The organism is Rhizobacter sp. (genome assembly GCF_035702065.1).
Taxonomy (GTDB): Bacteria; Pseudomonadota; Gammaproteobacteria; order Burkholderiales; family Burkholderiaceae_C; genus Rhizobacter.
Genome location: NZ_DASSRA010000125.1, coordinates 1 through 46,690 on the forward strand (window position 1 = coordinate 1; position 46,690 = coordinate 46,690).

The window sequence follows — 46,690 nt, forward strand, 5'->3', positions numbered from 1 at the left end:
GCCAGCCCCGGCCTGCGCATGCTCTACGTGGAAGACAACCGCATCAACGCCCTGCTGTTCGAAGAAGCCATGCGCATGCACAGCAGCCACATCGAGCTGCGCGTGGCCGAAGACGGCGACCAGGCCCTGACGCTTGCGCAAGACTGGCGGCCCGAGGTGCTGGTGCTCGATGCCCACCTGCCCGGCATCTCGGGCTTCGAGGTGCTGCGCCAGCTGCGCACCCTGCCCGGCCTGGACACCGTGCCTGCTTACATGTGCTCGGCCGACGCCATGCCAGACGACGTGCAGCGCGCCTACGAGGCCGGCTTCGTCGGCTACTGGACCAAACCCATCAACATCGGCTCCGTGCTGGCCGACATCGAGGCGTGCATGCGGCGGGGCCGATAATCGCGGCCTCGTTGCTGCCGTCACCCCCATGCCGTTTGCCCGCGAACCCGCCCCCGCCTCCGGGGCGGCACCCTCCACCGCCATCCTGCTGTGCAACCTCGGTACGCCCGATGCGCCCACGCCCGGCGCCGTGCGGCGCTACCTGGCCGAGTTTCTGAGCGACCCGCGTGTGGTCGAAATCCCCAAGCTCGTCTGGTGGCCCATCCTGCACGGCATCATCCTTCGCACCCGGCCGAGCCAATCGGCCAAGCGCTACGCCAGCGTCTGGACGCCCCAAGGCTCGCCGCTCACCGTGTGGACAGACAAGCAGGCCAAGCTGCTCGCCGGCTACCTGGGCCAGCGCGGCCACCGCGTCACCGTGCGCTTTGCCATGCGCTACGGCTCGCCGTCGGTGGGGTCGGTGCTCGACGAACTCAAGGCCACCGGTGCCCAGCGGGTGCTGGTGCTGCCGATGTACCCGCAGTACTGCGCCGCCACCACGGCCAGCCTGGTCGATGCCGTGGCCACCTGGACAACCCGCATTCGCAGCCTGCCCGAGCTGCGCTTCATCAACCGCTACCACGACGACCCGCGCTACATCGACGCGCTCGCCAAGCGGCTGATGGACCACTGGCAGACCCACGGCCGCGCCGAGAAGCTGCTGATGAGCTTCCATGGCATGCCCAAGCGCACCCAGACCCTGGGCGACCCCTACTTCGACGAGTGCCAGCAAACGGCCCGCCTCGTCGCCCAACGGGCCGACGTGAAGCCCGAGAACCTGGTCGTCACCTTCCAGAGCCGGCTGGGCCGCGCTGAATGGCTGCAGCCCTACACCGAGCCCACCCTGGTCAAGCTGGCCAGGCAGGGCGTGAAGAAGGTCGACGTGATGTGCCCGGGCTTCGTGGCCGACAACCTCGAGACGCTGGAAGAAATCAACCTCGAAGCACGCGAGGCCTACTTGAAAGCCGGGGGCGTGGAGTTCAACTACGTGCCATGCCTCAACGACCAGCACGAGTGGATGGCGGCGCTGACCGGCCTGGCCTTGCAGCACATGCAGGGCTGGGAGACCCGCGCCCCGCAGAGCGCGGCCACGGGCTCATGAGCCAGGCACTGCAAGCCGTACGGCTCGACAAGTGGCTGTGGGCGGCCCGCTTCTACAAGACGCGCAGCCTGGCCACGCAGGAGATCGACAAGGGCCGCATCCAGGTCAATGGCCAGGTGGCCAAGCCGGCCCGCGAACTCAAGCCGGGTGACGTGGTCGAGATCCGCCAGGGCCCGGTGCTGCGCGCCATCGCAGTGCGCGCCCTGAGCAGCGTGCGCGGCCCGGCGCCCGTGGCCCAGGCCCTCTATGAGGAGACGCCCGACAGCGTGGCCCGGCGCGACGAAGCCGCCCGCCAGCGGCGCGAAACCCCCGAGCCGGCCCTGGCCATCGAACAAGGCCGGCCCACCAAGCGCGACCGGCGCCAGCTGGCCGACTGGAACCGCTGGAGCGCCTCGGTCGACCCCGACTGAACATTTCGCGTTTCAGCCTCTTGAAATCCCCGGCCGCAGCCCCAAATGCGCGCCTTCGACAGGTAGACACCCATGCAGAACACAGAAGACAACGTCCAGACACCGGGTTCGAGCGCTCCCGCCAACGACCCCGCAGTCAGCCCGGCCCCCGAAGCCGCTCCCCCCTCTGAACAGCCCTCCGCCGAGGCCCGCTTGGCCGAGATGTCCGACGCCTACCTGCGCGCCAAGGCCGAGACCGAGAACATCCGCCGCCGCGCCGACGAAGAGATCGCCAAGGCCCGCAAGTTCGCCGTGGAAGGCTTTGCCGAGAGCCTGCTCCCCGTGAAGGACAGCCTGGAAGCCGCCATTGCCATCCAGGCCGCCACGCCCGAGCAGCTGCTCGAAGGCGTGCACGCCACGCTGCGCCAGCTGGCCCAGGCACTCGAGCGCAACAAGGTGATCGAGATCAACCCGCCCGCCGGCACCCGCTTCGACCCCCACCAGCACCAAGCCATCAGCATGGTGCCCGCCGAGCAGGAGGCCAACACCGTGGTGGCCGTCCTGCAGAAGGGCTACCTGATCGCCGAGCGCGTGCTGCGCCCCGCCCTCATCACCGTCGCCGCGCCGAAATAGACGACATCCACAAGCTGCGGCCCTTGAAAAGGGCTGCACTTATCCACAACTCGAACACATCCAACTTTCAGCTTGCAGGAGAACACAACATGGCAAAGATCATCGGCATTGACCTCGGGACGACCAACTCGTGCGTTGCCATCATGGAAGGCAACAACACGAAGGTGATCGAGAACAGCGAAGGTGCGCGCACCACGCCTTCCATCGTGGCCTACCAGGAAGACGGCGAGATCCTCGTCGGCGCCTCGGCCAAGCGCCAGGCCGTCACCAACCCGAAGAACACGCTGTACGCCGTCAAGCGCCTGATCGGCCGCAAATTCACCGAGAAGGAAGTGCAAAAGGACATCGACCTGATGCCCTACAAGATCGTGGCCGCCGACAACGGCGACGCCTGGGTCGAAGTGCGCGGCCAGAAGCTCGCCGCGCAGCAGGTCAGCGCCGAGATCCTGCGCAAGATGAAGAAGACCGCCGAAGACTACCTCGGCGAAACCGTCACCGAAGCCGTGATCACCGTGCCCGCGTACTTCAACGACGCACAGCGCCAGGCCACCAAGGACGCCGGCCGCATTGCCGGCCTCGACGTCAAGCGCATCATCAACGAGCCCACTGCGGCCGCGCTGGCCTTCGGCCTAGACAAGAACGACAAGGGTGACCGCAAGATCGCCGTGTACGACCTGGGCGGCGGCACCTTCGACATCTCGATCATCGAGATCGCCGATGTCGATGGCGAGAAGCAGTTCGAAGTGCTCTCCACCAACGGCGACACCTTCCTGGGCGGCGAAGACTTTGACCAGCGCATCATCGACTACATCATCACCGAGTTCAAAAAGGAACAAGGCGTCGATCTGTCGAAGGACGTGCTCGCCCTGCAGCGCCTGAAGGAAGCCGCCGAGAAGGCCAAGATCGAGCTCTCGAACAGCGCGCAGACCGACATCAACCTGCCCTACGTGACCGCCGATGCCTCGGGCCCGAAGCACCTGAACATCAAGCTCACGCGTGCCAAGCTCGAAGCCCTGGTCGAGGACCTGATCGAGCGCACGATTGCGCCCTGCCGCACCGCCATCAAGGACGCCGGCGTCAACGCCAGCCAGATCGACGACGTGATCCTGGTCGGTGGCATGACCCGCATGCCCAAGGTGCAGGAGAAGGTCAAGGAGTTCTTCGGCAAGGACCCGCGCAAGGACGTCAACCCCGATGAAGCCGTGGCCGTGGGCGCCGCGATTCAAGGCCAGGTGCTGGCCGGGGATCGGAAGGATGTTCTTCTCCTCGATGTGACGCCGCTGAGCTTGGGCATCGAGACCATGGGCGGCGTGATGACCAAGATGATCGCCAAGAACACCACCATCCCGACCAAGTTCTCGCAGGTCTTCTCGACCGCCGAGGACGGCCAGCCGGCGGTGACGATCAAGGTCTTCCAGGGCGAGCGCGAGATGGCCGCCGGCAACAAGAGCCTGGGCGAGTTCAACCTCGAAGGCATCCCGCCGGCACCGCGCGGCACGCCGCAGATCGAGGTGAGCTTCGACATCGATGCCAACGGCATCCTGCACGTGGGCGCCAAGGACAAGGGCACCGGCAAGGAAAACAAGATCACCATCAAGGCGAACTCCGGCCTCTCCGAAGCCGAGATCCAACAGATGGTGAAGGACGCCGAGCTCAACGCCGCTGAAGACAAGAAGAAGCTCGAGCTGGTGCAGGCCCGCAACCAGGCCGATGCGCTGGTGCACAGCGTGAAGAAATCCCTGGGCGAGTACGCCGACAAGCTCGACACTGGCGAGAAGGAAAAGATCGAAGCCGCCCTGAAGGATGCCGAAGAGGCGATCAAGGGTGAAGACAAGGCCGCGATCGAAGCCAAGACCGAAGCGTTGATGACGGCCAGCCAGAAGCTGGGCGAGAAGGTGTACGCCGATTCGCAGGCGGCTGCCGGTGCAGGTGCCTCGCAGGCCGAAGCACCCCAGGCCGCAGCAGCGGACAAGGCGAGCGACGACAACGTCGTCGACGCCGAGTTCAAGGAAGTCAAGGACAAGAAGTAAGCAGCGCACCGGAGGCGCCCAACGCAAACCTCTCCCCCGTGGGCTCTCCAGGCACACGGGGGATTTCGCGTTAATCGCGGCAGTACACACAGCAGCGGCAGCAGCACAAGCACATGGCAAAGCGTGACTATTACGACGTGCTCGGCGTGGCGAAAAACGCCTCCGAGGACGACATCAAGAAGGCCTACCGCAAGCTGGCCATGAAGTACCACCCTGACCGCAACCAGGGTGACGGGGCCAAGAAGGCGGAAGAGCAGTTCAAGGAGGCCAAGGAGGCCTACGAGATGCTCTCCGACACGCAAAAGCGCGCTGCCTACGACCAGTACGGCCATGCGGGCGTGGACCCGAACGCCGGCGGCTTCCGTCCGGGCGGCCCGGGGGCGGAAGGCTTTGGCGGCTTCGCCGAGGCCTTCGGCGACATCTTCGGCGACATCTTCGGCGGCCAGGGTGGCGGCGGCCAGCGCCGTGGGGGTGGCCAGCAGGTCTACCGCGGCAGCGACCTGAGCTACGCGATGGAGATCACCCTCGAAGAAGCGGCGCAGGGCAAGGAAACCCAGATCCGCATCCCCAGCTGGGAAGAGTGCGGCACCTGCCACGGCAGCGGCGCCAAGCCCGGCACCAGCGCCAAGACCTGCCCGAGCTGCAACGGCTCCGGCACGGTGACCATGCGCCAGGGCTTCTTCAGCATCCAGCAAACCTGCCCGCACTGCCACGGCACGGGCAAGATCATCCCCGAGCCCTGCAGCACCTGCCACGGCCAGGGCAAGGTGAAGAAGAACAAGACGCTGGAGGTGAAGATCCCTGCCGGCATCAACGAAGGCATGCGCATCCGCTCGGCCGGCAACGGCGAGCCGGGCACCAACGGCGGCCCGGCGGGCGACCTCTACATCGAGATCCGCATCAAGCAGCACGAGATCTTCGAGCGCGACGGCGACGACCTGCATTGCACCGTGCCGGTGGGCCTGACGACCGCCGCGCTGGGCAGCACGATCGAGGTGCCCACGCTGGGCGGCAAGGCCGAGATCGACCTGCCCGAAGGCACGCAGCACGGCAAGACCTTCCGCCTGCGCGGCAAGGGCATCAAAGGCGTGCGCTCCAGCTACCCGGGCGACCTGTACTGCCATATCAGCGTGGAAACGCCCGTCAAGCTGACCGAGCACCAGCGCAAGCTGCTGCGCGAACTCGACGAATCGCTGTCCAAGTCGGCCGACCGCCACTCGCCCAACTCCAAGGGCTGGGCCAACCGCGTCAAGGACTTGTTCAAGTAAACCCGGCAGGGGCCGATAACTCCGGCAGTACCCACGCGTTTCCGCTGGCCAGCCATCGCCAGCCGCGGGCGCGGTGGGCCTGGAGCTAGAGTCGTCGTGCAACTGCTGGACCGCGAGATCGCCGACTGCCGAGCCCTGGTTGTCGACGGCAACCCGACCTCGCGCAGCATCCTCACCGCGCAACTGCGCGACTTCGGCGTGGGCACGGTCGTGCAATGCGGCCGCATCCACGACGCCCGCAAGCAACTCGAAGCCCGCACCTTCGACGTGGTGCTGTGCGAGCACCGCTTCGACGCCGAAGACAGCAGCTACACCGCCCAGAACCTGCTCGACGACCTGCGGCGCAGCGGCCTGCTGCCCTTCTCCACTGTGTTCATCGTCGTCACCGGCGAAGCCTCGTACACCATGGTGGCCGACGCCGCCGAATCGGCGCTCGACAGCTACCTGCTCAAGCCCCACACCGCCACCGCGCTCGGCGAACGCCTGACGCAGGCGCGCCGGCGCAAGAAGGTGCTGGGCGACATCTTCACTGCCATCGAGCAGCAAGACTACGCGCAGGCCACGCGCCTGTGCCTGGAGCGATTCGCCAGCCGCTCGTCCTACTGGCTGTATGCCGCGCGCATCGGCTCGGAGCTGCTGCTGCGCCAAGGCCACCATGAAGAAGCCCGCAAGCTGTGCGAGGCGGTGCTGGCCACCGGCGCCCTGCCCTGGGCCAAGCTCGGCATCGCCCGCGCCCAGATCGACGGCAACCAGCCCACGCAGGCCCTGCGCACACTGGAGAGCCTGATCGGCGAGCACCCCACCCACGTCGACGCCTACGACGTGATGGGCCGCGTGCACGTCGAGCAGGGCAACCTGGGCGATGCCCTCGCCACCTACAGCAAGGCCAGCGCTCTCACGCCCGGCTCCATCACCCGCCTGCAGAAGCACGGCATGCTGGCCTTCTACATGGGCGAGCGCGACGAGGCCGCCAAGATGCTGGACCGCGCGGCAACCCTGGGCCTGAGTTCCAAGATGTTCGACCACCAGTCACTGGTGCTGCTGGCCTTCGCGCGCTTCCACCAGCGCGACAGCAAGGGACTGCAGCGCTGCCTCGAAAGCCTGCAGCGCGCGCTCGAACGTGCACCGCAGAGCCGACGGCTGGAGCGCTTCGTCGCCGTCGTCCGCGTGTTCAGCCTGATGCTGCAAAAGCAGGTTGCCGCTGTCGTGGCCGAGGTGCGCCAGCTCTTTGCCAGCCTGCAGGAGCCGGAGCTGGACATCGAAGAAGCCTGCAACCTGCTGGCCCTGCTGTCGGAGCTCACCGCAGGTGAGCTGCGGCTCGACGGTTGCGAGATCTGGGTCGACACCCTGGGGCTGCGCTTCGCCAGCTCCAAGGGCCTGACCGAACTGCTCGCCGGAGCGGCCGGCGCGCACGCGCCCTTTGCACAGCGCGTGCGCGATGCGCACCAGACCATCGGCGCGCTGGCCGAGCAGGCGGTGACCCACACGGTGCAAGGACAGCACCGCAACGCCGTGCTCTTGCTCATCGCACATGTCGAACGCACGCTCAACGCCAAGCTGATCGAGCTGGCCCGCATGACCTTGCAGCGGCACGGCAGCAAGATCGACGATGCACCGGCGCTTTCAGCGCGCGTGGAATCGCTGCGCGAGCGCTACGCGAGCAGCGCCTGTGCAGCCGCCGTCGGCCAGGCGGGCGGTCGGCAGCCGGGCGCGCTCAACCTGCGCACGGGCGAGCCCGCCGCCGCGGCCTGACCCACCCCAGGCGATCGTTCAGCTTGCAGTCAGCCCTGGCGCGGCGACAATGCGGGCACCATGCACATCACACTGATCGAAGACGACATCGATCTGGGCCAAGCGGTCGCTGATCACCTCGTGGCCCAGGGCCATGCCGTTGAATGGCTGAAGACAGCCTCGCAGGCGCGCGAAGCGCTGGGCCAGTTGAGCGAGCAACGCAACAGTGACATGGCCTTGCTCGACCTCGGCCTGCCCGATGGCGACGGCATGACGCTGCTCGCGCAGGTTCGCTCGCAGTCCTCGCCCTTCCCCGTGCTGATCCTGAGTGCGCGCGACCAGATCCGCGACCGCATCCATGGCCTGGCGTCGGGTGCCGACGACTACCTCGTCAAGCCTTTCGACCTGGAAGAGCTGAGCGCGCGCGTCGATGCCGTCGCGCGCCGCTACGCCCTCACCCCCACGCCGCTGCTGCTGCTGGCCGGGGGGGCGCAGGTCGAATTCCATTCGCAAGTGGTGCGCCGCGATGGCGCCACCTTGTCGTTGACGGCCATGGAATGGGCACTGCTGCGCTGCCTGGCCATCAACCCCGGCCAGACCTGGAGCAAGGAAGCCCTGACGCGGCGCCTGTACACGCAAGGTGAAAGCAGCGACAGCAACACGCTCGAAGTGCTGATCAGCCGCCTGCGCAAGAAGCTCGGCCCCGAATCCATCAGCACCACACGCCAGCTCGGCTATCGGCTGGAACGCCTGCCCGGATGAAGCCTCGCCGCTGGAGCCTGGCACGGGTGCTGCGGCGCCGTCTGCTGGCTGCGGTGGCCTTGTTGTGGACGGCGGCGGCGGTGGTGGCCACCATCGCCGTGCGCCACGAGCTGAACGGCGTGCTCGACAGCGCGCTGCTCTCGGTGGCGGAGCAGATCCCCCTCGAAGGCAAGTACGGCAACGCCGAGGTTCAGGCTTCGTTGCCCGAGGTACCCCATGAAGAAGTGATGCACGTGCTGGTGCGCAACGCGCATGGCGTGGTGCTGCGCCAGTCCGGCCCCAGCGACCATGTGCCTTGGCCGCTCGATGCGCCCCCCGGCCTGCAGACCGTGGGCGGCTGGCGGGTGGCCACGCGGCGCACCGTCGACAACCAGGTGGTGGTGCAGGTCGGCGAGCCGCTGAACGAACGGCGCCAGTCGTTGACCGAGAGCACGGCCGCCCTGGTGCTGCCGCTGCTGGCCTTGCTGCCTCTGGCCACGCTGCTCATCGACCTGCTGCTGCGCCGCTCCTTCCAGGGCGTGAACCAGGCCAGCGAGCAGTTGCGCGCGCGGCCCGAGGGCGACATCTCGCCCTTGCAGGCCAACGACCTGCCTTCGGAGTTCGAGCCCATGATGGACTCGATCAACGCGCTGGTCGAACGGCTGCAGGGCGTGGTGCGAGCGGAGCGCGCCTTTGCGGCCAGCAGCGCGCACGAGTTGCGCACGCCGCTGGCCGCGGCACGCGCACAGGCGCAGCGCCTGGTGGCCGAGTTGCCCGGGCGCGAGTCGCAGGAACGCGCGCTGGCGCTGGTGCGCTCGCTCGACCGGTTGAGCAACACCGCCACCAAGCTGCTGCAGATCTCGCGCGTCGAATCGGGCATCGGCCTGGCTCGCGAGCCGGTCGACCTGCGTCAGCTCGCCACCCTGGTACTGGACGAGTTCCGGCATCACGCCGACGCCGTGTTCCGCCTGGTTGTTGAACTGCCCGACGAGCCGGTCATCGTGCAGGGCGACATGGACGCCCTGGGCATCGCCATCCGCAACCTCATCGAGAACGCACTCAAGCATGCACCCGATGCCGAGGTCGAAGTGCGCGTCGAAGCGCCGGGCCGGGTGATCGTCAGCGACAACGGGCCGGGCGTCAGCAAGGAGGTGCTGGCCACGCTGTCGCAACCCTATTCGCGCGGGACGACGCGCACCGAAGGCACCGGCCTGGGCCTGGCGATCGTCGCGCGCATCGCGCAGCAGCAGCACGCCAGCCTGCTGCTGCAGTCGCCGCTGCCGGATGAAACTTTTGGCTTCCGTGCCACACTGACCGTTGCCCCCTGAACCCACGTCTCGTCGATGCACCTGTTCCATCGCTCCGCCGCCTCTGGCCGGTACTCCCACATGGCTGGCGGCTGGAATCCGCTGACGCTCAACTGGCTCGCCAGCGCATGGATGGCGATCCTGGCCAACTGGCCGCTGTGGAACACCCTGCACCAGCTGCCCGAGATGACCTCGCTGCGCGGCAAGCTGTTCATCGCAGCGCTGTGCGGCATGGTGATGGGGCTCACGGCCTTCGTGCTCACGCTGGCGAGCTGGCGCTGGAGCATCAAGCCGGTGCTGGCGATCTTCCTGCTCGCGGCGGCGGCGGGTGCGCATTTCATGGGCACCTACAACGTGGTGATCGACACCACCATGATCGTCAACGTGCTGCAGACCGACGCCCGCGAGACGCGCGACCTGCTCAGCCTGCGCTTTTTCATCGCCATGCTGCTGCTGGCCGGCCTGCCGCTGCTGTGGCTGACCCGCGTGCGGGTGCAGCCCCTGGGCTGGTGGCCGCAACTCAAGCGCAACCTGCTGGGCGCGCTGGCTGCGCTGATCCTCATGGTGGGGCTGCTGGCGATCTTCTTCGCCGACATGTCAACCACCATGCACAACCACAAATCGGTGCGCTACCTCATCAACCCGCTCAACTCGTTCTATGCGCTGGGCATGGTGGCCGCCGAGGCCGGGGCCACGCCCAGCGGGCCGCCGCTCGCGGTGGGTACCGACGCGAAGCTGGTCACCCGCCCCGCCGGCAGCCTGCCGCCGCTGCTCCTGCTGGTGGTGGGTGAAACGGCCCGCGCGGACCACTTCTCGCTGAACGGCTACGCGCGCCCCACCAACCCGCAGCTGGCCGAGCTCGATGTGCTCAGCCTGCGCGAGGTGCGCTCCTGCGGCACCAGCACCGCCACCTCGCTGCCCTGCATGTTCTCTGTCTTCGGCAAGGACAGTTTCGAGTCCGAAGACCACCCGCGCGAGAACCTGCTCGACGTGCTGCAGCATGCCGGCCTGGCCGTGCTGTGGCTCGACAACCAGGCCGGCTGCAAAGGCCTCTGCGACCGCGTGCCACAGGCCGATGCGCACGACGGCCCCAATCTGCCCCCCGCGCTGTGCAGCGATGGCGAGTGCCTGGACGAAGCCCTGCTGCACGGGCTCGATGCGCGCATCGCCGCCCTGCCCGCCGAGCGCCGGGACAAGGGCGTGGTGCTGGTGCTGCACCAGATGGGCAGCCACGGCCCGGCCTACTGGAAGCGCTCGCCGCCCGACCGCAAGCCCTTCAAGCCCGAGTGCGAGACCAATGTGCTGCAGAAATGCGACCGGCAGGCGCTGGTCAACACCTACGACAACTCCATCGTCTACACCGACCACCTGCTGGCCAGCGCCATCGGCTGGCTCAAGGGCCGCGCCAGCAGCCACACCACGGCCATGCTCTACGTGTCGGACCACGGCGAATCGCTGGGCGAGAACAACCTCTACCTGCACGGCCTGCCTTACGCCTTTGCGCCGCGCGAGCAAAAGCACGTGCCCTGGGTGATGTGGTTCTCGCCCGCGGCATCGGCGAGTCTCAAGCCCGACTGCATGCAGGCGCAGCGTGACACCCCCTACAGCCACGACAACATCTCGCACACCGTGCTGGGCCTGATGGGCGTGCAGACCTCGGTCTACCGCGAAGCGCTCGACATCACGGCGGGTTGCCGTCTTCGCTGAGCTTCATCAGCCGAGCTTCATCAGAACAGCTCGGCCTGGCCGTCGTTCCTGGCGGATGATGGCTTGTCGGGCCGGCCAGGCTTGCGGAACTTCGACAGGTCGAGCGCAATGCGCGTCCTGTTCAATCCGAGCCGCGCACAGGCCTTGCCGAAGCGCTGCTGCAGCAGCTGCGCCCACACGCCCTCGCCGCTCATGCGGCTGCCAAAGCTCGCGTCGTAGTCCTTGCCGCCACGCATCTCGCGCACGCGGGCCATCACCCGGGCCGCGCGGTCGGGAAAGTGCTGCTCCAGCCACTGCTGGAACAGCGGGCTCACCTCCCACGGCAGGCGCAGCACCACGCTGAAGGCCGAGCGCGCGCCGGCCGCAGCAGCCGCTTCGAGAATGCGCTCGATCTCCGGCTCGTTGATGAAGGGAATGACCGGCGACACGCTCACCCCCACCGGCACGCCCGCCTTGGCCAGCGTCTCGATGGTGCGCAGGCGCCGGTGCGGCGCCGCGGCACGCGGCTCCAGGATGCGCGCGAGCTGCGGGTCGAGCGAGGTGACCGACACGTACACCGCCACCAGGTCGTCGGCCGCCATGGGTGCGATGAGGTCGAGGTCGCGCTCCACGCCCGACGACTTGGTGACCAGCGAGAACGGGTGCCGGCACTCGGACAGCAACTCGATGATCGAGCGCGTGATGCCCAGCTTGCGTTCGATGGGCTGGTACGCGTCGGTCGCAGAGCCGATGTTGAGAAAGCCCGGTTCGTAGCCGCGCTTGGAAAGCGCCTCGCGCAGCCGCTCGGTGGCGTTCACCTTGGCGACGATCTTGGTCTCGAAGTCGAGGCCCGGCGACATGTTGAGGTAGCTGTGCGTGGGCCGCGCAAAGCAGTAGATGCAGCCGTGCTCGCAGCCGCGGTAGGGGTTGATGGAGAGGTCGAAGCTGATGTCGGGCGAGTCGTTGCTAGACAGGATGGACTTGACGCGTTCTTCGATGATCTGCGTCTCGGGCGGCAAGTGCTCCTGCTCGGCCAGCTGATCCACCGTGCCCCAGCCGTCGTCGAAGCCTTCGGAGGTCTGCTTCGCGTAGCGGTGGATGATGGCCCAGGCCGTACCCCGCCCTTTGATGGCTTCTTGCTCGCTGGGATCGGGCTCCCGGGGTGGGCGGTACTTCATCGTCTGGCGCTCATGCTTGGCGCCAGTATGCACGCAATACTGTATTTATGTACAGTCCATTTTCAGCGCCGCAGGTGGCCGCGCCGCCACTGCCCAGGCGTCATCCCCGACCAGCGCTTGAACGCGTGTTGAAAGGCCGACTGGTTGGCAAAGCCGAGCGCGAGTGCAATGTCGGTCAGGCTGCGTTGCGGTTCGGCCAGGTACTGCTTGGCCTTGCTGTCGCGCACGCCGTCGAGCAGCACACGGAAGCTCAAGCCCAACTCCTCCAGGTGGCTCTGCAGTGTGCGAGGGGCCATGTCGAGGTCGGCCGCCAGGGCATCGAGCGTGAGCGGCCCGTTGCCCAGGCGGTCGCGCAGGCCGCGCCTCACCCGCACCAGCAGGCCGGCGGAGTCGCCGTCGAGCCGTTCGAGTTCGTTGGCGGCCTGCGTGCGCAGCACGCCGTTGACGCCCGGGTCGTGCTGGCGCACGGGCAGCGCGAGGTAGTCCGACAAGCCCACCATCGCCGTGCTGGGGCTGTGGAAGCTGATGCGCCCGCCAAAGCAGCGTTCATAGTCCGCCATGTCGGCCAGCGGGGGGCCTTCGAAGTTCGCATCGAAGCGCAGGCCCGGCTCGCCGGTGAGCCAGCGCGCCCGCGAGGCCCAGGCGCCCATCAGCATGTGCGCGAGCCGGGGTGACAGCGTTTCGCCGGTGGGTAGCAGGCGCAACTCGAAGTGGCGCTCGTCGAGCGTGGCCTTGATGCGGTACACGTTGCTGAACAGGCGCTGGTAGCGCACCAGCAGCGTCCCCACCTCGGAGATGCACGGGCTCGTCATCAGCGTGAAGCCGAGCACGCCGCCTTCCCAGGTCTGCACCAGCTCGGAGGCCTTGAGCGGCAGGCCGGGGTCGCCCAAGCTGGCCTGGGCCTCGTCGAGCAGTGCATGGAAGTCGTCGAGCGCGAAGGCGGCCACGCTGTCGGCCCCTTCCATGCGGTGCAGCACCGCGGCCGAGAACACACCCGCCGGGTCGACACCTTGCTGGCGCAGGTAGGCCAGCACCGCGCGGCAGTAGCCGACGTGCACGTTCAAGGAGGCCGCCGCAGCCGCCTTCCGGCCGGCTGGATCAACCGGGCGATGGAGACCGAGGGACTGTGGCTGCGTCACGGGCGGCGGAATCCTGGATGCGTTCGATCGTCTCGATGCGGATGCGCTCCGGTCCGGCAAAGCCGTCGTTGCGCAGGGCTTCGACCTGCTGCTGGCGCATGCTCTCGGCGAGCGTGGTGTCGTCGAGGATGCGGGCGCGCAGCTGCAGGTACGCGGCCACGCGACTATCCCACGACTCGGTCTGTCGATCCAGTGCCTCCAGGCGGTCTGCGGCCTCTCGGCCCACCAGGTTTTCACGCAGCTCGCGCAGCTCTTGCGGCTTGCCTGCGCGCTGCTGCCAGGCGGTGGTGAGGGCGTCCAGCGTCTGCACCGTTTCCAGCACATCCATCTGCTGGCGCACCGCTTCGGGCTGTGCATTGCGCAGCTCGGCAATGCGCGCCGCCTGCTGCGCGGGCGACAGCTGCCTGTCTTCGAGCACGGCCATCCTGGCCAGGGTGTAGCGGTCGTAGGACTCTTCTTCACCGAAGAAGGCCGCGGCCACCTGGGGATCGAAGTGGCGGGCGCGCAGCGCGCTGACGACGCCCATGCGGGCCCGCATGTCTGCCAGCGAAGCGGCGCGCGAATGCGCGAGCGTGCGGGCCAGTTCACTCTTGTAGGCGAGGTAGCTGTCCAGCAAGGCCAGCGCCTGCTCGCCCGCAGGCGTGCCGCGCAGGCGGTGCGAGACGTAGGCCCGCACGCGATCGCGCTGGCGGGCGGCCGTCTCTTCGCCGTCGGCCGACAGGAAGTAGTCGAACATCAAGCGAAGCCCGCGCGTGACTTTCAAACGGCCTTGCGCGTCAACCTCCAACTCGCCGCCCACCTCGGTGCCTTGCAGCGAGGCCGGCAGCGCCTCCAGCCCGGTGCGAAAGGCGACCGGCGATGCATCGGCCTGCGCGGGGCCTGTGCCCGCGCTCAGCCAGACGTCCACGCCCTCGGGCGTCGCCGTCTGGTGCGCCGCTTCTGGCGGCGCAGCCCGGCCCAACCACACCCAAGCGCCCAGCAGCAGCGCCGCCGCAACGGCACCTGCGGCGAGGCGCTTGTTCGCGCGCACAGGGGTTACCTGCGCAGGCGTCACAGGCCGGCCAGCTTGAGCCGGTTGGCGTGCTGGCGGTACAGCGCCACCGGGTCGGTGAAGCCGGTCGCACCGAAGAAGTGATTGATCGTGTCCAGGTGGTTGAGGTTGTAGTCGCTGCGGATGACTTGACCCAGGTGGCTGTCGCATCGGCCCACCAGACCATCATTCGGCGCCCCTTTGAAGGCCAGCGCGGTGAGCGCCATCGCGGAGTCGCTGGGATCGATCACGCTGGTGACCAGGCCCGTACCGCTCCACGAGTAGTAGCGCACGCCATTCACCGTGGTGGCCCCCTGCCCGCAGCGCGTGGTGGGCACACCGGCCGGGAAGTTCTTGTTGAACTTGGCCGCGCCCGTGGTGGTGAGCGAGGTGAGCACGGCGTTGCCGCTGGCCGGAAGGCCGGCGCTGCCGGAGAGAAGATCGATGATCGAGCCGAGGCCCGACACCACCGCATTGACCACCGCATTGGTGAAGGTACCCGCCGGGGCTACGCCGGCGATCACGTCGGCAACCGGCGAGCCGCCGGTGGTACCGCTGACTGAAGTCACCGAGGCCACCTTCTCAGGCGCCACGGCCGCCACGTAGCGCGTGGACTGGTTGCCCTGGCTGTGGCCGACGAGGTTGACCTTCTTCGCGCCGGTGACGGCGAGGATGGTATTCACCTGCTGCAGCAGCTGCTCGCCGCGCACTTCGGACGAGTTCACCGCCGACACCTTGGTCGTGTAGACCTTGGCGCCGTTGGATTGCAGGTCACGGGTGATGCCGTACCAGTAGTCGATGCCGGCCGCGGTGTCCCAGCCCAGCAGGCCGTGGGCCAGCACGATGGGGTACTTGGTGGCGGAGTAGGTTCCGGCGGCACTGGCGGGGGCCGATGCGACGACGAGGGCGGCAGCGGCCATCGCGCCGAAGAGTTGGCGGTTCATCAGTCTTGTCTCCTTGGTTCTCGGTGGAACGACTGCCCCGTTTCCCGGGTTGCAGCGGAGGCGAATGGTGTCGCCTGCCCAAGGTCGTGTCTTGCCTGTTCGCGCAGATGTTTTGCTCAGACGCGTGGAGCTAGGGCAAATCCCGAGCCGGGCGGAGCCGCACAGAAGCCCTGCAGCGGCACATGGCTTGCCCTCGTCCCGTGGCACTCATTCAAGGAGAAACGGCATGACCACGAATCGCGCTGCACCCATCCTGTTTCGAATGGCCTGCTTGGCCGGGCTCCTGTCGCTGGCCTTCTGGGCCTACGGCCAGGGCGCGCGGGCCGCGAAGGGCAAGACGACGCACACGACCACCTCGCGCGATGGCACCCGCATCACGTATGACAGGCAGGGCACCGGCCCGGCCCTCATCGTGGTGGGCGGCGCGTTGTCAGATCGCTCGGGGGCCGCGGGTCTGGCCGATCTGCTCGCAGCGCGCTTCACGGTGTACAGCTACGACCGCCGCGGCCGTGGCGGCAGCACCGACACACTGCCCTATGCGGTCGAGCGCGAGATCGAAGACATCGAGGCGCTCATCGACAGCGCGGGCGGCACGGCCAACGTGTACGGCAAGTCGTCGGGCGCCAGCCTGGCCCTGCGGGCCGCGGCCGCACTCGGCAGCAAGGTTGTCAAGCTGGCCCTCTACGAAGCGCCCTACAACGACACCGAAGGCGCCGCCAGCGAATGGCGGGTGTTCCGCGCCAAGCTCGACGAGCACCTCGCCGCAGGCCGCCGCGCCGAGGCCATCACGCTGTTCATGGGCTTCGTCGGTGCGCCCGACGATGTCATCGCCCAGATGAAGGCCTCGCCCGCCTGGCCCGGCATGCTGGCCATGGCGCACACGCTCGCGTACGACAACGCCGTCGTGGGTGACGACTGGTCGGTGCCCGTCGACATCGCCGCCAGGATCACGGCGCCCACGCTGGTGATGGATGGTGGCGCCAGCCTCGGCCCCCTGCCGTACATGCGCCAGGCGGCAGACAGACTGGGCCAGGCCATTCCGGCTGCCCAGCGTCTTGTGATCGAAGGCCAGAGCCATGACGTGAGCCCCGAGATCCTGGTGCCGCATCTGCTCAAGTTCTTCAGTTAGAACCAAGCTTTCGACACGGTACCTGGCGGCTGCCAACTGACCAGGCCGCAATGGGGCTGGGCATATCGCCCATGAGCGATATGTTGACCTTATTGCTTTTGGGCGATATTCTTCAAATATCGTCAATCAGCCATACCCATGGACACCCCGATCCACACCGTCGACCAGTTGAGCGCTCACCTGCGGGCACTGCGCAAGGCGCGCGGCATGACGCAGACCGCCCTGGGCACGCTGCTGGGCGTGAAGCAGTCGCGGGTGGCCGACATCGAGCGCGACCCAGGCTCCATCAGCGTGGCGCAGCTGCACCAGGTGCTGTCGGCACTGGGCTGCCAGCTCCAGCTGCACGACGCCGGCACGTCGGGCGCTGCGGCGCGTCGCGCAGCCAAGAAGAAGCCCGGCAGCTGGTGATGAGTCAGCTCGCCGTCTGGATGAACGGTGTTCTCGTGGGCACCTGGACGGGCAGCGGCTCCCAGACCTTCGAGTACGCCCCGAGCTGGCTCGAGTTCGAAGGCCGGCGGCCGCTTTCCCTGTCGCTGCCCATCACGGCCAATCGCCAGGTTCGCGGCCCCGCGGTGGCCCACTACTTCGACAACCTGCTGCCCGACAACGACGCCATCCGAAGGCGCATCCGCACCCGGTTCGGGACCCGCAGCACGGGCGCATTCGACTTGCTGGAGGCGATCGGAAGGGACTGCGTAGGCGCCGCCCAGCTGCTGCCCATCGGCGAAGAGGCGTCGGACATCCACCGTGTGGAGTCCGAGCCCCTGAGCGACGCCGACGTCGAGCAGGCCCTGCAAGGTGTGTTGGTGGCACCGGCCTTCGGCGCCCCCACCCTGAACGACTTCCGCATCTCCCTCGCCGGCGCGCAGGAGAAGACGGCGCTCCTGCGGCTCGACGGCCAATGGCGCCGCCCGCTGCGCGCCACGCCGACCACGCACATCCTGAAGCTGCCCCTGGGCCGCCTGCCTCAGTTCAACGCCGACTTCAGCACCTCGGTCGAGAACGAGTGGCTGTGCGCCAAGATCCTTTCCGAGCTCGGGCTGACGGTCGCCGAGGCCGACATCGCCGACTTCGGCGAACAGCGCGTGCTCGTGGTCGAACGCTTCGACCGTGCCTGGGTCGCGCCCGAAAGCAAGCGTCGCCGCTACCTGCTGCGCCTGCCCCAGGAAGACATGTGCCAGGCCGTGGCCGTGTCGCCTGCGCGAAAGTACGAAAGCGAAGGCGGGCCCGGCATGCGCGCGTGCATGGATGTGCTGGGCAACAGCGAGTCGCCCTGGCTCGCCCGGGCCGATTTCGTCAAGGCCCAGCTCGGCTTCTGGCTGCTGGCGGCACCCGATGGCCACGCGAAGAACTTCTCGATCTTCCTGCACGCCGGCGGCAGCTACTCGCCCACGCCCCTCTACGACGTGCTCTCGGCCTGGCCCCTCATGGGCAAGGGGGCCAGCAAGCTGCCCTATCAAAACTGGAAGATGGCCATGGCCATTCGCTCCCGGAATGCCCACTACGGCTTCGGCGAGATCGAGACTCGCCATTGGCGCCAGCTCGCCGGCCAGGCAGGTGAGGCCGCCTGGGAAAGCCTGGTTCAGATGGTCGAGGGCGTCGACCCCGCGCTGAAGCGGGTTGAAGCCAGGCTCCCGCGCGACTTCCCGGCTCAGGTCTGGGACACGATCGCGGCGGGAATGCGCAAGCACGCTGCGAAGTTCTTGCGGGGCGTCTGACGCGCACGCGCCTTCACCCAGCACCCGCACCCTGCCCTCCCCAAAGCCGCCGACTGCGCCCCACCCCACCGCATCACCGATGCCCCTTGACCCAAAACCATCCAACTAGTAGGATGAATGCATGCTCACTGAAGAACTCTCCCCCAAAGCCCAGGAAATCGCTGCGCGCGCGCGAGCCCTGCTCACCGCCGGGGGGTACCACAGCTTCAGCTACGCCGACCTCGCGGCACAGGTCAACATCACCAAGGCCAGCATCCACCACCATTTCCCGAGCAAGGCCCAGCTGGTCAAAACCGTGGTGATGCAGCACCGCGAACAGATGATGCAGGGCCTGGCCCAGCTGGAGAGCCAGGTCGACGATCCCGTGGCCGCGGTCCAGGCCTACGTCGACCACTGGGCCGAATGCATCCGCACCAGCGCTCCGCCCTTCTGCATCAACGCGATGCTCGCCACCGAGCTGCCGACCCTCCCGGAAGAAGTCGCCGTGGAAGTGCGGGCACATTTCGAGGGGCTGAGCGCCTGGCTCGAGTCCGTGCTCAAGAAAGGCGTGCGCCTCGGGTGCATCCACCTCAGACTAGACGCCGCAAGCGAGGCCCGCTCGCTGATGGCCAGCGTGCACGGCGCGATGCTCGTCGCGCGCGCGCTGGGTGACACCCAGGCCTTCCAGGCCGTCGTCCAACCCGCAGTGCGCGCGCTGGTCAAGGCGCCCTGACCCACTCGTCCCCGTCGTGCGGCACGCAGCATCAGGCCGCTGTTCGTCTTTCAAACCATCCTACTAGTAGATCGATACTCATGCCAAACTCACTTTCGACGCTGGGCGTTGCCCACACCCTCATCAGCCTGCTGCCTCTGGTCGCCGGCCTGTACGGCTTCGCCCGCTTCGGCCGCATCCACGCCGGCAAGACCTCCGGCCGTCTTTACCTGGCCGGACTGGCCTTGTCGGTCGTCACCTCGTTCGGACTCTCCAGCACCGGTGGCCTCAACCCCGGGCATGTGCTGGGCGCACTGGCGCTGGCGGCCGCTTTCTCCAGCCTGCTCGTGCCGCAGCTCGCCTTCCTCGGACGGCTGCGCCCCTACCTGGAGACCTTCGGTCCCTCGTTCAGCTTCTTCCTGCTGCTCGTGCCGGGCACGGTCGAAACGCTCAAGCGACTGCCTGTGGCGCACCCCATCGCCACCGGCCCGGACGATCCGCTCGTGGGCAAGGCGTTGCTGGCGCTGCTGGCGCTCTTCATCGCCGGGTTCGTGATGCAGTGCCGTGCGATCCTGTCGAACCGACGCCGCGTCGAGTGACCGCCTGCGTGCGGCGACTCGCACAGCGCGGCGCCGGTCGACGCAAGCCTGCGACTGCAGCACCTCGCACAGCCGACCGCCGCGCGCTCCCGCACTCCTAGCCGATCACGACCGGTGCGCGATGCACGAAGTCCCGCGAGTCAAGCTGCGCCACGATGAAGTCCGCGACATCAGCGCGGGACACGATGCCGTTGCGCCAGGCGGATGGTTCCGACAGCACACGGTATCGCCCGGTGGCACGGCCGTTCGTGAGCACGCCCGGCCTGACCAGCGTCCAGTCGAGTGCGCTGTCGCGGATGAGCTGCTCCTGGATGTCCTTGTCGGCATACGCACGCCCGAAGACCAGTTGAAACGGCAGCCGCTGCAGCAGCGGAATGGCGTCGCGGCTGTCACCCGCGCCAAAGCCCGTGACGGCGATCAAGCGGTTGACGCCGGTCTCGCGCATCGCAAGCAGCAGCGCGCGTGTCGCGGACGAGAACAAGTCGACCGGCCCGACGATGAAGCCGGGGCCAGGAGCTACCCCCAATGACAGCACGACCGCATCGGTCCCCGTCAACGCCCGGCGCAGATCTTCGGTCGAACGGGCATCTCCCTCCACCCGTTGGAGGCGAGGATCCTCGATAGCGATCCGGGCCGCAGAGCGGGCGAACGCCCGCACCGAATGGCCGCCCTCCAGCGCACGCTTCACCACCGCCAGGCCGATGCCACGGCTGGCACCGACCACGAGCACGTTCTTCATCGGGATCTCTCCTTTCGTTGCATGCAGCGCTGTCGTCGGTCGGGGTGGCGTGGGCGTGCCAGAGGCCGGAGCCAGCATGGCTACCGCGGCGATGGCTCGTCTGGGATCGGTAAGCGCATCCTCGATGATCCCTCAACTCGATGGAGAGACCATCATGAGCACCTCAGGTACGTCCAACCCTCTCTGGCAAGCGACGTTGAATGGCTTTGACGAGCGGGGCGATCGAGGACGGCGGGAACGGTGCCACGCTGCTCACGTTGATCTCGCACAGCTCGTAGCCATTCGCCGCAGATTCACCAAACATGAAGTCGCAGTCCCACAGCAATGGAAGCTGCTCGTGCTGCAAGCCAAGTCGGTTGCGCAGCAGTTCGATCCACTGGGTCTCGAGCAGGCGCTTCAGCTCCTGGAACTGAGGGAGGTCGGGGCCGTGGTACAGCCGAGGCCCCGGAACGGGTGCAGCCTCGCCCGAAGAATCGGTGCACAGCGCGTTGACCGCCTGGTGACCAAAGCCTGTGACCCGATCCTCGACGAGATACGCCCGCACCATGCCGTCCACGATCCGTGGTTGCCAGGCCTGGTCGATCATGTGGCCACCGTTCCGAGCATCGAAGTACGGTGCCATGAGCGTCAGCAAAGAGGCCAGATCCAGCACCTCTTCCGCGCTCCCGCGCTGGGCGTGCTGCACGCGCAGCATCCACGGCGACAACCCGGGCAGCTGCTCGACGCGCCACACGCCGATGCCGCTGTGCCCGCGATGCTGCTTGAGGACGCGCGGGCCCCGGGCAAGCCGACCCGGCAGTTCTACCGCCAGCTGATCGAGGCTGTCGATGCGGTGCACGTCGCTGCCGAATGGGAGGTCGCGGGTGTCGACGAGCACATCCTTCGTGCCCAGCTTGAGGATCACCTCCGGGTGCGTGTGGACCTGCACGCCCGCATCGGCCACCCGAAGCAGCAGCGCGTCCAGGCGATCACGCCGACGACCGTCCTGGATCGGGTTGAACCAGACCTGGACCAGGTCGACCTGCCTCAGCTGCGCCTCAACCTCGTCGGCGAAGTCGTCGTGATAGACCGCCGGCTCGGCCGGCACACCGGCATCGGCCAGCGCCTCGAAGAGCGCCGCGAAGCGACTCTCGGCAGGGTTGGAGCGGTCTCGTGCTTCCCGGTCCCCCGGGTACAGCAGCGCCACCCGCTTGTCTCGGTCGGAACCCGGGTTCGAGGCCATGCGGTCGATCCTTTCACGCAAACGATGTGCCCCTGGGTCACGGGCTGTTCTTCGGAACGACCGGCACGCCGGCCGCCCTGCAGGCTTCGATGCCACCGCTGACGTAGCGCGCGTCGAAACCCCGGGCCCGCAATGACAGCGCCGCCGCGCGGCCGATGTCCAGGCCATGCAGGCAGTACACCAGCACCGGCCTCGAGGCATCCAGCTCGCGGCTCCAATCCGCGAGCTGGGCCGGGTCGCGCCAGACCGCGCCGGCCAGGCGGTCACGGCCCTCGGCATAGGTCGCCGCGCGCCGCACATCGATCACCTGTGCCGCCTCGGCCACCTCAACAGGGCCGGCAGCGCACTGCAGCCCGTCCGCTGCAACGGCGGCGCCAAACCGCTGGTAAACCGCATCCCACCGGATGTTCTTCATGAAGGTGTCGACGTAGGCCGCAGCCCCGGCGCCAAAGTCCAGGTGGTATGCGTGCTCGTACATGTCGAGCGCGAGGATCGGCGTGGCGCCGGCCATCAGGTGCGTGTGATCGGCCGCCCAGTGGCTGACGAGCCGCCCTTCACGCGACGACCACGCCAGCAGGGCCCAACCCGATCCTCCACCCATCGCTTTCGCGAGTGCCGTGAACTCGGCGCGCCAACGCTCGACCGAGCCGAAGTCACGCTCCAGCGCGATGGACAGGCCGCAGTCCGGCAGCACGCCGTTGCCGCCCAGGTTGTCAAAGTACAGCTCGTGCAACCAGGTCGAGTTGGCTGCGATGAGCTCCTCGCGCTTCAGCCCGTTCACGAGGAACCCCGGCGTTGACGCCCAGTCGAGCTGCTCCAGTTGCCGGCGGATGGCGTTCAGGCGTTTCACCGCGCCGCTGTAGTTGTTCTCGTGGTGGCTCTTGATCAGGCGCTCCGACAGGCCATCGAGCGCGGACGTATTCATTGCCAGGGGACGCAGCTGCACTTGCATAAGAACTCCTCAAGCGTGGGTGACGTAGGGGTAGACCAGCAAGCCGATCAGTGCGGCGGCCAGCACGATGACCGGCTCCTGCACCTTCTTGAACCGCCACAGCACACCGGCCGTGGCAAGCGCCAACCCGGCGGTGATGAGGTCGACGATCGAGCGCTGTCCGATCACCACCACCGCGCCGGCGATGGCACCCACGGCGGCGGCAGTAACGCCGTCGACGAAGGCCACGATGGCCGGGCGCTTGCCGTGCTGCTTGAAGTACGGTGCCGGAATCACGGTGAGCAGGTAGCACGGCAGGAAGGTTGCGAGCGCCGCCACCACTGCACCCCAGAAGCCCTGCACCAGGAAGCCGATGAAGCCGGTGGTGATGACCACGGGCCCCGGCGTGATCATCGCCACGGCCACCGCGTCGACAAACTGCCGATCGGTCAGCCAGCCGTACTCCTTGACCACGCCGCTGTAGAGGAACGGCACGATGGCCAGGCCGCTGCCGAAGACGAAGGTGCCGGCGTAGGTGAAGTACAGGCCGATCTGCTTGAGCTTGTGCCAGTCCAGCGCCTCGACGGCGAAGAAGCCGGCCAGTGGAACGGCGGAGGCCTTGAGATCACTGGATCGCAACCAGGCCGGCGGCACGCGCACCAGCCACACCAGCACGCCGGCACCGAGAAAGAGCCAGATCACCTCGGACTGCGTCACGATGGTGGTCACCGCGCTCACCAGGAAGATCGCCCACAGCAGCTTGTCCTTGCCCACGTTCTTGGTCGTGAGCTTGTAGGCGCTCATGGCGATGATGCCGATCACGGACGCTCCGACGCCGTAGAAGACCGCCTGCATCCAGCCGATGCCGCCGTAGGCGCGGTAGGCCGCACCCAGCGCCACGACCATGAGGAAGGACGGCAGCACGAACGCCATTCCGACCAGCGTGGCGCCGCGCAGCCGGTAGTGCACGAAGCCGAGGTAGATCGCCAGCTGCGCGGCCAAGGGGCCGGGCATCAGCTGTGCGATCGCCATGCCTTCCTTGTAGGCGGCCTCGGTGATCCAGCTGCGCTTTTCCACGAGGTCGCGGTGCATGTAGCCCACCAGGGCGACCGGGCCACCGAAGCCCCAGGTGCCGAGGGCCAGCATGTAGCGCACGATCTGCCAGAGCGTGTAGCGGGGCACGGTGGCGTCTGTTGCGGTGGCAGTCATCGGGAGGTGGTGGTCTTCTCGTTGCTGGCAGCGCAGTCGCGCTGGAAATGCGCGTAGAGCGAATCAAGCACCGTGCTCATCTCGGCGAGCAGTGCGTCGTCGTCGGTCAGGCGCTCGCGGGCGCCCGACATCACGGCCTCGAAGCCTTTGGCTTCCGGCACGGGTTCACCGCCCACATCCAGCGCGTGGACGATGGCCGCGAGGCGTCTCAGCGCGGCATCGGCCTCCAGGCCAAAGCTCGCCATCAGCGTCTCGAAGGTCACACGGTCACCGACGTGGGTGAAGGTGGCGCGATCGAAATCGAAGCCCAGGGCGCGCTTGGGGCAGTCCGACGGCTTGGCCAGCCACTGAAAGCGCGCCTTGCGGTCGATGAAGCGCTTGATCAGCCAGGCGCTGGCCACCCGATCCACCCAGAGCCGCCGGCGTGTCGCCCAGAGGCGGCCCTGGTAGTCGGCGATCTCCAGCCGCGGAATGCCACCTTCGGTCTCGTGCGGCTCGTCGGGTGACAGCAGGGTCTCGATGCGCTTGCTGAGATCGCTCCAGGCGGCCTCGGCTTCGACCGCCGCCTCGCCGGGGAAGAAGTCGATGGCACGCAGCGCATCGAAGTCGCGCTGCAGCTTGCGTTGCAGTCGGGTGAGTTCTGCAGGAGCGAGAGACGCCAGGCCCGTATTGGCTTCCTTCCAAGCCTGGCGCAGCTCGGCGTATTCATCGTGCCGATCGAAGAGTTGGCAGTAGGCGGCTGTCTCGTCGACCGAGCGAGGCTGGACGGTCATCAACCAGGCGGTGCCTCCTTCGCGCAGGCAGTCTTCGGCCAGGGCCTCGAGGGCCTGCTCCCGATCCGCAGTCACCGGCAACAGGTAGGCGCCATCGCGCAGGGCAGCACAGCCCTGCGCCTTGAGCCCACGCCAGATCCGCATTCGCGCCGTCGCCCCAGAGGTTGGGAGTGAGACGACCAGAAGAAGCCAGGACAGATCCACTTGCTGCATGTAGAGAATCATACATTCATGTAGAGTAACTTACATGATGTGGATGCGCGACTTCATGGGATCCCGCGGCGCGATCGCCGGCGGGGTCATTGGCGGTATCTTCAAACCTTGAATCGCATGAAAGACGTGCCCATGACCACGCCCCCCGTCCCCACCCTGTACGACTGGCTCGGCGGCATCCAGGCCCTGAACCGCCTCACCAACCGCTTCTACGAACGGGTGCGAGACAACGCCATCCTGGCGCCTGTCTTCGCGCACATGGGCGGCGAGCACCCGCAGCACGTGGCCGCCTTCCTCGCCGAAGTGCTGGGCGGCCCCGCCGACTACTCGGCCCGGCACGGCGGGCACCCGCACATGATCCAGCAGCACCTGAACCGCCACCTCACGCAGGTGCAACGGCGCGAGTGGGTCGGGCTGCTGCTCGACACGGCCGACCAGCTGGGCATGCCCGACGACCCGGAGTTCCGCTCGGCCCTGGTCGGCTACCTCGAATGGGGCTCGCGGCTCGCCGTCATCAACTCGCAGCCGGGCGCCACGGCCGACCCCGATGCGCCCATGCCCAAGTGGGGCTGGGGTGAGGTCAAGGGCCCGTATCAGCCCTGACCGGCTCACAGCAAACGCCGAGGAGAAAGCATGTTCGACCACGTCAAGTTCGGCGCCAGCGACTACGCCGCGAGCAAGGCCTTCTATCTCAAGGCGCTGGCACCGCTCGGGGTCGTGGTGTCGTCGGAAGGATCACCCGCCTACGGTGTCGAGCTGTGCCCGCCCGACGGCACGGTGTCGCTGTGCCTGTTCCAGACCGACGAGAAGCCGGCTCACCTGCACATCGCCTTCAAGGCCGAGACGCGCCAGCAGGTCGATGCGTTCTACCGCGCCGCGCTGGAGGCCGGCGGCCAGGACAATGGCCCGCCCGGCTTGCGGCCGAAGTACCACGCGAACTACTACGCGGCCTTCGTCATCGGTCCTGACGGGCACAACATCGAAGCGGTGTGCCACAGGCCTGAGGGCTGAGCTTCGTCTGCGCGTCAGCCCGCGCGCCGGTAGTGCATGGCCACCGCACCGCAGCGAAGCGGCTTCGCCGAGACCAGCTCCAGCCGCCGCGTACTGGGCAGCCCGCCCTGGAACAGCGTCGGGCCGTGGCCGGTGATCCGGGGGTGGACGAGCAGCTTGTACTCGTCGATCAGGTCCAGCCGGTCCAGCTCGTTCGCGAGCTTGCCGCTGCCGAGCAGCACGCCGGCGGGGGTGGCGTCCTTGAGCTGTTGCACAGCCAAGCGGAGGTCGCCGCCTGCGATGTGGTGGCTATGCGTCCACGGGAAGTCTGTGCGCGTCGACGACACCACGTACTTCGGCTTGGTCTGGAGCTTGAGCGCCCATTCGCGCAGGGCCGGCGGTGCCTCCACCTCGCCACGGGCGACCATCGGCCAGTAGCTTTCCATCATCTCGTAGGTGACGCGGCCCCACAGCATCGCGCCGGCCTCGTCCAGGAGGCGGGTGAAGAAGGCGTGCGTCTCGTCGTCGGCAATGCCTTCCTGGTGGTCGACGCAGCCGTCGAGGGTGACGTTGATGCTGAAGGTCAAGAGGCCCATGGTGTTCTCTCCGGTCGGGGTGGCCGTGTCGAGGGCATTCTTTTCTGATGCGCCCATCCGCGCAACCCGCGCAGCCGGGCAGATGGAATAGCCCGGCATCGCACCGCGTACACCGGGTGCAAACCCACTTCACGGAGATCTCCCAAATGATTCGAACAACCCTGCTCGCCGCGCTCGTCAGCGCCAGCCTCGTCGCCACCGGGTGTGCGTCGATGATGGCCAGCGATGCGCCGGCCAAGGCCGCCGATGGCGTTCTGGTCGGCGCCAACGGCATGTCGCTCTATGTGTTCGACCGCGACGCTGCTGGCACGGGCAAGAGCGTCTGCAACGGGCCGTGTGCCACCAACTGGCCGCCCTTGATGGTGGCCGCGGGTGCATCGGCCAGCGGTGACTGGAGCATCGTCACCCGCGACGATGGCGGCAAGCAGTGGGCCTACAAGGGCAAGCCGGTGTACTTCTGGGCCAAGGACGCCAAGCCCGGCGATCGCACCGGAGACGGGTTCAACAGCGTCTGGCACCTCGCACGCCCCTGAGCCCCTGAGCCGGCCGCGCCGCCCCCTGCATCTTCAGGCGGGCAGGCGCTCGCAGCGGCTTTCCATGCGCCACTGGGTGGGCAGCGTGCGCTTGCCCGACTGGCCCACCCGCACCTCGCCACGCAGTGGCGTGTGTGCGCTCGATGAACCGATCATCAGGTCGAACCACCCTGCTTCCACGACGCGCTGGCCGCTGTGGTCGGTGAGGCACAGCATGTCCACCGGCACGGTGAATCGCACGCGGGCCCGTTCGCCGGCCGTCAGCTCGACGCGGCCAAACGCCTTCAGTTCCCTGACCGGGCGCACCACGCTGGCCTGGCGGTCGCGCACGTAGAGCTGCGGCACGGCGACGCCGGTGCGCGTTCCGGTGTTGGTGATCGCGCAGGTCACGACGATGTCGCCATCGTCGATGTCGACCTGCGGGCGAGCCAGTTGAAGCTCGCTGTAGTCGAACTGGGTGAAGCCCAGCCCGTGGCCGAACGGATAGCGGCTGCCAAAGTGAAAGGCGATCGGCGTGCCGGCGCTCTTGAGCTTGTGGTTGTAGTGGTAAGGCATCGCGCCTGCGCTCTTCGGGAACGACACCGTCAGCCGGCCCGAAGGCTCGACGCGGCCCGACAACACCTCGGCCAATGCGGTGCCGCCCTCCTGGCCGCCCGCGAACGCCATCACGTACGCCGCGAGCCGGTCTTCCAGGCCGCCGAGTTCGTAGGGGCGGCCGGCCATCAGCACCACCACGGTGGGGGTGCCGGTGTCCACCACGGCCTGCAGCAGGGCTTGCTGCACGCCGGGCAGCGCGAGCGAATCGGTGTCGGACCCCTCGCCGACGGTGCCGGACTGGAACAGTCCCGCCAGGTCCCCCACGAAGACCATCGCCACGTCGACGGCCCGGGCGCTCGCCACCGCCTGGTCGATCAGGTCGGTGCGCCGCGACACCGGTGACTCGCGTGGCCCGAGGTCGGTGCCGGGATCCACGTCGCCGGGGAATACCGGCGTGCCACGGCGCCGCTCCTCAAGGATGAAGCAGCCCTGCGCGTACTGCACTTGGGCCTCGCCGAACACCTGCCGCAGCGCCTGCAAGGGGGTCACGATGGGGCCGGTGCCTTCGCTCTTGTCCTCCAGGATGAAGTGGGCCGGGAAGCTGTAGCCGCTCAGCAAGGCCAGCGGGTCGTCTGCCGTCGGCCCGATCACCGCGATGCGCGGCTTGCGGGACGGGTCCAGCGGCAGGATGCCGGCGCGGTTGTCCAGCAGCACGGTGCCCTGGCGAGCGACCTCAAGGGCCGCCTGCCGCGCGGGCGCTGACTGAAGCGCCGGGGGCGCCGGGCTGTCCTCGAAGCTGCGCTCGAACAGGCCCAGGCGGAACTTCTGTGCCAGAACCCGGGCCACGATCTCGTCGACCTTGGCCAGATCGATTTCGCCGCGCTCCAGCGCAAGCGCGAGGTGCTGTGCGCAGTGGTCAGCCGGCAGTTCGACGTCGAGCCCGGCATTGAAGGCCAGCGCAGCCGCCTCGGCGGCATCGCGCGCCACGCCGTGATGCTGGTACAGCAGGCTCACGCCGATGTAGTCGGCCACCACCAGACCGTCGAAGCCCCACTGCCCGCGCAGCACGTCTGTCAGCAGATGGTGCGAGGCATGCGAGGGTTCACCGTCGATGTCGTGGTACGCGGGCATCACCGAGCCGGCATGGGCCTGCTTGACCGCCATCTCGAAGGGCAGCAGGAAGGTGTCGTTCAGCTCGCGCGCGCCGAGGTTCACCGGCGCGTGGTTGCGCGCGCCCTCGCTCGCCGAATGCGCGGCGTAGTGCTTGAGCGTTGCCAGCAGATCCCGCTGCGGGCCTTGCAGGCCTCGCACGTAGCGCGTGGCCATCACGCCGACGAGGTAGGGGTCTTCGCCGAAGGTCTCTTCGGTGCGGCCCCAGCGGGCATCACGCGCCACGTCGAGCACCGGCGCGAGTGCCTGCTGGCAACCGACGGCGCGGCACTCCAGCCCGATCTGGCGCGCCGCCTCTTCGATCAGCGCGGGGTTCCAGGTCGCCGACATGGCCAGGGCCGACGGAAACATCGTGGCGTCGCGCGACATCAGGCCGACCAGGCATTCCTCGTGCGAAATGGCCGGGATGCCCAGCCGCGTCTCGTGGCGCAGGAAGCGCTGCAAGCGGTTGAGCGCACGCAGCCCGGCTGCGGCGTCGACCCCGCGCGTGCCCAGCGGGCGCGTGATCTGCCCCATGCCGTTCTTCAGGCGCTGCTGCACCTGCTCGGGATCGCTGCGCCCGATGAAGGCCTCGCCAGGGCGCACCTGGTGGCGCCCGTCCTCTGACAGCACGAGCCAGAAGGCGTGCAACTGAGCGATCTTTTCCTCGAGCGTCATGCGGCCCAGCAGGTCGCCGACCCGTGCAGCCACAGGTTGCTTGGGGTCCAGGTACAACGGGGTGACGGTGGCATTCATGGGGCGAGGTGGCTGGTGGAATGGAGGCGCGCTGCTCAACAAGGCGTTGACCTGGCGATGGCGAACCCGGCCTCGTCGAACAGGTGGCAGGCGTGCACCGGCAAGGTCAGCGCGAGAAGGCTGCCGGGCGCGGGCGGGCCGCGGTCGGGCAGCTTGGCGATCAGCGTCGGCGCGGCTCCGCCGCCGAGGTACACATGACAGCAATCACCGAAATGCTCGACCTGCAGAACGGCGCGGCTCAGCGCCGCACCGGCCATGGGGTCGTGGCCCGGCAGCATGTGCTCGGGCCGGATGCCCAGACACACCGGCTGGCCCGGCGCCAGGCCCTGCCATTCGTTGCGCAGGGTCAGGGTGTCGCCACCGGCCAGCGCGGCGAGCCGCAACACCAGCCGGTCATCGGACACAGCCTCGACCGCCGCCGGCAGGAAGTTCATGCGCGGGGAGCCGAGGAAGCCGGCCACGAAGCGGTCGCGCGGCTGGCGGTAGAGCTCCAGCGGTGAACCGACCTGCGCCACGCTGCCATGGCGCAGCATGTCGTCACCCGACCGCAGCAACACGATCTGGTGGGCCAGGGCCATCGCCTCGGTCTGGTCGTGGGTGACGTACACCGCACTGGCGTGGTCGAACTCGCGGTGCAGGCGGGCGATCTCGGCGCGCATGTGAACCCGCAGGGCCGCGTCGAGGTTGGACAAGGGCTCGTCGAACAGGAACACATGTGGCCGGCGCACGATGGCGCGGCCGATCGCGACCCGCTGGCGCTGGCCGCCCGACAGGGCCTTGGGCAGGCGATCGAGCAGCCCGACGATCTGCAGCGTTTCGGCGGCGGCACGTACGCGCCGGTCGATCTCGGTCTTGTCGACCCGGGCCTGGCGCAGCCCGAAGGCCATGTTCTCGTACACGCTCATGTGCGGGTAGAGCGCGTAGTTCTGGAACACCATCGCCACCTGGCGCTGTGCCGCAGGCACCTCGTTCATGCGCCGGCCACCGATGAGCAGCTCACCGGCGCTGATCGGCTCGATGCCGGCGATCATGCGCAGCAGGGTGGACTTGCCGCAGCCCGACGGGCCGAGGAAGACGCAGAAGCGCCCGGCAGGGATGTCGATGTCGACGTTGCGGATCACCGGCACGCCGGAGGCATAGTTCTTCTGCAGGCCGCGAAGGCTGATCTGGGTCACGTCGTCGTCCCGTGGAGAGTCAGGATGTGCATGCGGTGCGGCCCTCGCTCAGGCCTTTAGCGAGCCGGCCATCATTCCCTTGACGATGCGTTCCTGGCCGAAGGCGTAGGCCACGATCAGGGGCAGCGAGGTCAGCGTCACCACGGCGAGCATGGCGGGGATGTTGGATGCGTACTGGCCCTGGAAGTCCCAGAGCGCCAGCGGCAGGGTGCGGTTGCTGGTGGACGAGGTCAGCACGTAGGCGAAGATGAACTCGTTCCACATGTGGATGCCGTTGTAGATGGCGATCGTGGCGAGGCCCGGGCCCGACAGCGGGAAGAACACCTTCCAGAAGATGGCGAACGGCCCGCAGCCATCGAGTTCGGCGGCCTCCTCCAGTTCGCGCGGGATCTGCCGCATGAACTCGGTCATGATGAAGATCGACACCGGCAGGCTGGTGGCCACGTAAGGGCCGATGAGCGCGAACGGCGTGTCGTACAGGCCGAGGTTGCGTGTCATGAGATAGATCGGCACCAGCGTGACGTGCAGCGGCACGATCAGCCCTGCGACGATCAGGCTGAACAGCAGCTGGTTGAAACGAAAGCGCAGGCGCGCCAACGCGTAGGCGGCCATGGCGCTGATCGTCACGATCAGCACGATCGACACGCCCACCACGAAGGCGCTGTTGCGCAGGTAGGTGAAGTAGCCGCCCTGGAGCACGGCGCGGTAGTGACTCCAGTCCACCTGGCGCGGCCATTCCCACACCGCGCTGTCGAACAGTTCCTGCTGCGACTTCAGGCTCGTCATCAGCACGAAGGCCAGGGGCGCGAGCGTGATGACGAGCCACAGCGCCGCGAGCGCGCCCGCGCCGAAGCGCCCGCCCGTCGACATGCGTGGGTTCATGGTGCGCGCGAGATCAACGGTCGACATCTCAGACCTCGGTCTCGAAGCGGCGCGTCAGGCGCATGCCGAGCGCCGCGATCACGACCACGACCAGGAACATGGCGGCAGCGATGGTGCTCCCGTAGCCCAGCCTGAAGGAGGCGAAGACCGTGGTGTACATGTAGGTGGCCATCACCTCCGAGGCGCCGTCGGGGCCGCCGCCGGTCATCACGTAGACGAGGTCGAAGTAGCGCAGCGAGCCGATCACCGCCAGCATCGCGGCGGTGCGCACCGTGCCCTGCAGGTGGGGCAGCTTGATGCGCCAGAAGATGGTCCAGTCGCTCGCGCCGTCGAGCTTGGCGGCGGCATACAGGTCGGGCGAGAACGAAGCCAGGCCGGCCAGGAAGAGGATCATGTAGAACGGCACGTTCTGCCAGCACACCACCGCGATCACCGAACCGAGCGCGTAGCGGGCGTCGCCCAGCCAGTCGACGGCCAGGCTCTGCAGCCCGATGGCCTCGAGGGCGCTGTTGAGGGCGCCGAAGTTGGGATCGAACAGGTTCTTGAAGATCACGCCGAGCGCCACGCTGGAAAAGAGCAGTGGCAGGAAGTACAGGATCTTCAGCACGCGCGAGCCGCGGCTGGCCTTGTCGAGCATGACCGCCAAGGCCAGCGCGATCGGCAGCTGCACCAGCACCGACAGCAGGCCCAGCAGCAGGTTGTTGCGAAAGGCGAGCCAGAACCTGGCGTCGTTCGCGAGCGCGGCCCAGTTGTCCAGCCCGACGAAGCGGCTGCTCGAACCGAGCCCGTTCCAGTCGACGAGCGACAGGCGGAAGGTGTCGACCAGCGGGTAGAGCAGGAAAACCGCCAGCAGGAACAACGCCGGCGCCAGGAACGCCGCCGTCACCCAAGGCGAGGCGGCCACGCCGCCGTGATCGGCTTCGGCCGACGACTCCTGCACCGACGCGCCCGATGCCGACGTCATCGAGGATGCGATGGTGTTCAGCGCAGCGCTTCCCTGGCCGCCGCTTCCATCTTGTTGGCAGCTTCCTCAGGCGTGATCGACAGACCGAGCAGCGCCTGCACCAGGTCCTTGTGCAACTCGGCCAGTGCCGGCGGGAGCTCCTGGTCGTACCAGAGCTGCACGTTGCTGGCATCGGCCAGCATCTTCAGCACGCGCTGCTGTCCGGGCTCGGTCACCTTCAGGCCCCTGACCGGCACGATGCGGTTGTCGGCAAGGCGTGCCTGCACCGATTCGTCGTCAACCAGGGCCTTGACGAGATCGACGGCAGCGTCTGGGTACTTGCACGCGCGCGACACGCTGTAGAAGTTGTCGCCGACGGTGCCGATCACACCGGTCGATCCCTTGCCGCCGGGAATGGTCGGGAACGCGAAGAAGTCCATCTTCTTGACGAACTCGGGGTTCTCGTTCTTCGCGGCGCTGATCTCCCAGGTGCCCATCACCGTCATCGCCGCCTTGCCCGCGTAGAGCAGGCGGCGCGAGGCGCCCACGTCGTAGTCCAGCCCGTTGAAGCCCGCGGCGAACGCGCCGCTCTTCACCATCTCCTGCAGCATCCGCCCGGCCTCGACGAACGCCGGGTCGGCGAAGCTGCCGCCGGGCGCGCGGGTGGCGGCCTTGCGGAAGGCGTCGCCACCGCCGATACGGTCGACCAGGTACATGTAGACCATGGAGCCAGGCCACTTGGCCTTGTTGGCCAAGGCGAAGGGTGCGACACCCTTGGCCTTGAGCTTGTCCATCACCTTCACCATCTCGGGCCAGGTCTTCGGTGGCTGCAGGCCCAGCTTGGTGAACAGCTCCTTGTTGTAGTGGACGACGGCGAGCGTCGTGTCCTCGGCCGGGATGCCGTAGACCTTGCCGTCGAACTTGGTGGTGTCGAACGAGGACGGCACGAAGCGATCGCGGAAGGCGGTGTCCTTGGCGAGATAGGGCGTGAGGTCCAGTACCTGGTCGGCCTTGACGTATTCACGCAGGGGGCCACCACCCCAGCTCGCGAACACGCAGGGCGGCTCGTTGGCGCCAAAGGCGATCTTGAGCTTGACCTTGTAGGGGTCGTTGGCCACCACGGAGCGTTCGACCTTGTAGCCGGGGTGGGCCTTCTCGAAGCGCGCCACCGCATCGACCATGATCTTGTTGGCACTCGGCTGGGTGCGGATATCCCACTCGGTGATCGTCTTGACGTCTTGGGCCTGCACGCCTTGCAGACAGGCGGTCAGCGCCGCCAGGGCCAGGGTCGTCTTCGCCAAGAAATGGGTTCGCATGCCGGTCTCCTAGGGTTGGGGTTCACGCCGATCGAGGAACCTGGATCGAACGTTAGAATTTGTTCTGTAACGTTAGCGATAACGTCATCAACTGACACCCGGATTTACCATGAGGCCCCGGCACACGCCCTCGGCGGGACCGGGCCACGGCGCGCTGCGGGTCCGTCGATATGATTCGCAGCCGCCGGAATCACCCGAACCTGGAGCGGGCCCACGCAGCCGTCTCGATGATCAAGAAGAACACGCCCACCCTGGCCGAACTTGCCGCCGCCGCCGGCGTGTCGACGATGTCCGCCTCGCGCGCGGTGAACCTCCAGCCCGGGGTGTCGCCGCAGACGCGTGACGCGATCCTCAAGCTGGCCGCCGAGATGGGCTATGTGGCCAACCGCAGCGCGCAGAAGCTCTCCGGTGGGCGCAGCCGCGTGCTGGGTGTCCTGGCCCGCGAACTCGACAACGCCTTCACCAGCGCCCTGGTGTCGGGGGCCGTGCGCGCCGCGGCGGTGGCCGGCAACGAAGTGCTGATCTATTCCATGGTGGACCGTGCGGGCGTACCCAATGCCGGCGTGCTGCAGCTGCTTCAGCAGTTCACCGACGGCGTGATCGCGGTGCTGCCCTACCAGTACGGCTTCGTGCAGAGCCTGATGGCCGCCGACTTCCCGGTCATCTGCATCGACCACCATCACGACCACACCGAATGGCCGTCGGTCAGTGCCGACAGCTACGGTGGCGCACGCAGCGCCATGCAGCATCTGGCCGAGTTGGGCCATCGCCGCATCGGCTTCATCACCGGCAACGAGGAACTCGGCTCGGCGCGCGCGCGCCACCGGGCCTACGACGACGCCGTGGCCATCCACCGGCTGGAGAAGGACGCGGCGCTGGTTCAGGCGGGCGACTTCAGCACCCGTGGCGGCCGCGACGCGATGCGGCGCCTGCTGAAGCTGCGCCAGCGCCCGACCGCCGTCTTCGCGGCGAACGACCAGAGCGCGTTCGGCGCGATCTCGGTGCTGCAAGCGGCGGGTATCCGCATTCCAGAAGACATGTCGGTGGTGGGCTTCGATGACGTTCCATCAGCGTCGCAGCTGCATCCGGCGCTCACCACCGTGCGTCAGCCCATCGCCGAGATGGGCCGCGCCGCCGTCAACAGCCTGCTGGGCATGGTGGTCGGGCTGGAGGTGGCCACGCCGCAGATCACCTTGCCCACGGAGCTGGTGATCAGGGAGTCCACCGCCCAGAACGTGCTCCCGGCAGAACCCCGCTCGGAGACCACCCCATCCAGGAAGCCGGCGGTACGCCGCACAGGACGTCTACCGCGCGATTGACTCCTGCGCGATTGATCTCACGCGCCGGCAAAGCGCTCGCGCAGCTTGACCTTCCAGAACTTGCCGGTGGATGTTTTGGGGATCGCGTCGAGGCGCTCGTAGCGGTCGGGCAGCTGCCAGCGCGCGAAGCCGTGCTGCAGCAGGTGCTGGCGCAAGCCCTCGTCGGCCACCTCGGCGCCCGGCCGCGTCACGATGCAGGCCAGCGGCCGTTCGCTCCACTTTTCGTCGGGGATGGCGATCACGGCGGCCTCGGCGATGGCCGGGTGCGCCATCAGCGCGTTCTCGAGGTCGACCGACGAGATCCATTCGCCGCCCGACTTGATGAGGTCCTTGGTGCGATCGGTGATGCGCACGAAGGCCAGCGCATCCATCGTGGCCACGTCGCCGGTGCGCAGCCAGCCATCGGCGGTGAACTTGTCGGTGGGGGCGCCGACGCGGTGGTAGGCGCCGGTGATGAAGGGGCCACGCACCTGGATCTCGCCCATGGACTGGCCGTCCCACGGCGCGTCGTGGCCGTCGTCGGCGCGGATGCGCAGCTCCACCAACGGCGCGGGCACGCCGGCCATCGACGCACGCCGATAGCGCTCGGCGTCGGGCGCGTCGCGCAGTTCGACACGCGGGTACGACACGGTGGCGAGCGGCGAGGTCTCGGTCATGCCCCAGCCTTGCACCAGCCACACGCCGTGGCGGTCGAACGCGCGGATCAGCGACTCGGGCACCGCCGCACCGCCCACCAGCGAGCGCATGCCGGGCGGGAAGGTCCAGCGGCCGGGCTGCTGTTCTAGCGCGCGCTCGTAGGCCTGGATCACGCCCAGCCAGATGGTGGGCACGCCGAGCGCGTAGTTGGGTTGCTCCTGCTGCATCAGGTCGAGCAGGTCTTCGGGGTGCAGGTGCGGCCCCGGCAGCACGAGCTTGACGCCGAGCATCACCGCCGCATACGGCACGCCCCAGCAGTTGGCGTGGAACATGGGCGTCACCGGCAGCACGCTGTCGGTGCCCTTCAGTCCCCAGTGGTCGCCCAGGCAGCCGACCAGGGTGTGCAGGATGGTCGAGCGGTGCGAGTACACGACGCCCTTGGGCCGGCCGGTGGTGCCGCTCGTGTAGCACATCGACACCGCGTCGTCTTCGTCGTGCGCGGCATAGCTGAAGCCGTCCGGGTCAGCGCCGGCGATCAGTGCTTCGTAGTCGAGGCAGTCGGCCGGCACCGCAGCGCCGGAGAACGGGAACACGATCACGCGTTCGAAGCGGTGCAAGTGCGCGAACTGTCGGTAGAGCGGCAGCAGGATGTCGTCGACGATCAGGAAGCGGTCTTCGGCGTCGGCCGCGATCCAGCCGATCTCGTCGGGCGACAGGCGCAGGTTGAGCGTGTGCATCACGCCCCCGGCCGCGGGGATGCCGAAGTAGCACTCGAGGTGAGCGTGGTGGTTCCAGCTCAGCGTGGCCACGCGTTCGCCTGGGGCCAGACCCAGCTGCTGCAGTGCCGAGGCCAGTGCGCGCGTGCGGCGGTGGTACTCGGCATAGGTGTGACGGCGAAGCGATTTGTCGGGCAGGCGCGAGACGATGTGGTTGCCGCCGAAGATCGTGCCGGCGCGCTCAAGCAGGTGGTTGAGCGAGAGCGGCGTGTCCATCATCGTGCTGCGCATGGCGTGACTCCAAATGGCCTCGCGGCCGATCTTGGATCACGCTGGCGCGCAGCGGTGCGCGGGTTTTCCTGTCTCAGGCCTTGGTGGCCAGTGAACCCGGGTATGTGAGCGAGCTGGCAGTCGGCGAAACAGAGAACACCGCCGTGCTCGCGGTCGATTGCTGCATCAGCGAGGTGTACAGCGACATCACGCCGCCCGAGTTGCCGGCATAGCGCGCCGCTTGCGAGATGGCCGCGTTCTGCCGGATCGTGGCCGAGAGCTTGAGCGCATCGCGCGCCTGCGTGGCGATGCGGGCGGAGAAGCCAGGCTGGGAGGTGTCGGCCTTGAGGAAGGCACTCACCGCGGCCTTGTCGGCCTCCGCGCCCTTGAGCGCCACCGCACCATCCGAACTCACCGAGAACTCGACCGGGCCCGACAGCTTGATGTTGGCCTTGCCCAGCGCAGCGCGCAGGTCAGCGGCCAGGGCGGCTTGCTGCTTGTCGAGCGCACGCCCGGGCACTGCGGCCTGCGGGCGACTGCCTGCGGCCTTGAGCGCCGCTTCGGTGGTGGCGGCGGCCTGGGTCTTGGCCTTCTCGCTGACCGTGGACGTGCTCGCCCCACCGAGCAGGCTGGCGGCACCGTTGTCCGCAGAAGAAGTCTTGGTGCTCAGGTAGCTCAGGAGCGATGCGCTGCTGTTGAATGAGATCACGGTCGTTCCCTGGCCGAGACGTCGGCCGCGCTCCCTATCCTGCCGCGCGAGGCCGAACTGAATCGCGATTGCAGGCCGGGATTTGCATGGCACTTCGTGCTTGACAGGCCGTGCTTGACACGCGCTGCGCCCCTCGAAGCAAGGGGGTTCCATTCATCAAGCTTGCCGATGGCCACGGCTCGCTCAACTCCTACGCTGAAGCCTCCCTTCAACTACTCAGGAGAACGTTTGATGAACGGAACCAAACTGCTCATTCCCGCGGCCATGTTGACCGCCAGCCTCGGCGTGGGCGCCAAGATCGCGCCGGCTCCGGCCCCCGTCGACAAGGCGACCACCGAAGCACAGCGCGTCGTCACGCCGGCTGTGCTGGGCGTTCGCGCCCCCGACAGCTACCCGATCCCCCAGCGCCTGCAGGACTACACCGACTCTGCGGCAACGCAGATTGCGCGGCCCTGCACCGGCTCGCGCTGCGGCTCGATCTCGGGCAGCGGCAACGGCTGGGACGACAGCGACCAGTAAGCAACCCGCGCGGAACGGGAGGTCCCCTGCGGGGCCTCTCCACCCACCGCCGCTTCACTACACGAGGGCCTCCAATTGACACACACCCACACCACCTCCGCGCCGACCATCGGCATCGTCACCCTGTCCGAGGATCTTCATGCCCATGTGATCCGCGACGAGCTGCAGAACCGGCTCGGCGCGCGCTGCGTGATCGTCGAGACCGATGAGGTGGCGCAAAGCGGCGCAATCAACTGGTCGCCTGAGGGGCACTGCGCGCCGACGCTGCCGGTCGAGGGCGGCGACCGCGTCGACGTGCGCACCCTCGACGCCGTCTGGTGGCGCCGCCCGAGCGGTCGGCACTGGGACCGCTCGCGCCCGGGGCTGGAGGAAGTGGTCGAACCGCGAGCGCTGGAAGTGGTGCGCAACGACTGCCTCGCCGGCTTCCAGGGCCTGCTGTTGAACGAGTTCAGCGGCACCTGGGTCAGCCACCCGGACGCAACACGCCGCGCCGAGAACAAGCTGGTCCAGCTGCGCGCGGCGGTCCAGGTGGGCTTGCGCATCCCGCGCACGCTGGTGAGCCAGGATCCCCAGGCGATCCGCGCGTTCTGTGCGCAGCAGCCGACCATCGTCAAGACGCTGGCGGGCGCCTTCGGCATACCGCTTCTCGCGCACGACGTGCGCCCCGAGATCCTGGCCGACGACGACTCGCTGCGCTTGTCACCGGCGATCTACCAGGAGCGCATCGAAGGCCGCGACCACCTGCGCGTCCATGTGTTCGGCTCGCACATCGAGACGGCGCGCCTGCGCTGCGAAGAGCTCGACTGGCGCGTGCACCTGGACAGCACCGACATCGAGCCGCAGGCCCTGCCCGCCGACGTGGAGCGCCGGCTGCGCGAGTTCATGCAGATCCTGGGCCTGCGCATGGGGGTGTTCGACCTCAAGATCGACACGCGGGGCGAGATCGTCTGGCTCGAAGTCAACCCGCAGGGGCAGTTCCTCTTCGTCGAGGGCATGTCGGACATGAAGCTGGCCGCGGCCTGCAGCGACTTTTTGTACCGCGCGGCCTGCGAGCGGCAACGCCCGCGAAGCAGCGCGCTGCGGACTCGGGCGGCCGATCTGGCGAGCGCGTGAGGCGGGTACCCCGCGCTACAGCGCCCGCGCGATCACCTCTTTCATGATCTCGTTGGTGCCGCCGTAGATGCGCTGCACGCGCGCATCGGCGTACATGCGGGCGACCATGTATTCGTTCATGTAGCCGTAGCCGCCGAACAGCTGCAGGCACTCGTCGATCACCCTGCCCTGCGCCTCGCTGGCCCACAGCTTGGCCATGGAGGCGGTGGCGGTGTCGAGCTGGCCAGCCACCAGGTCTTGCACGCAGCGGTCGATGAAGGCGCGGCCCACCTTGATTTGCGTGGCCACTTCGGCGAGCTTGAATCGGGTGTTCTGCAAATCGGCGATGGGCTTGCCGAAGACCTTGCGCTCGCGCACGTAGTCGAGCGTGACCTGGTAGGCACCTTCCATCGCGGCCAGGGCGCCCACGCCGATGATCAGGCGCTCGTAGGGCAGATCGCTCATCAGCTGGAAGAAGCCCTGCCCTTCCTGCCCACCCAGCAGGTTCTCGGCGGGAACCTTCACCTCGTCGAAGAAGAGCTCGGAGGTGTCTTGCGCCTTGAGGCCGATCTTGTCGAGCACGCGGCCGACGCGAAAGCCTTCACACCCCTGCGTTTCGACGATCAGGATGGAGGTGCCACGCGCCGCCTGCGCGGGGTCGGTCTTGGCGACCACCAGCACCACGCCGGCGAGGAAGCCGTTGGTGATGAAGGTCTTGGAGCCGTTGATCACGTAGCCGCCGTCGCGCTTGTCGGCGCGGGTGCGAATGGCCTGCAGGTCGGAGCCGGTGCCAGGTTCGGTCATGGCGATGGCGCCGACCAACTCGCCGCGGGCCAGGCGCGGCAGGTACTTCTTCTTCTGCGCCTCGGTGCCGTGGTTCAAGAAGTAGTGCGCCACGATGCTGTGCACCGAGGTACTCATGCCGGTGAGCGAGCGGCGTGACAGCTCTTCGATGATCACCGCCTCGTGGCGGAAGTCGCCGCCGGCGCCGCCGAACTCTTCGGGGATGTCGGTGCACAGCAGGCCCAGCTCCCCGGCCTTGCGCCACACGGCGTGGCCCACGTTGCCCTGTTGGCGGGCGGCTTCGTCGCCGGGCACGACCTCGCTCTCGACGAAGCGCGCCACGTTGTCGCGGAAGAGCTCGATGTCTTCATCGCTCCAGGAGCGGGGGAAGGCGATGGGCATGATGAGGTGCCTTTCTTCGGAAGGCGCTTGGGCCAGGCGGGCGCTTGCAAGGCGTGGCCCGGGGAAATGAGGCGCCGTCAGTAGAAGTCGTCGCCGCCGCCACTGCCGGGCGCCATGTTCTCGAACTTGGTCAGCGGCTTCAGGAACGCCAGCTTCACCGTGCCCACCGGGCCGTTACGCTGCTTGGCGATGATGATCTCGGCAACGCCGGGCTCTTTCGACTGCTCCTTCATGTAGTAGTCGTCCCGGTAGATGAACATGATCACGTCCGCGTCCTGCTCGATGGCGCCCGACTCTCGCAGGTCGCTCATCATGGGGCGCTTGTCGGTGCGGGTTTCGACGCTTCGGTTGAGCTGAGACAGCGCGATCACCGGGCACTTGAGTTCCTTGGCCAGCGACTTGAGGCCACGCGAGATCTCGCCGATCACGGTGGCGCGGTTCTCCTCGCTGCCGCCGCCACTGCCGCTCATGAGCTGGAGGTAGTCGACCACGATGAGCCCGAGCTGGCCGCATTGCCGCGCCTGGCGGCGCGCGCGGGCGCGCAGTTCGCTCGGGCTGAGCGCCGAGCCTTCGTCGATGAATACGGCGGCCTTGCCCAGCTTCTCGACCGCTTCAGACAGACGGCCCCACTCGTCGTCCTTCAGCCGGCCGGTGCGCAAGTTGGACTGGTCGATGCGGCCGAGCGAACCCACCATGCGCAGTGCGAGCTGGGCCGCACCCATTTCCATCGAGAACACCACCACCGGCAGGCCCTCGTTCACGGCCACGTTCTCGGCGATGTTGAGCGCAAAGGCAGTCTTGCCCATGGAGGGGCGCGCGGCCAGCACGATCAGGTCGCCGGGCTGCAGGCCGGCGGTCATCTTGTCCATGTCGAAGAAGCCGCTGCGTACACCGGTCACATCCTCGGCGCCGTTCTCGTGCAGCTCGTTCACGCGGTCGATCAGCTGCACGACCAGCGTGTCCATGCTGATGAAGCCCTGGCGCGAACGCGAGCCTTCTTCGCCGATCTTGAAGATCTTGCTTTCGGCCTCGTCGAGGATCTGCGGCACCGGCCGGCCCTGCGGGTTGAAGGCGGCGGTGGCGATCTCGTCGCTCGCAGCCACGAGCTTGCGCAGCACAGCGCGCTCACGCACGATCTCGGCGTAGCGGCGCAGGTTGGCCGCGCTGGGCACGCTCTGCGCCAACGCGTTCAGGTAGACGAGCCCACCGCAGTCCTCGGCCTTGCCCAGGCTTTGCAGCTGTTCGAACACGGTGATCACGTCGGCCGGCTTGGCCGCGTTGATCAGCCCGCCGATGGCGGCGTAGATCAGGCGGTGCTCAGCGCGATAGAAGTCGCTGTCGTTGAGCAGGTCGCCGGCCCGGTCCCAGGCGCTGTTGTCGATCAGCAGGCCACCGAGCACGCTTTGTTCGGCCTCAATGGAGTGTGGCGGGATGCGCAGTCGCGCGACCTCGTCGTCGGGTCGGGAAGAGCCTGGGAAGTCGTTGCTTGAGAAGACGGCGGCCATCGCTGGATCATACGAACGCCTTGCGCCACGGCTGTGGACAAGGCTGGGGAAATCGGGTGGGTTGGTGGTGGAAATCAAGCCGCACCAAAGAAAAAGGGCCGGCAGAGCCGACCCTTCGTCGCGGAATGCGGGTAAACCGCAGTCGCTGATCAGTCCGTCTCGCCGACGACCACGACCTTGACTTCGACCACCACGTCGGTGTGGGGAGCCACGTTGACGGTGTGCTCGCCGACGGTCTTCAGGGGGCCATTGGGCAGGCGGACCTGCGACTTGGCGACCTTGAAGTCGATGCGGGTCAGCGCATCGGCGATGTCGTGGTTGGTGACGGAGCCGAACAGGCGGCCGTCCACGCCAGCCTTCTGCGTGATGTGAATGGTGCGGCCATTCATCTTCTCGCCCAGGGCTTGCGCGGTGGCCAGTTTCTCGGCAGCGGCCTTCTCAAGCTCGGCGCGGCGGGCTTCGAATTCCTTGATCGCGGCCTCGGTGGCGCGGCGAGCCGTGCGCGAGGGGATCAGGAAGTTGCGTGCGTAGCCGTCCTTGACCTTGACGACGTCGCCCAGGTTGCCGAGGTTGGCGACTTTTTCCAGCAGGATCACTTGCATGTCGTTGCTCCTCAGACCTTGTGCTGGTCGCTGTAAGGCAGCATCGCCAGGAAGCGAGCGCGCTTGATGCAGGTGGTCAGCTGGCGCTGGAAGAAGGCACGCGTACCCGTCAGGCGAGCCGGCGTGATCTTGCCGTTTTCACCGATGAAGTCGCGCAGCGTGTCGATGTCCTTGTAGTCGATCTCTTCGACGCCGGTCACCGTGAAGCGGCAGAAGCGCTTGCGGCGGAACAGCAGGGACTGTTGGTTGCGTTTGGGCTTGCGGTCCTTCGAGAACCGACCTTTACCACGTGGCGGGGGCATATTTCACCTCACTTGAATATCTATCCGGAACAAACATTGAGCGAAGAACGTTCGCGTTCTGGCTCACTCGAATTCGGTCACATGCAGAACGGTGCCGCGGCCGTTGCGCTGGTGGGTCAGGAAGCCGGCAAAGGTGCCAGCCGCTCCGATCTCCAGCCGGGCCAGACGCTGTGCGATTTCTCCGATGGCCACTGCTCGCATCTCCAGGGAGACCTTGCGGGCTTGCCCGGCTTCGGTGACTTGCGATTCGTGCTTGAGGCCGAAATCGCAGGCCGGAAGGCCGGCGGGGGTGTATCGCATCGCGCCTCGCTCCACCATCTGGGCCGACAGAACCACGCGGTTCATGCCGCCTCAGGCGTGTGAAGCGCCGGGCACTTCGGCGTCAGGCCGAAGCCTCCTGCTGCTGAGGAGCCTTGCGGGCATCTTCCTTCTCAACCGACTTCATCATGACGGACGGGCCGGTCTCGGCCTTGCTCTTCACGACGGTCAGGTGGCGCAGCACGGCATCGTTGAAACGGAAACCCGTTTCCAGCTCAGCCAGGACTTCCTTGCTGGCTTCGATGTTGACGCACAGGTAGTGGGCTTTGGCGAGCTTCTGGATCAGGTAAGCCATCTGGCGACGGCCCCAATCTTCGACCCGGTGCACCTTGCCACCGCCGGCGGTGACGATGCCCTTGTAGCGTTCCAGCATGGCCGGAACCTGTTCGCTCTGATCCGGATGGATGAGCAGGATGATTTCGTAATGACGCATTGAGACTCCTTCTGGTTTCCTCTTGCCTGCCGGACATCGACAGGCTTTGAGGGCAGCCACCCCGTTAGGCGTCTGTGAGGGCCGAAGGCCCTCAACCGGGTGTGGCAAGGCGAGCCCGCGATTCTACTCCGAAACGGGGGAAGCCCGCCATGGCCTCAGCCCGGGCCGCGGATGCTGTCCACGAACTCATTGCCCCGCTCTCCGATCGGCCGGGTCAGCAAGCTGCCGACAACGATGCCCGCAAAGCCGGCCAACACGCCGAACACACCGGCCGAGATGGGCTGGATGCCAAACCACAGGTCAACGGGCACCGAAATGCCAAATACGTCACGCATCCAGGCCTCGTTGCGCACCATGTAGTACACGCACAGCAGCAAGCCGCTGGCCATTCCCAGAAGCGCCCCGGTCGCCGTGGCGCGCTTCCAGAAGACGCCCAGCACCAAGGCGGGGAACAAGGCCGATGCGGCAATCGAGAAGGCGGCGGAGACCAGGAACACGATGTCGGCTGGCTTCTGCGCTGCCACCGCCGCGGCGCCGAGCGCTACCACCAGCAGCAGCATCTTGGACGACGTGACCCGTCGCCCATTGGACGAGTTCGGGTCGACCATCTTGAAGTACACGTCGTGCGACAAGGCGTTCGAGATGGTCAGCAGCAGCCCATCGGCGGTGGACAAGGCGGCCGCCAGCGCGCCCGCGGCCACCATGCCCGAGACGACGAACGGCAGCCCAGCGATCTCGGGTGTGGCGAGCACCACCATGTCGGTCCCGATGCGGATCTCGCCCAGCTGCAACACCCCGTCGCGGTTGATGTCGCTCACCGAGAGCAACCCCGGGTCGACCTTGGCCCAGTTGGCGATCCAGGCCGGCAGGCTGTCGAACGGGGTCCCCACCAGCACGTTGAACACCTCGAACTTCACCAGCACGGCCAGCGCCGGCGCCGAGAGGTAGAGCAGCAGGATGAAAAACAAGGACCAGGTGACCGACTGGCGCGCCTGGCGCACCGACGGCGTGGTGTACGAGCGCGTCAGCAGGTGCGGCAAGGCGGCGGTGCCGATGGTCAGGCAGAACACCAGCGCGAGGAAGTTGAGGCGCGAATCCTGATAGGCGCGAGCCTCGGTGGCCGTGCCGTTCGGGTCGCCGGCGAAGGGCCTCGCATGGGGAGGCATGCCGCCCAGCGGCTGGGCGCGGGCCTCACTGCTCGTCTTGACTTGCGTCCACAACCGGCGCGCGGTTTCGGCATCGCGGGGCAAGGCCAGCAACGCTTTCTCGGCCGCCTGGATCTGCGCCAGCGGCGCGTCGGCGGCACGCAGGGCGATCACCTTTTGCCGTGCCGTCTGCTGCTCGCGCGCGAGGGCCGCCGGCACGTCCTTCAGCTTGGCGGCATATTCCTCGGCACGCGCCTTGTGGAGCGCAATGACTTCGAGCTCCCTGGGGTCGGCCTGCAACGCCTGCTCGCGCTGCGTCACCTTCTGCAATTGCTCGCCGTAGATGGCCTGCGGCAATGGCACACCCGTCTGCTTGATCGACAGCCAGAACACCGGCACCAGGAAGGCAATGATGATGACGATGTACTGCGCGATCTGGGTCCACGTCACCGCACGCATGCCCCCCAGGAAGGAACACACCAGAACACCACCCAGGCCGAGAAAGATGCCGATCTCGAACGCCACGCCGGTCAAGTGGCTGGTGATGAGGCCGATGGCATAGATCTGGGCCACAACGTAGGTGAACGAACACAGGATGGCCGCCACCACGCCCATCAGGCGCGGCCCGTGGCTGTTGTAGCGCGCCCCGAGGAAGTCGGGGATGGTGTACTGCCCGAAGCGCCTCAGGTAAGGCGCTAGCAGCAGCGCCACCAGGCAGTAGCCGCCCGTCCACCCCATGATGAAGGCCAGACCGGCATAGCCCTGCAGGTACATCGTGCCGGCCAGGCTGATGAAGGAGGCGGCCGACATCCAGTCGGCGGCCGTCGCCATGCCGTTGTAGACCGCGGGCACGCGGCGGCCGGCCACGTAGTACTCGTCGGCATCGGTGGTGCGGCTGATGACGCCAATGCCGGCGTACAGCAGCACCGTCGCCAGCAGGAAGATGGCGCCGATCCAGCGCCGCGAAAGTCCCAGCAGCTCCAGGCCCGACAAGGCAGCGATGAAGACGAGCAAGCCCAGCACATACGCACCGTAGATGCGGTGCAGCTGTCGGGTGAAGGCGGCCTGCGAGGCCTCAGCCATGGCCTTCGTCTTCCAGCGCTGCGTCGAGCCGGTTCATCAGCCACGCATAGAGGCCGATCAGAGCCAGGTAGACGAGCAAGGCCCCTTGCGCCGCCACCCAGAAGCTGAACGGCCAACCGAAGAAGCTGAAGTCGAGCTCACGCGCGAAGAATGCCGCCACGAAGGTGACGACAAACCACACGCACAGCAGCGCCGCCGTGATGCGAAGGTTCTTGCGCCAGTAGGCGGCGCGCGTGTCGGTCGCTTGCCCCATCGGGCCTGATTCTCAAGCGCCGGGCCCGCCCGGCGCCATCCTCAACAACCCGTGCAGCGCCGCCAGCAGTTCAGCGGCGTGCCAGGCGACGCCAGGTGTCGACCACGGTGTCGGGGTTGAGCGAGATCGACACGATGCCCTTGGCGGCGAGCCAGTCGGCGAAGTCCGGGTGGTCGCTGGGCCCCTGGCCGCAGATGCCGATGTACTTGCCCACGGCACGGCAGGCGGTGATCGCACGCGAGATCAGCGCCTTCACGGCCGGGTCGCGCTCGTCGAAGTCCTGCGCCAGGATCTCCATGCCCGAGTCGCGGTCCAGGCCCAGCGTGAGCTGGGTCAGGTCGTTGGAGCCGATGGACATGCCGTCGAAGTACTCCAGGAACTGCTCGGCCAGCACGGCGTTGCTCGGGATCTCGCACATCATGATGATGCGCAGCCCGTCCTGCCCGCGCTTCAAGCCCTTCTCGGCCAGCATCTCGGTCACGCGCTTGCCTTGGCCAAGGGTGCGCACGAAGGGCACCATGATCTCGACGTTGGTCAGCCCCATCTCGTTGCGCACGCGCTTGAGCGCCTCGCATTCCATGGAGAAGGCGTCGCCGAACCCGTCGCTCACGTAGCGCGAGGCGCCACGGAAGCCGAGCATGGGGTTCTCTTCCTCGGGTTCGTAGCGCGAGCCGCCGATCAGCTTGCGGTACTCGTTGCTCTTGAAGTCGGACAGCCGCACGATCACCGGCTTGGGCCAGAAGGCGGCGGCGATGGTGGCCACACCCTCGACCAGCTTGTCGACATAGAACGCACGCGGCGAGGCGTGTCCGCGGGCCACCGATTCCACCGCCTTCTTGAGGTCGATGTCGATGTTCGGGTAGTCGAGGATCGCCTTCGGGTGCACGCCGATGTTGTTGTTGATGATGAACTCGAGCCGCGCCAGGCCGACGCCGCTGTTGGGCATCTGCGCGAAGTC

At 67.5% G+C, this 46,690-nt stretch carries 47 protein-coding genes; 21 read left to right on the plus strand and 26 right to left on the minus strand.

Translation table 11 applies throughout. From position 1 onward, the window contains the following. The 10 genes from VFL64_RS05705 to VFL64_RS05750 form a co-directional block, all read left to right on the plus strand. The coding region (locus tag VFL64_RS05705; protein ID WP_489539409.1) for a response regulator at positions 1–387 on the plus strand (387 nt) is incomplete at its 5' end. Between the two features lie 28 nt (positions 388–415). Beyond that, on the plus strand, positions 416–1,468 hold the full coding sequence (gene hemH, locus VFL64_RS05710) for a ferrochelatase (protein WP_489539410.1): 1,053 nt from the start codon (positions 416–418) through the stop codon (positions 1,466–1,468). Beyond that, positions 1,465–1,878, plus strand: a complete 414-nt coding sequence (locus tag VFL64_RS05715; protein ID WP_489539411.1) for an RNA-binding S4 domain-containing protein — start codon at positions 1,465–1,467, stop codon at positions 1,876–1,878. The genes hemH and VFL64_RS05715 overlap by 4 nt, the downstream gene beginning before the upstream one ends. A 72-nt stretch (positions 1,879–1,950) precedes the next feature. Next, positions 1,951–2,490: a nucleotide exchange factor GrpE gene (grpE, locus tag VFL64_RS05720; RefSeq protein WP_489539412.1), complete on the plus strand. Its 540-nt coding sequence runs from the start codon at positions 1,951–1,953 to the stop codon at positions 2,488–2,490. 41 nt (positions 2,491–2,531) lie between these two features. After that, positions 2,532–4,520: a molecular chaperone DnaK gene (dnaK, locus tag VFL64_RS05725; RefSeq protein ID WP_489539453.1), complete on the plus strand. Its 1,989-nt coding sequence runs from the start codon at positions 2,532–2,534 to the stop codon at positions 4,518–4,520. A 113-nt stretch (positions 4,521–4,633) separates the two neighbouring features. Continuing rightward, positions 4,634–5,788: a molecular chaperone DnaJ gene (gene dnaJ, locus VFL64_RS05730; protein ID WP_489539413.1), complete on the plus strand. Its 1,155-nt coding sequence runs from the start codon at positions 4,634–4,636 to the stop codon at positions 5,786–5,788. A gap of 96 nt (positions 5,789–5,884) precedes the next feature. Beyond that, a complete protein-coding gene (locus tag VFL64_RS05735) occupies positions 5,885–7,540 on the plus strand; it encodes a tetratricopeptide repeat protein (RefSeq protein WP_489539414.1) in 1,656 nt (551 codons plus the stop codon). A gap of 60 nt (positions 7,541–7,600) precedes the next feature. Further along, complete coding sequence (locus VFL64_RS05740; RefSeq protein WP_489539415.1) at positions 7,601–8,281, plus strand: response regulator transcription factor; 681 nt, start codon at positions 7,601–7,603, stop codon at positions 8,279–8,281. Then, positions 8,278–9,588, plus strand: a complete 1,311-nt coding sequence (locus VFL64_RS05745; RefSeq protein ID WP_489539416.1) for a sensor histidine kinase — start codon at positions 8,278–8,280, stop codon at positions 9,586–9,588. The genes VFL64_RS05740 and VFL64_RS05745 overlap by 4 nt, the downstream gene beginning before the upstream one ends. A 15-nt stretch (positions 9,589–9,603) precedes the next feature. Continuing rightward, positions 9,604–11,274 carry a phosphoethanolamine transferase gene (locus VFL64_RS05750; RefSeq protein WP_489539417.1) on the plus strand — a complete coding sequence of 557 codons (1,671 nt, stop codon included), beginning with the start codon at positions 9,604–9,606 and terminating at the stop codon, positions 11,272–11,274. 20 nt (positions 11,275–11,294) lie between these two features. Here the strand turns inward: VFL64_RS05750 and VFL64_RS05755 are convergent, their stop codons facing one another. From VFL64_RS05755 to VFL64_RS05770, 4 genes are all read right to left on the minus strand, one after another. Next, positions 11,295–12,431 carry a PA0069 family radical SAM protein gene (locus tag VFL64_RS05755; protein WP_489539418.1) on the minus strand — a complete coding sequence of 379 codons (1,137 nt, stop codon included), beginning with the start codon at positions 12,429–12,431 and terminating at the stop codon, positions 11,295–11,297. Positions 12,432–12,493: 62 nt separating this feature from the next. Beyond that, a complete protein-coding gene (locus VFL64_RS05760; RefSeq protein ID WP_489539454.1) occupies positions 12,494–13,489 on the minus strand; it encodes a helix-turn-helix domain-containing protein in 996 nt (331 codons plus the stop codon). Between the two features lie 40 nt (positions 13,490–13,529). Then, positions 13,530–14,600, minus strand: a complete 1,071-nt coding sequence (locus tag VFL64_RS05765) for a lipase secretion chaperone (protein WP_489539419.1) — start codon at positions 14,598–14,600, stop codon at positions 13,530–13,532. Positions 14,601–14,620: 20 nt separating this feature from the next. After that, on the minus strand, positions 14,621–15,544 hold the full coding sequence (locus tag VFL64_RS05770) for an esterase/lipase family protein (protein WP_489539420.1): 924 nt from the start codon (positions 15,542–15,544) through the stop codon (positions 14,621–14,623). A gap of 226 nt (positions 15,545–15,770) precedes the next feature. Between VFL64_RS05770 and VFL64_RS05775 the strand changes: the two genes are divergently transcribed. The 5 genes from VFL64_RS05775 to VFL64_RS05795 all read left to right on the plus strand — a co-directional run bounded on the left by VFL64_RS05775 (position 15,771) and on the right by VFL64_RS05795 (position 19,681). Next, the gene (locus tag VFL64_RS05775) at positions 15,771–16,673 is read left to right on the plus strand and encodes an alpha/beta fold hydrolase (protein WP_489539421.1); all 903 of its coding nucleotides are present in this window, start codon (positions 15,771–15,773) and stop codon (positions 16,671–16,673) included. A gap of 138 nt (positions 16,674–16,811) precedes the next feature. Continuing rightward, positions 16,812–17,081, plus strand: a complete 270-nt coding sequence (locus tag VFL64_RS05780; RefSeq protein ID WP_489539422.1) for a helix-turn-helix domain-containing protein — start codon at positions 16,812–16,814, stop codon at positions 17,079–17,081. Then, complete coding sequence (locus VFL64_RS05785; protein ID WP_489539423.1) at positions 17,081–18,391, plus strand: type II toxin-antitoxin system HipA family toxin; 1,311 nt, start codon at positions 17,081–17,083, stop codon at positions 18,389–18,391. The genes VFL64_RS05780 and VFL64_RS05785 overlap by 1 nt, the downstream gene beginning before the upstream one ends. A gap of 121 nt (positions 18,392–18,512) precedes the next feature. Further along, positions 18,513–19,103 (plus strand): TetR/AcrR family transcriptional regulator, encoded by a 591-nt coding sequence (locus VFL64_RS05790; protein ID WP_489539424.1) that lies wholly within the window; start codon positions 18,513–18,515, stop codon positions 19,101–19,103. Between the two features lie 80 nt (positions 19,104–19,183). After that, positions 19,184–19,681: a hypothetical protein gene (locus VFL64_RS05795; protein WP_489539425.1), complete on the plus strand. Its 498-nt coding sequence runs from the start codon at positions 19,184–19,186 to the stop codon at positions 19,679–19,681. A 97-nt stretch (positions 19,682–19,778) separates the two neighbouring features. On the opposite strand, the gene VFL64_RS05800 is transcribed toward VFL64_RS05795, so the two are convergent. The 5 genes from VFL64_RS05800 to VFL64_RS05820 all read right to left on the minus strand — a co-directional run bounded on the left by VFL64_RS05800 (position 19,779) and on the right by VFL64_RS05820 (position 24,768). After that, positions 19,779–20,420, minus strand: a complete 642-nt coding sequence (locus VFL64_RS05800) for an NAD(P)-dependent oxidoreductase (protein WP_489539426.1) — start codon at positions 20,418–20,420, stop codon at positions 19,779–19,781. Between the two features lie 163 nt (positions 20,421–20,583). Then, positions 20,584–21,642, minus strand: a complete 1,059-nt coding sequence (locus VFL64_RS05805; RefSeq protein WP_489539427.1) for a Cj0069 family protein — start codon at positions 21,640–21,642, stop codon at positions 20,584–20,586. A gap of 37 nt (positions 21,643–21,679) precedes the next feature. Further along, positions 21,680–22,594, minus strand: coding sequence for a Fe-Mn family superoxide dismutase (locus tag VFL64_RS05810; protein ID WP_489539428.1), 915 nt, complete (start codon positions 22,592–22,594; stop codon positions 21,680–21,682). Positions 22,595–22,603: 9 nt separating this feature from the next. Next, positions 22,604–23,782 (minus strand): chromate transporter, encoded by a 1,179-nt coding sequence (locus VFL64_RS05815; RefSeq protein ID WP_489539429.1) that lies wholly within the window; start codon positions 23,780–23,782, stop codon positions 22,604–22,606. Beyond that, positions 23,779–24,768 carry a chromate resistance protein ChrB domain-containing protein gene (locus VFL64_RS05820; RefSeq protein WP_489539430.1) on the minus strand — a complete coding sequence of 330 codons (990 nt, stop codon included), beginning with the start codon at positions 24,766–24,768 and terminating at the stop codon, positions 23,779–23,781. The genes VFL64_RS05815 and VFL64_RS05820 overlap by 4 nt, the downstream gene beginning before the upstream one ends. Positions 24,769–24,900: 132 nt before the next feature. On the opposite strand from VFL64_RS05820, the gene VFL64_RS05825 reads away from it, so the two are divergent. Together VFL64_RS05825 and VFL64_RS05830 are read left to right on the plus strand one after the other, a co-directional pair. Then, entirely contained in the window at positions 24,901–25,371 is a 471-nt protein-coding gene (locus VFL64_RS05825; protein ID WP_489539431.1) for a group II truncated hemoglobin, read from the plus strand. A gap of 30 nt (positions 25,372–25,401) precedes the next feature. Further along, on the plus strand, positions 25,402–25,779 hold the full coding sequence (locus tag VFL64_RS05830) for a VOC family protein (protein ID WP_489539432.1): 378 nt from the start codon (positions 25,402–25,404) through the stop codon (positions 25,777–25,779). Between the two features lie 14 nt (positions 25,780–25,793). Here the strand turns inward: VFL64_RS05830 and VFL64_RS05835 are convergent, their stop codons facing one another. After that, the gene (locus VFL64_RS05835) at positions 25,794–26,354 is read right to left on the minus strand and encodes a dihydrofolate reductase family protein (RefSeq protein ID WP_489539433.1); all 561 of its coding nucleotides are present in this window, start codon (positions 26,352–26,354) and stop codon (positions 25,794–25,796) included. Positions 26,355–26,500: 146 nt separating this feature from the next. On the opposite strand from VFL64_RS05835, the gene VFL64_RS05840 reads away from it, so the two are divergent. Next, the gene (locus VFL64_RS05840) at positions 26,501–26,887 is read left to right on the plus strand and encodes a COG4315 family predicted lipoprotein (protein ID WP_489539434.1); all 387 of its coding nucleotides are present in this window, start codon (positions 26,501–26,503) and stop codon (positions 26,885–26,887) included. Between the two features lie 33 nt (positions 26,888–26,920). On the opposite strand, the gene VFL64_RS05845 is transcribed toward VFL64_RS05840, so the two are convergent. From VFL64_RS05845 to VFL64_RS05865, 5 genes are read right to left on the minus strand one after another with little or no spacing between them, the layout of a single operon-like run. Beyond that, positions 26,921–29,329 (minus strand): glycoside hydrolase family 3 N-terminal domain-containing protein, encoded by a 2,409-nt coding sequence (locus VFL64_RS05845; RefSeq protein WP_489539435.1) that lies wholly within the window; start codon positions 29,327–29,329, stop codon positions 26,921–26,923. A gap of 35 nt (positions 29,330–29,364) precedes the next feature. Continuing rightward, positions 29,365–30,504: an ABC transporter ATP-binding protein gene (locus VFL64_RS05850; RefSeq protein WP_489539436.1), complete on the minus strand. Its 1,140-nt coding sequence runs from the start codon at positions 30,502–30,504 to the stop codon at positions 29,365–29,367. Between the two features lie 48 nt (positions 30,505–30,552). Beyond that, positions 30,553–31,413 carry a carbohydrate ABC transporter permease gene (locus tag VFL64_RS05855; RefSeq protein ID WP_489539437.1) on the minus strand — a complete coding sequence of 287 codons (861 nt, stop codon included), beginning with the start codon at positions 31,411–31,413 and terminating at the stop codon, positions 30,553–30,555. 1 nt (position 31,414) lies between these two features. Beyond that, a complete protein-coding gene (locus VFL64_RS05860; protein WP_489539438.1) occupies positions 31,415–32,350 on the minus strand; it encodes a carbohydrate ABC transporter permease in 936 nt (311 codons plus the stop codon). A 17-nt stretch (positions 32,351–32,367) separates the two neighbouring features. Beyond that, positions 32,368–33,645 carry an extracellular solute-binding protein gene (locus VFL64_RS05865; RefSeq protein ID WP_489539439.1) on the minus strand — a complete coding sequence of 426 codons (1,278 nt, stop codon included), beginning with the start codon at positions 33,643–33,645 and terminating at the stop codon, positions 32,368–32,370. A 227-nt stretch (positions 33,646–33,872) separates the two neighbouring features. Here VFL64_RS05865 and VFL64_RS05870 point away from each other — a divergent pair, with 227 nt between their 5' ends. Next, the gene (locus VFL64_RS05870) at positions 33,873–34,964 is read left to right on the plus strand and encodes a LacI family DNA-binding transcriptional regulator (RefSeq protein ID WP_489539440.1); all 1,092 of its coding nucleotides are present in this window, start codon (positions 33,873–33,875) and stop codon (positions 34,962–34,964) included. Positions 34,965–34,981: 17 nt separating this feature from the next. On the opposite strand, the gene VFL64_RS05875 is transcribed toward VFL64_RS05870, so the two are convergent. Both VFL64_RS05875 and VFL64_RS05880 read right to left on the minus strand, forming a co-directional pair. Then, positions 34,982–36,607 (minus strand): long-chain fatty acid--CoA ligase, encoded by a 1,626-nt coding sequence (locus tag VFL64_RS05875; protein WP_489539441.1) that lies wholly within the window; start codon positions 36,605–36,607, stop codon positions 34,982–34,984. A gap of 73 nt (positions 36,608–36,680) precedes the next feature. Then, positions 36,681–37,295: a hypothetical protein gene (locus VFL64_RS05880; protein ID WP_489539442.1), complete on the minus strand. Its 615-nt coding sequence runs from the start codon at positions 37,293–37,295 to the stop codon at positions 36,681–36,683. A gap of 231 nt (positions 37,296–37,526) precedes the next feature. On the opposite strand from VFL64_RS05880, the gene VFL64_RS05885 reads away from it, so the two are divergent. Both VFL64_RS05885 and VFL64_RS05890 read left to right on the plus strand, forming a co-directional pair. Continuing rightward, positions 37,527–37,814 carry a hypothetical protein gene (locus tag VFL64_RS05885; RefSeq protein WP_489539443.1) on the plus strand — a complete coding sequence of 96 codons (288 nt, stop codon included), beginning with the start codon at positions 37,527–37,529 and terminating at the stop codon, positions 37,812–37,814. A gap of 75 nt (positions 37,815–37,889) precedes the next feature. After that, on the plus strand, positions 37,890–38,927 hold the full coding sequence (locus VFL64_RS05890; protein WP_489539444.1) for an MvdC/MvdD family ATP grasp protein: 1,038 nt from the start codon (positions 37,890–37,892) through the stop codon (positions 38,925–38,927). A gap of 15 nt (positions 38,928–38,942) precedes the next feature. Here the strand turns inward: VFL64_RS05890 and VFL64_RS05895 are convergent, their stop codons facing one another. From VFL64_RS05895 to VFL64_RS05935, 9 genes are all read right to left on the minus strand, one after another. Continuing rightward, on the minus strand, positions 38,943–40,091 hold the full coding sequence (locus VFL64_RS05895; RefSeq protein WP_489539445.1) for an acyl-CoA dehydrogenase family protein: 1,149 nt from the start codon (positions 40,089–40,091) through the stop codon (positions 38,943–38,945). 77 nt (positions 40,092–40,168) lie between these two features. Beyond that, positions 40,169–41,596 (minus strand): replicative DNA helicase, encoded by a 1,428-nt coding sequence (dnaB, locus tag VFL64_RS05900; protein WP_489539446.1) that lies wholly within the window; start codon positions 41,594–41,596, stop codon positions 40,169–40,171. A 149-nt stretch (positions 41,597–41,745) separates the two neighbouring features. Continuing rightward, positions 41,746–42,198 (minus strand): 50S ribosomal protein L9, encoded by a 453-nt coding sequence (gene rplI / locus VFL64_RS05905; protein ID WP_489539447.1) that lies wholly within the window; start codon positions 42,196–42,198, stop codon positions 41,746–41,748. Positions 42,199–42,209: 11 nt separating this feature from the next. After that, on the minus strand, positions 42,210–42,500 hold the full coding sequence (gene rpsR, locus VFL64_RS05910) for a 30S ribosomal protein S18 (RefSeq protein ID WP_047496240.1): 291 nt from the start codon (positions 42,498–42,500) through the stop codon (positions 42,210–42,212). 63 nt (positions 42,501–42,563) lie between these two features. Further along, complete coding sequence (gene priB, locus VFL64_RS05915) at positions 42,564–42,845, minus strand: primosomal replication protein N (RefSeq protein ID WP_489539448.1); 282 nt, start codon at positions 42,843–42,845, stop codon at positions 42,564–42,566. Positions 42,846–42,882: 37 nt separating this feature from the next. After that, the gene (gene rpsF / locus VFL64_RS05920; protein WP_489539449.1) at positions 42,883–43,251 is read right to left on the minus strand and encodes a 30S ribosomal protein S6; all 369 of its coding nucleotides are present in this window, start codon (positions 43,249–43,251) and stop codon (positions 42,883–42,885) included. Between the two features lie 155 nt (positions 43,252–43,406). Beyond that, positions 43,407–45,479, minus strand: a complete 2,073-nt coding sequence (locus tag VFL64_RS05925) for a VC_2705 family sodium/solute symporter (protein WP_489539450.1) — start codon at positions 45,477–45,479, stop codon at positions 43,407–43,409. After that, the gene (locus VFL64_RS05930; protein ID WP_489539451.1) at positions 45,472–45,732 is read right to left on the minus strand and encodes a DUF4212 domain-containing protein; all 261 of its coding nucleotides are present in this window, start codon (positions 45,730–45,732) and stop codon (positions 45,472–45,474) included. Before VFL64_RS05930 ends, VFL64_RS05925 begins: the two co-directional genes overlap by 8 nt. 70 nt (positions 45,733–45,802) lie before the next feature. Beyond that, a partial coding sequence (locus VFL64_RS05935; protein WP_489539452.1) for a putative PEP-binding protein occupies positions 45,803–46,690 on the minus strand: 888 nt, incomplete at its 5' end.

Coding starts and splice junctions, on each gene's coding strand:
- VFL64_RS05815 (WP_489539429.1), bottom strand. CDS start 23,782: ATGACTGCCACCGCAACAGACGCCACCGTGCCCCGCTACACGCTCTGG.
- VFL64_RS05840 (WP_489539434.1), top strand. CDS start 26,501: ATGATTCGAACAACCCTGCTCGCCGCGCTCGTCAGCGCCAGCCTCGTC.
- VFL64_RS05860 (WP_489539438.1), bottom strand. CDS start 32,350: ATGACGTCGGCATCGGGCGCGTCGGTGCAGGAGTCGTCGGCCGAAGCC.
- VFL64_RS05805 (WP_489539427.1), bottom strand. CDS start 21,642: ATGGCCTCGAACCCGGGTTCCGACCGAGACAAGCGGGTGGCGCTGCTG.
- VFL64_RS05770 (WP_489539420.1), bottom strand. CDS start 15,544: ATGAACCGCCAACTCTTCGGCGCGATGGCCGCTGCCGCCCTCGTCGTC.
- VFL64_RS05790 (WP_489539424.1), top strand. CDS start 18,513: ATGCTCACTGAAGAACTCTCCCCCAAAGCCCAGGAAATCGCTGCGCGC.
- VFL64_RS05835 (WP_489539433.1), bottom strand. CDS start 26,354: ATGGGCCTCTTGACCTTCAGCATCAACGTCACCCTCGACGGCTGCGTC.
- rplI (WP_489539447.1), bottom strand. CDS start 42,198: ATGCAAGTGATCCTGCTGGAAAAAGTCGCCAACCTCGGCAACCTGGGC.
- VFL64_RS05820 (WP_489539430.1), bottom strand. CDS start 24,768: ATGCAGCAAGTGGATCTGTCCTGGCTTCTTCTGGTCGTCTCACTCCCA.
- VFL64_RS05925 (WP_489539450.1), bottom strand. CDS start 45,479: ATGGCTGAGGCCTCGCAGGCCGCCTTCACCCGACAGCTGCACCGCATC.
- VFL64_RS05810 (WP_489539428.1), bottom strand. CDS start 22,594: ATGCAAGTGCAGCTGCGTCCCCTGGCAATGAATACGTCCGCGCTCGAT.
- dnaJ (WP_489539413.1), top strand. CDS start 4,634: ATGGCAAAGCGTGACTATTACGACGTGCTCGGCGTGGCGAAAAACGCC.
- VFL64_RS05800 (WP_489539426.1), bottom strand. CDS start 20,420: ATGAAGAACGTGCTCGTGGTCGGTGCCAGCCGTGGCATCGGCCTGGCG.
- VFL64_RS05755 (WP_489539418.1), bottom strand. CDS start 12,431: ATGAAGTACCGCCCACCCCGGGAGCCCGATCCCAGCGAGCAAGAAGCC.
- VFL64_RS05865 (WP_489539439.1), bottom strand. CDS start 33,645: ATGCGAACCCATTTCTTGGCGAAGACGACCCTGGCCCTGGCGGCGCTG.
- VFL64_RS05825 (WP_489539431.1), top strand. CDS start 24,901: ATGACCACGCCCCCCGTCCCCACCCTGTACGACTGGCTCGGCGGCATC.
- VFL64_RS05885 (WP_489539443.1), top strand. CDS start 37,527: ATGAACGGAACCAAACTGCTCATTCCCGCGGCCATGTTGACCGCCAGC.
- VFL64_RS05780 (WP_489539422.1), top strand. CDS start 16,812: ATGGACACCCCGATCCACACCGTCGACCAGTTGAGCGCTCACCTGCGG.
- VFL64_RS05830 (WP_489539432.1), top strand. CDS start 25,402: ATGTTCGACCACGTCAAGTTCGGCGCCAGCGACTACGCCGCGAGCAAG.
- VFL64_RS05745 (WP_489539416.1), top strand. CDS start 8,278: ATGAAGCCTCGCCGCTGGAGCCTGGCACGGGTGCTGCGGCGCCGTCTG.
- VFL64_RS05785 (WP_489539423.1), top strand. CDS start 17,081: ATGAGTCAGCTCGCCGTCTGGATGAACGGTGTTCTCGTGGGCACCTGG.
- VFL64_RS05855 (WP_489539437.1), bottom strand. CDS start 31,413: ATGTCGACCGTTGATCTCGCGCGCACCATGAACCCACGCATGTCGACG.
- rpsF (WP_489539449.1), bottom strand. CDS start 43,251: ATGCGTCATTACGAAATCATCCTGCTCATCCATCCGGATCAGAGCGAA.
- hemH (WP_489539410.1), top strand. CDS start 416: ATGCCGTTTGCCCGCGAACCCGCCCCCGCCTCCGGGGCGGCACCCTCC.
- grpE (WP_489539412.1), top strand. CDS start 1,951: ATGCAGAACACAGAAGACAACGTCCAGACACCGGGTTCGAGCGCTCCC.
- rpsR (WP_047496240.1), bottom strand. CDS start 42,500: ATGCCCCCGCCACGTGGTAAAGGTCGGTTCTCGAAGGACCGCAAGCCC.
- dnaB (WP_489539446.1), bottom strand. CDS start 41,596: ATGGCCGCCGTCTTCTCAAGCAACGACTTCCCAGGCTCTTCCCGACCC.
- priB (WP_489539448.1), bottom strand. CDS start 42,845: ATGAACCGCGTGGTTCTGTCGGCCCAGATGGTGGAGCGAGGCGCGATG.
- VFL64_RS05870 (WP_489539440.1), top strand. CDS start 33,873: ATGATCAAGAAGAACACGCCCACCCTGGCCGAACTTGCCGCCGCCGCC.
- VFL64_RS05930 (WP_489539451.1), bottom strand. CDS start 45,732: ATGGGGCAAGCGACCGACACGCGCGCCGCCTACTGGCGCAAGAACCTT.
- VFL64_RS05795 (WP_489539425.1), top strand. CDS start 19,184: ATGCCAAACTCACTTTCGACGCTGGGCGTTGCCCACACCCTCATCAGC.
- VFL64_RS05740 (WP_489539415.1), top strand. CDS start 7,601: ATGCACATCACACTGATCGAAGACGACATCGATCTGGGCCAAGCGGTC.
- VFL64_RS05775 (WP_489539421.1), top strand. CDS start 15,771: ATGACCACGAATCGCGCTGCACCCATCCTGTTTCGAATGGCCTGCTTG.
- VFL64_RS05750 (WP_489539417.1), top strand. CDS start 9,604: ATGCACCTGTTCCATCGCTCCGCCGCCTCTGGCCGGTACTCCCACATG.
- VFL64_RS05895 (WP_489539445.1), bottom strand. CDS start 40,091: ATGCCCATCGCCTTCCCCCGCTCCTGGAGCGATGAAGACATCGAGCTC.
- VFL64_RS05715 (WP_489539411.1), top strand. CDS start 1,465: ATGAGCCAGGCACTGCAAGCCGTACGGCTCGACAAGTGGCTGTGGGCG.
- VFL64_RS05845 (WP_489539435.1), bottom strand. CDS start 29,329: ATGAATGCCACCGTCACCCCGTTGTACCTGGACCCCAAGCAACCTGTG.
- VFL64_RS05875 (WP_489539441.1), bottom strand. CDS start 36,607: ATGCGCAGCACGATGATGGACACGCCGCTCTCGCTCAACCACCTGCTT.